General features: G+C 47.7%; 53 protein-coding genes and 4 pseudogenes (1 of these 57 running past the window's edge). 44 read left to right on the top strand and 13 right to left on the bottom strand.

The genetic code is table 11. The annotated features are described in order from the left end of the window. The 3 genes and pseudogenes from dnaK to dapB form a co-directional block, all read left to right on the top strand. Nucleotides 1–1,570 carry the 3' portion of a molecular chaperone DnaK gene (gene dnaK, locus D791_RS16545; protein WP_081763931.1) on the top strand. 368 nt of this gene lie to the left of the window's left edge, so 1,570 of the gene's 1,938 nt are visible here — the last part of the coding sequence; the start codon falls outside the window, past its left edge; it ends in the stop codon at nt 1,568–1,570. Nucleotides 1,571–1,675: 105 nt separating this feature from the next. Further along, on the top strand, nt 1,676–2,803 hold the full coding sequence (dnaJ, locus tag D791_RS16540) for a molecular chaperone DnaJ (RefSeq protein WP_036513976.1): 1,128 nt from the start codon (nt 1,676–1,678) through the stop codon (nt 2,801–2,803). A gap of 26 nt (nt 2,804–2,829) precedes the next feature. After that, nucleotides 2,830–3,638: pseudogene (dapB, locus tag D791_RS16535) on the top strand (4-hydroxy-tetrahydrodipicolinate reductase). 48 nt (nt 3,639–3,686) lie between these two features. On the opposite strand, the gene D791_RS16530 reads toward dapB, so the two are convergent. Beyond that, nucleotides 3,687–4,259 carry an NUDIX hydrolase gene (locus D791_RS16530; RefSeq protein WP_051514639.1) on the bottom strand — a complete coding sequence of 191 codons (573 nt, stop codon included), beginning with the start codon at nt 4,257–4,259 and terminating at the stop codon, nt 3,687–3,689. A 172-nt stretch (nt 4,260–4,431) separates the two neighbouring features. Between D791_RS16530 and D791_RS16525 the strand changes: the two genes are divergently transcribed. Beyond that, on the top strand, nt 4,432–4,962 hold the full coding sequence (locus D791_RS16525) for an NUDIX hydrolase (protein WP_272944866.1): 531 nt from the start codon (nt 4,432–4,434) through the stop codon (nt 4,960–4,962). On the opposite strand, the gene D791_RS16520 is transcribed toward D791_RS16525, so the two are convergent. Together D791_RS16520 and D791_RS16515 are read right to left on the bottom strand one after the other, a co-directional pair. Then, entirely contained in the window at nt 4,959–6,215 is a 1,257-nt protein-coding gene (locus D791_RS16520; protein ID WP_036513975.1) for an HlyC/CorC family transporter, read from the bottom strand. The genes D791_RS16525 and D791_RS16520 overlap by 4 nt on opposite strands. A gap of 71 nt (nt 6,216–6,286) precedes the next feature. Next, nucleotides 6,287–7,081 carry a cytochrome C assembly family protein gene (locus D791_RS16515; protein ID WP_036513974.1) on the bottom strand — a complete coding sequence of 265 codons (795 nt, stop codon included), beginning with the start codon at nt 7,079–7,081 and terminating at the stop codon, nt 6,287–6,289. Nucleotides 7,082–7,259: 178 nt separating this feature from the next. Here D791_RS16515 and ffh point away from each other — a divergent pair, with 178 nt between their 5' ends. After that, nucleotides 7,260–8,642, top strand: coding sequence for a signal recognition particle protein (ffh, locus tag D791_RS16510; protein ID WP_036513973.1), 1,383 nt, complete (start codon nt 7,260–7,262; stop codon nt 8,640–8,642). Between the two features lie 49 nt (nt 8,643–8,691). On the opposite strand, the gene D791_RS16505 is transcribed toward ffh, so the two are convergent. The 6 genes and pseudogenes from D791_RS16505 to epmB form a co-directional block, all read right to left on the bottom strand. Then, on the bottom strand, nt 8,692–9,903 hold the full coding sequence (locus D791_RS16505) for a lytic murein transglycosylase (protein ID WP_051514638.1): 1,212 nt from the start codon (nt 9,901–9,903) through the stop codon (nt 8,692–8,694). Nucleotides 9,904–9,941: 38 nt separating this feature from the next. Further along, nucleotides 9,942–11,585, bottom strand: coding sequence for a methyl-accepting chemotaxis protein (locus D791_RS16500; RefSeq protein ID WP_036513972.1), 1,644 nt, complete (start codon nt 11,583–11,585; stop codon nt 9,942–9,944). 189 nt (nt 11,586–11,774) lie between these two features. Continuing rightward, nucleotides 11,775–12,746 (bottom strand): EF-P lysine aminoacylase EpmA, encoded by a 972-nt coding sequence (gene epmA / locus D791_RS16495; RefSeq protein ID WP_036513971.1) that lies wholly within the window; start codon nt 12,744–12,746, stop codon nt 11,775–11,777. After that, nucleotides 12,730–13,292, bottom strand: a pseudogene (efp, locus tag D791_RS16490) (elongation factor P). The gene epmA and the pseudogene efp overlap by 17 nt, the downstream one beginning before the upstream one ends. Before the next feature lie 154 nt (nt 13,293–13,446). Then, nucleotides 13,447–14,022: a hypothetical protein gene (locus tag D791_RS16485; RefSeq protein WP_036513970.1), complete on the bottom strand. Its 576-nt coding sequence runs from the start codon at nt 14,020–14,022 to the stop codon at nt 13,447–13,449. A 17-nt stretch (nt 14,023–14,039) separates the two neighbouring features. Next, nucleotides 14,040–15,053: an EF-P beta-lysylation protein EpmB gene (gene epmB / locus D791_RS16480; RefSeq protein ID WP_036513969.1), complete on the bottom strand. Its 1,014-nt coding sequence runs from the start codon at nt 15,051–15,053 to the stop codon at nt 14,040–14,042. A 234-nt stretch (nt 15,054–15,287) separates the two neighbouring features. Here epmB and D791_RS16475 point away from each other — a divergent pair, with 234 nt between their 5' ends. From D791_RS16475 to D791_RS16390, 18 genes and pseudogenes are all read left to right on the top strand, one after another. Further along, nucleotides 15,288–16,349: a Glu/Leu/Phe/Val dehydrogenase dimerization domain-containing protein gene (locus tag D791_RS16475; protein WP_036513968.1), complete on the top strand. Its 1,062-nt coding sequence runs from the start codon at nt 15,288–15,290 to the stop codon at nt 16,347–16,349. 170 nt (nt 16,350–16,519) lie between these two features. Then, nucleotides 16,520–16,771 (top strand): 30S ribosomal protein S16, encoded by a 252-nt coding sequence (gene rpsP / locus D791_RS16470; RefSeq protein ID WP_036513967.1) that lies wholly within the window; start codon nt 16,520–16,522, stop codon nt 16,769–16,771. Between the two features lie 23 nt (nt 16,772–16,794). Continuing rightward, nucleotides 16,795–17,328, top strand: coding sequence for a ribosome maturation factor RimM (rimM, locus tag D791_RS16465; RefSeq protein WP_036513966.1), 534 nt, complete (start codon nt 16,795–16,797; stop codon nt 17,326–17,328). A 3-nt stretch (nt 17,329–17,331) separates the two neighbouring features. Next, on the top strand, nt 17,332–18,081 hold the full coding sequence (gene trmD / locus D791_RS16460; protein ID WP_036513965.1) for a tRNA (guanosine(37)-N1)-methyltransferase TrmD: 750 nt from the start codon (nt 17,332–17,334) through the stop codon (nt 18,079–18,081). Between the two features lie 17 nt (nt 18,082–18,098). After that, the gene (gene rplS / locus D791_RS16455; protein ID WP_036513963.1) at nt 18,099–18,455 is read left to right on the top strand and encodes a 50S ribosomal protein L19; all 357 of its coding nucleotides are present in this window, start codon (nt 18,099–18,101) and stop codon (nt 18,453–18,455) included. A gap of 186 nt (nt 18,456–18,641) precedes the next feature. Beyond that, nucleotides 18,642–19,460: a hypothetical protein gene (locus D791_RS16450; RefSeq protein WP_036513962.1), complete on the top strand. Its 819-nt coding sequence runs from the start codon at nt 18,642–18,644 to the stop codon at nt 19,458–19,460. Then, a complete protein-coding gene (locus D791_RS16445) occupies nt 19,457–19,702 on the top strand; it encodes a hypothetical protein (protein WP_036513961.1) in 246 nt (81 codons plus the stop codon). Before D791_RS16450 ends, D791_RS16445 begins: the two co-directional genes overlap by 4 nt. After that, on the top strand, nt 19,690–19,959 hold the full coding sequence (locus D791_RS16440; protein ID WP_036513960.1) for an LSm family protein: 270 nt from the start codon (nt 19,690–19,692) through the stop codon (nt 19,957–19,959). Before D791_RS16445 ends, D791_RS16440 begins: the two co-directional genes overlap by 13 nt. Beyond that, complete coding sequence (gene xerD, locus D791_RS16435) at nt 19,959–20,882, top strand: site-specific tyrosine recombinase XerD (RefSeq protein ID WP_051514637.1); 924 nt, start codon at nt 19,959–19,961, stop codon at nt 20,880–20,882. Before D791_RS16440 ends, xerD begins: the two co-directional genes overlap by 1 nt. Before the next feature lie 56 nt (nt 20,883–20,938). Continuing rightward, nucleotides 20,939–21,676 (top strand): DsbC family protein, encoded by a 738-nt coding sequence (locus D791_RS16430; RefSeq protein ID WP_036513959.1) that lies wholly within the window; start codon nt 20,939–20,941, stop codon nt 21,674–21,676. A 133-nt stretch (nt 21,677–21,809) separates the two neighbouring features. Further along, nucleotides 21,810–23,111 (top strand): homoserine dehydrogenase, encoded by a 1,302-nt coding sequence (locus tag D791_RS16425; RefSeq protein ID WP_036513958.1) that lies wholly within the window; start codon nt 21,810–21,812, stop codon nt 23,109–23,111. A 10-nt stretch (nt 23,112–23,121) separates the two neighbouring features. Next, nucleotides 23,122–24,516 carry a threonine synthase gene (thrC, locus tag D791_RS16420; protein ID WP_036513957.1) on the top strand — a complete coding sequence of 465 codons (1,395 nt, stop codon included), beginning with the start codon at nt 23,122–23,124 and terminating at the stop codon, nt 24,514–24,516. Between the two features lie 77 nt (nt 24,517–24,593). Continuing rightward, a complete protein-coding gene (recJ, locus tag D791_RS16415) occupies nt 24,594–26,324 on the top strand; it encodes a single-stranded-DNA-specific exonuclease RecJ (protein ID WP_036513956.1) in 1,731 nt (576 codons plus the stop codon). 155 nt (nt 26,325–26,479) lie between these two features. Next, the gene (gene ahpC / locus D791_RS16410; protein ID WP_036513955.1) at nt 26,480–27,043 is read left to right on the top strand and encodes an alkyl hydroperoxide reductase subunit C; all 564 of its coding nucleotides are present in this window, start codon (nt 26,480–26,482) and stop codon (nt 27,041–27,043) included. Nucleotides 27,044–27,140: 97 nt separating this feature from the next. Next, on the top strand, nt 27,141–28,709 hold the full coding sequence (ahpF, locus tag D791_RS16405; RefSeq protein WP_036513954.1) for an alkyl hydroperoxide reductase subunit F: 1,569 nt from the start codon (nt 27,141–27,143) through the stop codon (nt 28,707–28,709). A gap of 337 nt (nt 28,710–29,046) precedes the next feature. Then, nucleotides 29,047–29,445 (top strand): hypothetical protein, encoded by a 399-nt coding sequence (locus D791_RS16400; RefSeq protein WP_036513953.1) that lies wholly within the window; start codon nt 29,047–29,049, stop codon nt 29,443–29,445. Next, nucleotides 29,429–30,809 (top strand): annotated as a pseudogene (locus tag D791_RS16395) (class II fumarate hydratase). Before D791_RS16400 ends, D791_RS16395 begins: the two are co-directional and overlap by 17 nt. Before the next feature lie 90 nt (nt 30,810–30,899). Further along, entirely contained in the window at nt 30,900–31,268 is a 369-nt protein-coding gene (locus D791_RS16390) for a glutaredoxin family protein (protein ID WP_036513952.1), read from the top strand. Here the strand turns inward: D791_RS16390 and D791_RS16385 are convergent. Continuing rightward, nucleotides 31,248–31,625 carry a hypothetical protein gene (locus D791_RS16385; RefSeq protein ID WP_036513951.1) on the bottom strand — a complete coding sequence of 126 codons (378 nt, stop codon included), beginning with the start codon at nt 31,623–31,625 and terminating at the stop codon, nt 31,248–31,250. The genes D791_RS16390 and D791_RS16385 overlap by 21 nt on opposite strands. A 145-nt stretch (nt 31,626–31,770) precedes the next feature. Continuing rightward, nucleotides 31,771–32,385: a LysE family translocator gene (locus D791_RS16380; protein WP_036513950.1), complete on the bottom strand. Its 615-nt coding sequence runs from the start codon at nt 32,383–32,385 to the stop codon at nt 31,771–31,773. A 142-nt stretch (nt 32,386–32,527) separates the two neighbouring features. On the opposite strand from D791_RS16380, the gene D791_RS16375 reads away from it, so the two are divergent. From D791_RS16375 to D791_RS16300, 16 genes and pseudogenes are all read left to right on the top strand, one after another. Further along, nucleotides 32,528–34,300 (top strand): sensor domain-containing diguanylate cyclase, encoded by a 1,773-nt coding sequence (locus D791_RS16375; protein WP_036513948.1) that lies wholly within the window; start codon nt 32,528–32,530, stop codon nt 34,298–34,300. Nucleotides 34,301–34,351: 51 nt separating this feature from the next. Next, nucleotides 34,352–34,993, top strand: a complete 642-nt coding sequence (locus D791_RS16370; RefSeq protein ID WP_036513947.1) for an NUDIX domain-containing protein — start codon at nt 34,352–34,354, stop codon at nt 34,991–34,993. Continuing rightward, the gene (locus tag D791_RS16365) at nt 34,983–35,426 is read left to right on the top strand and encodes a DUF1249 domain-containing protein (protein WP_036513946.1); all 444 of its coding nucleotides are present in this window, start codon (nt 34,983–34,985) and stop codon (nt 35,424–35,426) included. Before D791_RS16370 ends, D791_RS16365 begins: the two co-directional genes overlap by 11 nt. A 46-nt stretch (nt 35,427–35,472) precedes the next feature. Further along, nucleotides 35,473–36,111 (top strand): YqiA/YcfP family alpha/beta fold hydrolase, encoded by a 639-nt coding sequence (locus tag D791_RS16360; RefSeq protein WP_036513945.1) that lies wholly within the window; start codon nt 35,473–35,475, stop codon nt 36,109–36,111. Beyond that, nucleotides 36,111–38,006: a DNA topoisomerase IV subunit B gene (gene parE / locus D791_RS16355; RefSeq protein WP_036513944.1), complete on the top strand. Its 1,896-nt coding sequence runs from the start codon at nt 36,111–36,113 to the stop codon at nt 38,004–38,006. The genes D791_RS16360 and parE overlap by 1 nt, the downstream gene beginning before the upstream one ends. A gap of 99 nt (nt 38,007–38,105) precedes the next feature. Then, nucleotides 38,106–40,770 (top strand): annotated as a pseudogene (locus D791_RS21920) (TrlF family AAA-like ATPase). 26 nt (nt 40,771–40,796) lie between these two features. Continuing rightward, the gene (locus D791_RS16345; protein WP_036513943.1) at nt 40,797–42,017 is read left to right on the top strand and encodes an RNA-binding domain-containing protein; all 1,221 of its coding nucleotides are present in this window, start codon (nt 40,797–40,799) and stop codon (nt 42,015–42,017) included. A gap of 117 nt (nt 42,018–42,134) precedes the next feature. Then, a complete protein-coding gene (locus D791_RS16340; protein ID WP_036513942.1) occupies nt 42,135–42,593 on the top strand; it encodes an LEA/WHy family protein in 459 nt (152 codons plus the stop codon). A 12-nt stretch (nt 42,594–42,605) separates the two neighbouring features. Next, nucleotides 42,606–43,130: a hypothetical protein gene (locus D791_RS16335; protein ID WP_157682416.1), complete on the top strand. Its 525-nt coding sequence runs from the start codon at nt 42,606–42,608 to the stop codon at nt 43,128–43,130. Then, complete coding sequence (locus tag D791_RS16330; RefSeq protein ID WP_036513940.1) at nt 43,076–44,506, top strand: sensor histidine kinase; 1,431 nt, start codon at nt 43,076–43,078, stop codon at nt 44,504–44,506. Before D791_RS16335 ends, D791_RS16330 begins: the two co-directional genes overlap by 55 nt. A gap of 106 nt (nt 44,507–44,612) precedes the next feature. After that, entirely contained in the window at nt 44,613–45,971 is a 1,359-nt protein-coding gene (locus D791_RS16325) for a sigma-54-dependent transcriptional regulator (RefSeq protein ID WP_036513939.1), read from the top strand. Between the two features lie 229 nt (nt 45,972–46,200). Next, a complete protein-coding gene (phnD, locus tag D791_RS16320; protein WP_036513938.1) occupies nt 46,201–47,214 on the top strand; it encodes a phosphate/phosphite/phosphonate ABC transporter substrate-binding protein in 1,014 nt (337 codons plus the stop codon). 82 nt (nt 47,215–47,296) lie between these two features. Next, a complete protein-coding gene (gene phnC, locus D791_RS16315; RefSeq protein WP_036513935.1) occupies nt 47,297–48,052 on the top strand; it encodes a phosphonate ABC transporter ATP-binding protein in 756 nt (251 codons plus the stop codon). Next, a complete protein-coding gene (gene phnE, locus D791_RS16310; RefSeq protein WP_237748688.1) occupies nt 48,040–48,774 on the top strand; it encodes a phosphonate ABC transporter, permease protein PhnE in 735 nt (244 codons plus the stop codon). The genes phnC and phnE (D791_RS16310) overlap by 13 nt, the downstream gene beginning before the upstream one ends. A gap of 46 nt (nt 48,775–48,820) precedes the next feature. Further along, the gene (gene phnE, locus D791_RS16305; RefSeq protein ID WP_036513934.1) at nt 48,821–49,651 is read left to right on the top strand and encodes a phosphonate ABC transporter, permease protein PhnE; all 831 of its coding nucleotides are present in this window, start codon (nt 48,821–48,823) and stop codon (nt 49,649–49,651) included. Between the two features lie 13 nt (nt 49,652–49,664). Next, on the top strand, nt 49,665–50,231 hold the full coding sequence (locus tag D791_RS16300; protein ID WP_036513933.1) for a histidine phosphatase family protein: 567 nt from the start codon (nt 49,665–49,667) through the stop codon (nt 50,229–50,231). Nucleotides 50,232–50,296: 65 nt separating this feature from the next. Here D791_RS16300 and D791_RS16295 read toward each other — a convergent pair whose 3' ends face one another. Beyond that, nucleotides 50,297–52,483 carry an OsmC domain/YcaO domain-containing protein gene (locus D791_RS16295; protein ID WP_036513932.1) on the bottom strand — a complete coding sequence of 729 codons (2,187 nt, stop codon included), beginning with the start codon at nt 52,481–52,483 and terminating at the stop codon, nt 50,297–50,299. A 106-nt stretch (nt 52,484–52,589) separates the two neighbouring features. Continuing rightward, entirely contained in the window at nt 52,590–53,552 is a 963-nt protein-coding gene (locus tag D791_RS16290) for an integron integrase (protein ID WP_036513931.1), read from the bottom strand. A gap of 378 nt (nt 53,553–53,930) precedes the next feature. On the opposite strand from D791_RS16290, the gene D791_RS16285 reads away from it, so the two are divergent. The 5 genes from D791_RS16285 (at nt 53,931) to D791_RS16265 (ending at nt 57,444) form a co-directional block, all read left to right on the top strand. Then, nucleotides 53,931–54,173 carry a hypothetical protein gene (locus tag D791_RS16285; protein WP_157682415.1) on the top strand — a complete coding sequence of 81 codons (243 nt, stop codon included), beginning with the start codon at nt 53,931–53,933 and terminating at the stop codon, nt 54,171–54,173. After that, nucleotides 54,173–54,634, top strand: a complete 462-nt coding sequence (locus D791_RS16280) for a hypothetical protein (RefSeq protein WP_036513929.1) — start codon at nt 54,173–54,175, stop codon at nt 54,632–54,634. The genes D791_RS16285 and D791_RS16280 overlap by 1 nt, the downstream gene beginning before the upstream one ends. After that, complete coding sequence (locus D791_RS16275; protein ID WP_036513928.1) at nt 54,631–55,941, top strand: hypothetical protein; 1,311 nt, start codon at nt 54,631–54,633, stop codon at nt 55,939–55,941. Before D791_RS16280 ends, D791_RS16275 begins: the two co-directional genes overlap by 4 nt. Nucleotides 55,942–56,018: 77 nt before the next feature. After that, the gene (locus D791_RS16270) at nt 56,019–56,900 is read left to right on the top strand and encodes an SMODS domain-containing nucleotidyltransferase (protein ID WP_036513927.1); all 882 of its coding nucleotides are present in this window, start codon (nt 56,019–56,021) and stop codon (nt 56,898–56,900) included. After that, nucleotides 56,878–57,444 (top strand): SLATT domain-containing protein, encoded by a 567-nt coding sequence (locus tag D791_RS16265; RefSeq protein WP_036513926.1) that lies wholly within the window; start codon nt 56,878–56,880, stop codon nt 57,442–57,444. The genes D791_RS16270 and D791_RS16265 overlap by 23 nt, the downstream gene beginning before the upstream one ends. Nucleotides 57,445–57,671 lie beyond the last annotated feature (227 nt).

Here is a 57,671-nt window from a genome sequence, read left to right as displayed (position 1 = left end):
TGCAGAGATCCTGAAAAAAATGAAAAAAACCGCTGAAGACTTCCTAGGTGAAGCCGTAACCGAAGCGGTTATTACAGTACCGGCTTACTTCAATGATTCTCAGCGTCAAGCAACAAAAGATGCGGGTCGTATTGCAGGCTTAGAAGTTAAACGTATCATCAACGAGCCAACGGCTGCGGCTTTGGCGTACGGTATGGACCAGTCTAAAGGCGATAAAACCATCGCTGTATTTGACTTGGGTGGCGGTACTTTCGACGTCTCAATCATTGAGATTGCCGATGTTGATGGTGAGCATCAATTCGAAGTGTTGGCGACAAACGGTGATACCTTCTTGGGTGGTGAAGATTTCGACTTAGCAATCATTAACTACTTGGCGGATCAGTTTAAGAAAGAATCGGGTATTGATCTGCATAATGATCCTTTAGCGCTACAGCGTTTGAAAGAAGCGGCTGAAAAAGCAAAAGTAGAATTGTCATCATCACAGCAAACCGATGTGAATTTACCGTACATCACCGCAGACGCAAGTGGTCCAAAACACTTAAACGTTAAGCTGACACGTGCTAAATTGGAATCCTTGGTTGAAGATTTGGTTGAGCGTTCATTAGAGCCTTGCCGCATTGCGATGAAAGATGCAGGTTTATCAGCGTCTGAAATCAACGAAGTCATTCTCGTTGGCGGTCAGACACGTATGCCACTGGTGCAAAAGCGTGTTAGTGAGTTCTTTGGTAAAGAGCCACGCAAAGACGTCAACCCAGATGAGGCTGTTGCGATTGGTGCGGCGATTCAGGGCGCGGTACTGTCCGGTGACGTAAAAGACGTTCTCTTGCTCGACGTAACACCTTTAAGCTTGGGTATTGAGACCATGGGTGGGGTTGCGACGCCGCTGATTGAGAAAAACACTACGATTCCAACCAAAAAATCTCAGGTGTTCTCAACCGCGGATGACAATCAAACAGCGGTAACGATTCATGTTGTTCAGGGTGAGCGTAAGCAAGCGTCACAAAACAAGTCGTTGGGACGTTTCGATTTGGCAGATATTCCACCAGCACCTCGTGGCGTACCGCAAATTGAAGTGACGTTCGACATCGATGCCAACGGTATCTTGAACGTGTCTGCGAAGGATAAAGCGACTGGCAAGCAACAGTCTATCGTGATCAAAGCCTCTTCAGGTTTGAGCGATGACGAAGTTGAGCAAATGGTACGCGATGCTGAGGCGCATGCTGAAGAAGACCGTAAGTTTGAAGAGTTGTCACAAGCACGTAACCAAGGCGATGCCATGGTTCACACCGCTAAGAAGACTCTAAAAGATGCGGGCGATAAAGTGTCTGCAGACGAAAAAACCAACATTGAAAGTGCTATTTCTGCACTTGAAGACGTCCTAAAAGGCGACGACAAGGCTGAGATTGAAAGCAAAACTGAAGCACTGACTGAAGCGATTTCAGCTGTGGCTCAAAAAATGTATGCAGATGCCGCCGCTGCTGAGGGAGCATCTGATGCAGGTGCTGAACAAAAGCCTGCCGATGATGTGGTTGATGCAGAGTTTGAAGAAGTTAAGGATGATAAAAAGTAAGCATCCGCGGCTGTAAAGTACAAATGTGTGGCAGCGCGGGCAAAGGCCCGCGTTGTCGTGTCCGGCTCCCGGAGGAGTCATAGATAACCGGATCAGATTCGGACTATGTCAAAAACAGACTACTACGAACTACTGGGTGTCTCTCGTGATGCCTCAGACCGCGATATCAAAAAAGCGTATCGCCGTCTTGCAATGAAATATCATCCGGATCGTAATCCCGGAGATAAAGAGTCAGAAGATAAATTCAAAGAGCTAAGCGAAGCCTACGAAGTCTTGTCTGACAATCAGAAAAAAGCGGCCTATGACCGATTTGGTCATGCGGGTGTTGATGGTCAAGCCGGTGGCTTTGGCGGAGGCGGTGGCTTTGAAGGTAACTTCTCAGATATCTTTGGCGATGTCTTTGGGGATATCTTCGGTGGAGGGCAGCGTCGCAGCAGTGTGCAGCGAGGTGCCGATCTACGTTACAACCTAGACCTTACGCTTGAAGAAGCCGTACGTGGTTGTGAAAAAAGTTTGCGCGTACCTTCTTTGGCCAGTTGCGACGTCTGCAACGGCAGTGGTGCGAAACCTGGAACCAGTGCTAAAACCTGTTCAACCTGTGGTGGTGTGGGTCAGGTTAGAATGCAGCAGGGGTTTTTCTCTGTTCAGCAAACCTGTCCTACCTGTCATGGCTCGGGCAAGATTATTCCAGATCCTTGCACAGCGTGTCATGGGCATGGACGTGTTGAAAAGGTCAAAACGCTTCAGGTTAAAATTCCTGCAGGTGTTGATACAGGTGATCGTATTCGCTTGGCCGGAGAAGGTGAAGCTGGCGCCAATGGTGGCCCAACGGGCGACTTGTATGTTCAGGTAAATGTCCGTGAACATCCGATCTTCCAGCGTGATGGAAAGCACTTATATTGTGAAGTTCCAATCAGCTTCGTGGATGCCGCACTCGGTGGCGAGCTTGACGTGCCAACATTGGATGGACGCGTCAAACTAAAAGTACCTGCGGAGACGCAAACCGGAAAGTTATTCCGCTTGCGTGGCAAAGGTATAACGCCAGTTCGCGGTGGTGGTGTGGGCGATTTGATGGTCAAAGTGATTGTTGAAACACCGGTTAATCTTAACAGTCGTCAGAAAGAGCTCTTACGTGAGTTTCAGGATGCAACTGAAGAAGGGCAGCATAAGCACAGCCCCAAGCGTCACGGGTTTTTTGACTCGGTTAAGAAATTTTTTGAAGACATGACCTAAGCCATTAGGGGCAGTAAGGAAAAGTAATGATCAAAATAGCAGTCACAGGTGCCGCTGGGCGCATGGGTAAAACCTTAATCGAAGCGGTCACTCAAGCTGAAGGAGTCACTCTGCTGCCGCCATTGTTGAACCGAGCAGTTCGTTGCTGGGAGCCGATGCTGGCGAGCTGGCAGGTGTTGGTAAGCTCGGTGTTACACTAGTGGCATCCTTAGCCGAAGCGGTGAAGGATTTTGATGTGTTAATTGACTTTACCGCCCCTGACGTCACTATGCAAAATTTGGCGTTTTGTGTTGAGCATAAGAAGCAAATCGTCATTGGGACGACGGGCTTATCCGATGAGCAAAAAGCAACACTTACGCGTGCAGGTGAGCAAATTGCAGTTGTGTTTGCCCCAAATATGAGTGTGGGTGTGAACCTCTGTTTTAAGCTTCTTGAGATTGCCGCAAAAGCATTGGGTGATGACGGTGGTTACGATATTGAGGTGATCGAAGCGCATCATCGACATAAAGTGGATGCACCTTCAGGTACCGCTCTGAGAATGGGTGAAGTCGTTGCAGATGCATTAGGGCGTGACCTCAAAACTTGTGCTGTTTATGGTAGGGAAGGCTATACCGGACCAAGATCAGCCAAAGAAATTGGTTTTGAGACCATCCGTGCGGGCGATGTCGTTGGTGATCACACCGTTCTGTTTGCAACAGAGGGTGAACGCATCGAAATCACGCACAAAGCCTCAAGTCGAATGACCTTTGCTAAAGGCGCTGTTCGAGCGGCAGGCTGGTTACAGGATAAATCGGCCGGTCTGTACGATATGCAGGATGTATTATCGCTCAGATAAAGTAGGTTTCAGCAGACTCTCTATTCAATAAGCGAGTCTGCTGTGCCTTTACTGATGGCTCCCAAGTTCACAGTACCATTCTCCCGAGGCGTTACGTCCTATCTGTAAATGCCGCATTGGAAATATCCCTTCTTTTCGGTCTTCAAAATAAAAGCGCAATGCATTGGTGATGGTTGGAAAGGCGAGTTCGTCCCACGGAATCTCATCTTCAGAAAACAACTTCACCTCAAGTGACTCTTCACTGACACTGAACTTTGGTTCGGGCAAGGTTGCCAGATAAATGATTTGTACCTGATCCACATGCAGTATGGAGGTTAGGGTGTAGAGTTTTTCGATATGAACCTTTGCATTGGCTTCTTCGTAAGTCTCTCGAAGAGCAGCTTGCTCTGTTGATTCGCCATTTTCCATAAAGCCTGCTGGTAGCGTCCATAGTCCGTAGCGAGGCTCAATTGCGCGCTTGCACAGCAACACTTGGTTTTTGTAGACAGGAAGGCAGCCCGCAATGATGCGAGGGTTTTCATAATGCACAGTATGGCAGTGATCACAAACATAGCGATGTCGGTTATCACCTGCGGGAATTTTATGTGAGACGTTCGCGCCGCACTGAGAGCAAAATTTCATAGAATCTTCCTTTTTTATTCAACCGTATTTTAGACAGGAGAGAACGGACTAGTCGACCCCCTTTTTACGGGTTATCATGAATTAAGTTCAGGAGGTGGTATGCTTTCAGATGCATTAAAACAATTATCGACATCGTCCTTGGTGTCTTCGTACATCAGGCGAAGAAGCCGCTATTTTAGTTCCCCTTACGCAGGATGAGATGAACCCTGAGTTGATCTTGACTGTAAGGGCGCAGCATTTAAACAGCCATAAGGGCGAAGTGTGCTTTCCGGGTGGTAAGCGAGATGCAATTGATCACTGTTTACAAACCACGGCTCTGCGTGAGGCTCATGAAGAAATTGGGCTGATGCCAGAGCAGGTCAAGGTGCAAATGACCTTGAGCCAGGTCGTGTCTAAGCATGGTTTACAAGTGACCCCTTGGGTCGGTGTCATTCCAGCGCAAGTTGAACTTGTCCCTAATCCTGCCGAAATCGCACGAATCTTTCGTGTGCCGATTCGTTATTTTCTCGAGTGCCCAGCGCCCATTACGCATCGATTTGAGCGTAATGGTCAAGAATGGCTCGTACCTGCTTGGCGCTATGAGGGTGAGTTGATCTGGGGGTTAACTGCACATGTGATTAATGAGCTGCTCACCGTAGGCTTTAATAAGCCGTCTGCATTTCCAGTCCGCCCCGAAAGACGTTTGGCTGAAAAAGACGCTTAGCTCTTTTTGGCCATGCGTGCTGTCTGAATAAATTTATCGTGTATTTGTAAGGTTTCAACGCGATAGCCGTTAATCTCTAAGCAGACATTAGCATCCGGTAATGACTCGAGTGTTTCGGTAATCAGACCATTGAGTGTTTTGGGGCCATCGGTGGGTAAGTCCCAATCCAAGGCGCGATTGATGTCACGAATATAAGCACCGCCGTCAATAAAGAAACTGCCATCCTCTTGGGGGTGTATATCTTCAATCAGATCGTTGTTTTGCTCAGAGAGTTCTCCAACGATTTCTTCCAAAATATCTTCCAGTGTTACGATCCCTTCGACATCGCCATATTCATCAACCACAATACCAATGCGGCGGCTTTCTTTTTGAAAGTTAAGCAATTGTGTCTGTAAGGGGGTGCTTTCAGGAACGAAATAAGGCTCGCGGGCTACCGCAAGAATGGCCTCTTTTGTCACCTCGCCTTTTTGAATGAGCTGGGCAAGGTTGCGCATATGTAAAAGACCAACAACCTGATTAATATCGCCATGAAAAATGGGCAATCGTGTATGCTGAGTCTTAGACAGCTGAGTTAAAATGGTATCTAAGCTCTCATCAAGGTCGATGCCTTCGACCTCATTGCGCGGAATCATAATGTCATTGACAGTGACAGCCTCTAATTCCAGCACGCCTAACAGCATTGATTGATTGCGTTTGGGCAGTAAAGCTCCCGCTTCATTGACCAAAGTTCTGAGCTCTTCTGTGCTTAAATGATCACTGCCTTGGCCATTCATATTAATGCGTAGCATGCGCATGAGGCCGTTGGTGATGGTATTGATGATCCACACCATGGGGTACATGATTTTAAGTAGAGGCCTGAGTATAAATGCCGCAGGAAAAGCAATGCGCTCTGGATGAATAGCAGCAATTGTTTTTGGGGTCACTTCTGCAAAAATGAGTATGATCAGCGTCAGCAGACCAGTAGCGATGGCAATGCCCGCATCTCCCCATAAGCGAACGGCGATGATCGTTGCAATGGCGGAGGCAAGAATATTAACGAAATTGTTACCAATTAAAATGACCCCAATCAGTCGATCAGGGCGCTCTAGCAACTGACTGGCTTGGCAGGCACCTCGGTGCTTCTGTTTGACCAAGTGCCTTAGTCGATAACGATTCAATGCCATCATTGACGTTTCGGAGCTGGAAAAAAAGGCTGAAAGAAAAATTAAAAATACAAGTAGAATCAGCAAAGAACCTATCGACGCGTCTTCCAAGAGATCAGACCTTTTTTATTGAATGGCCTTGTATTTTCTGAGTCGAGCCCAGTTCTGTCAATAGTTATATGTTAATTCGTTAGAATCAGTTCTAATACGAGTTTGGAGCCAAAAAAACCCAGCATTAATAGGATAAATCCACCAATTGTCCAGCGAATGGCAGTATTCCCACGCCAACCCAATGTTGCACGACCAATCAGTAAGCCTGTGAAAATGATCCAAGCCCCAATCGACAGCAGCGTTTTATGCACCAAGTGTTGAGCAAACAAGTTGTCGACAAACAAAAAACCACTTAAAAGAGCCGCGCTCAGTAAAATAGTGCCCACCCAGATCATTTCAAACAACAAACGCTCCATCACTTGCAGTGGTGGTAAACTCGCAACCAGTCCACGCGTATGGTGTTGTTTAAGCGCCAGTTGTTGTCGAGACAAGAGCAAGGCTTGCAGTACGGCTAAAGTGAAAATACTGTAGGCTAAAATCGACAAGAGAATATGAACGATTAATCCACCTTCATAAGGACGATGAACACCGGATGATGGAATAAATGCAGCACAGAGCGTAGCGAGCATTGCCATTGGCAGCACGCCAATAAAAAGGTTGTCCACTCGTTGCCTGAAGCTGCTGCCGATGACGAGGGCTGTGACAAGCCAAGCGATCAAAGAGCCTACGCTGAAAAGACCTAAATCTATCCCCTGTGCATGATGAAGTGTGAAGTACACGGAGACACCATGCGCTAAGAAGCCCAAAATCGCAAAGACAAGAACCTTGATGCGAACATCAGAGGTTTTACCCTTGGCACGTTGCCACTGAAGCCAGGATGCGATGGCGTAAAAGAAAGAGGTTGCAAATGTCGTACTGATCAGCATCTTAGAAAATCTCCTTATCGGAGTGCAAGTTTGGCATAAACTCCTCTCAGAAGAAATATAAGCTGCCGTCTTGAGAACAGCTTCTGTATAATGTCACCATAAAAGAATGACAGCTTTGACTTCATTGTGTTGCTGATTCCAGCCATGGCGGGGCAAAGACACAAACCAGGGGCACCCGATGTTTGATAATTTAACAGATAGACTCACGCAAACCCTGCGGAGTGTGACCGGTCAGGCGCGCCTGACTGAAGACAATATTAAAGGCACCTTGCGTGAAGTGCGCATGGCGTTGTTGGAGGCGGATGTTGCGCTTCCGGTTGTAAAAGAGTTCATTAACGGTGTTAAAGAGCGTGCCGTCGGGCAAGAGGTGAGCAGAAGCCTCAGTCCTGGGCAGGTCTTTGTCAAAATCGTAAATGAAGAACTGATTAAAGTGATGGGTGAGGCCAATTCTGAGCTTAACCTCAGTGTGACTCCACCTGCTGTCATCATGATGGCGGGTCTTCAGGGGGCGGGTAAAACCACCTCGGTTGCCAAGCTTGCGCGTTTCTTGAAAGAGCGTAAAAAGAAAAAAGTACTCGTCGTCTCAGCAGACGTATACCGTCCTGCCGCGATACGCCAGCTCGAAACGCTGGCGAAGGATGTCGCGGTTGACTTTTTTCCATCGTCTGCCGATCAAAAGCCGATTGATATAGTCGAAGCGGCCATACGTCACGCTCGCTTGCAGCATCATGATGTGCTGTTGGTTGATACCGCGGGTCGTTTAGCCATTGACGAAGCAATGATGGAAGAAATCCGTCAGTTGCATGCGGCGGTCAAACCGATTGAAACGCTCTTTGTCGTTGATTCAATGACAGGGCAAGACGCAGCCAACACCGCTAAAGCCTTTAACGAAGTGCTGCCGTTAACCGGGGTCATCCTAACGAAGACCGACGGTGATGCTCGCGGTGGAGCGGCCTTATCGGTTCGTCATATAACGGGACAGCCCATCAAATTTTTAGGTGTTGGTGAAAAAACCGATGCCCTAGAGCCTTTTTATCCCGAGCGAGTCGCCTCCCGTATTCTTGGAATGGGCGATGTGCTGAGCTTGATAGAAGAGGCCGAGCACAAGATCGACAAGGTTAAAGCGGAAAAACTTGCCAAGAAAATTACCAAAGGCAAACTGTTTGATCTTGAAGATTTCCGTGAACAGTTACAGCAGATGAACAATATGGGCGGCATGATGAACATGCTGGAGAAATTGCCCGGTATGGGGCAAATGGCTCAGGCAGCACAAACGGCACAAGCTGAAAAAGGCATGAAGCAGTTTGAGGTGATCATCAATTCAATGACGCCAGGCGAGCGACGCAATCCTGATATTATTTCAGGTTCGCGCAAGCGCCGAATTGCGATGGGCTCCGGTACGCAGATTCAAGATGTGAACCGTTTGCTCAAACAGCATAAGCAAATGGCCAAAATGATGAAAAAGTTTGGCACTAAGTCCGGTATGGCTAAGCTGGCCAGAGGCATGAAAGGCATGTTGCCACCCGGTATGGGTGGCGGTGGTGGTTTCCCTCGCATGTAATGCTTGTGTTGGCCTGGGGCGTCGAATAACGCTCCAGGTTGGTCGCTGCTCAGTGACCTTTGCGTAGCTCAGTCAGTATTTTTAAGCCTGCACGCCCATCATCCGCGAGTCCTAAGCGGCGTTGCTCCAATTGAATGGCTCCGCGCGTCCTATCGCCAATCAACCCATCGACCGCTCCTATATCATGCCCACGATCCAGCAGTAATTGCTGCAACTCACGTCGTTCTGAGCGTGAAATCGGTGGATCATCAGTGGGCCAGGGTGTGCTAAAGCCAGGGCCACCTAAAATTCTATCAGAGAGATGACCAATCGCTAATGCATAGCTTTCGGCCGCATTATAGCTAAATAGGGCATCAAAGTTCCGAAATACAAGGAAGCTAGGGCCTTCAGGGCCAGCGGGCATAATGAGGCCTGCTTGCATGTCAGCCCTTAATCCTTGAGCAGTGAGAGGGGAGCCATTAACGCGAGTCAGGCCTCGTTGTGCCCAGGTTGAAAGAGGTCGTTTGGTGCGGCGGCCCTCATCGTTTGTGTTCAGGTTGGCCGGGAGTTTAACCTCAAATCCCCAAGGTTGATTGGCTTGCCAGTTTGAACGCTTAAGATAGTTTGCTGTAGAGGCAAGTGCATCGGGAATGCTGCCAACAATGTCGCGTTTGCCATCACCGATAAAGTCGACCGCAATGCGCTCAAAGGTTGAGGGAATAAACTGAGTATGACCGAAAGCACCCGCCCAAGAGCCTTTGAAGTCATCAGGGTTAACGTGTCCGCCTTGAAGGATGCGTAATGCACTGTTTAGCTCGTTGCGGAAAAATGTCTGACGACGGCCAATGCAGCTTAACGTGGTTAAGGCATCGACAACGGAGTAGCGACCTGAAATCGCTCCATAGTTGGTTTCAACACCCCAAATGGCCAAAACGATATGGCCTTCGACGCCGTATTTCTGTTCAATTTCCTGTAAGAGATGCGCATGTTCGGCTCGCATCTGTTGACCTTTTTCAACACGCTCTTCGTCCACTAAACCTGCCATGTAGTCCCAGATCGGAGTTCTGAACTCAGGTTGGAAGTTGAGGCGATCAATAACGGTCATGTCAGGTTGTACACCACCTACGTATCGGTCAAACGTCTGAGCAGAAATCTGATTGCTGATCGCAGAGCGACGCAGCTCACTCTTACAGGCTTCGAATGAGGCGTCTGCATAGGCAACGGACATGGACATCCAGCCCGCACATAGCAGGCTGGGCAGAGAGTAACGTAAGTTTGACATCCTTAATCCTTGTTCAAGAGATTGTTCGGATGAACGATTCAGTGGCACTGAAATCGATTCACCATGGTATTCAGCTCAGATGATACCTGATTTAACTCATGAACACTCTCAGCGGTTGCGCGCATGGCTTGGCTAGTGCTTTCAACCATGGCTGCAATTTGATCGACTTTTTCAGCAATGCTGCTGCTTGCCAAGCCTTGTTCTCGTGTCGCGTTGGCGACTTCCGAAATTCTCTTTAAGGTGGAGTGAGACTCCTGTTTGATATGAGCGAGAATCTGCGATGCAGTTTCCGTTGCACTAACACCTGACTCAACCTGTGGCAGCGCTGTTTTCATTGTGTCCACCACTTGACCGGTTTCGGTTAAGACGCCTGCGATCATGGCTTCAATATCGCTTGTGGCGTTCGCGGTGCGTCCGGCCAGTGTTCTGACTTCATCGGCAACCACTGCAAAGCCTCGGCCCTGATCGCCTGCACGTGCCGCTTCAATGGCTGCATTTAAGGCCAATAAATTGGTTTGCTCGGCAATGTCACGGATGACACCAGCAATCGAAGAAATTTGCGTTGCACGATTGTTTAAATTTTCAACTTTGGTGGAGGCTTCACGAACCGTCTTGGCGATTTTGTGAATTTCGGTATTGGCAAGTGCAACTTGTTGAACGCCTTGCTCTGCCAGCTGAGCCGATGATTTCGAGCTGTCTTCAGTGTCACGAGCACTGTCAGAAATGTGTGAAATGCTAACGGTCATTTCTTCAATGGCGGCAGCCATTGAGGTGATTGCCTCTGACTGTTCATAAGCAGCACTTGCAACATTGGCAGTTGCTTGGTTAATGGTGTTTGCGTTGCCATTCACACGTGCCGATTCATCACGAATATGGTTCATGGTGTCGCGTAGTGATGCCACCATTTTTGCCAGTTCATCCAATACGCTGTGTTTAGGGGCTTGATCAATTTTGATGGTTAAATTGCCTGCAGCAGCACTGGCCATAAAGCGGATGGCATCGGCGGGTTCGCCTCCTATTTGCCTCAGCACGCTGCGTGCAATCAATAAAGCTAAGGCTGTAATCAACGTGATAATGATCAATGCGGTACTGATGTCAGCAATAATTTGTTTGCGCATATCGGCAGCAAGGTCATCCATGTAAATTCCGGTACCAATAAACCAATCCCAAGGTTCAAACATCTTCGTAAATTGAAGTTTCTCAACGGCTTCAGTTGTGCCTGGGCGAGGGAATAAGCTATCAACAAAAGCCCCTTTAGGTGATTGGCGGGCGGCACTTGAGATGTCTTGCAGGGTGTATCGACCTTTAACATCACGTACTTGATTCATCATGTTTTGACCGATGAAGTTAGGATTCACGTGGGCGACACCGACTCCATCCATTGTCCAGGCGTATACATACTCGGTTTTTCCATCCAGTCCGCCGTAACGACCCGCTAAAAAGGCAGCAACCGTTGCCTGTTGTGCATCTTCGCGGCTCATGCTGCCATCACGTTCTTTGCTGTGATAGAACTCAGCAATGCTATAAGCCGACTCTAAAACGGCCGTTATCACGTCCTTTCGGCCTTGGGTTAGATCGCGTTGTGTTGACAGGATTGAGGTAAGGGTGAGTAAGCTTAACCCCAAGATGATAAGCGCAATCAAGATCAACATGCGTGTGCGAAGTTTCATTTTTATTAACATGGCTGGGGCTCCAATGGCTCAGATCCTAAGAGGATAGGATGAGCAAGTGTTAAGGGCACTAAGCTTGAACCTTGCCTATAGGGAGAGCTAACAGTATGAAAATCTGAGTAATATTAAATTTAACTAATACTAAGTATATGTGATCCCGCACCAAAAGTAGTACTTTTATAGGTTCGACTTTAGTTTAATTTAAGCATGATCAATCGAAAAAGGGATGACGTCTTGGATCTGGTTGCAGCCTAACGCCAGCATAATTAATCGATCGACGCCCAGTGCCACACCGGAGCAATGAGGTAAGCCTTGCTCTAGTGCATGAACCAATCGCATCTCCAGAGGGTAGGTTGGAAGGCCAAGCTGTTTGCGTTGATCGTGATCGGCTTTTAAGCGTCTTTTTTGCTCTTGGGCATCTGTGAGCTCATGATAGCCATTTGCAAGCTCAATCCCTCGAACGTACACTTCAAAACGAGCCGCGACACGTGTCCCATACTCATCTTGAGCGATGTTAGCCAAGGCGGCTTGTGAGGGGGGGTAGCTGTGAACAAAGGTTGCGTTTAAGTGGGGTTCAATCAGATGCGACATGAGAAGGTTCAGCCAAGTGTCGCGGTCCTCATCCTCAAAAGAGGCTTCAACCTGTTCGCGGCAAGCGGCCTTTAACTCTGCTAAGCTTGCGGTGAAAGGATCGAGTTGTAACGTTCTTTTAAAAACATCACGATAGCTTATGTATTCAAAGGATTGATCAGGTAGGATCAACTGAATAAGCGCCTCAACTTCTTGCATCAATTGCGGCAGATTAAATCCAGTTTGATACCACTCCAGCAAGGTGAACTCTGGGTTGTGTCGACGACCAGACTCACCGTTTCTGAAGACTTTGGCGAGCTGGTAAATGGGGCCGCTACCTGCACAGAGTAAGCGTTTCATCGCATACTCCGGTGATGTTTGCAAAAACATCGGAGTGATCTCGCCACCCGGTAAACTTTGATAGTTGACCTGCATTGAGTCAATAAAGGGATCGCTGACCGCGCAGTGAGATAAGAGGTGGGTGTCCACCTCCATCACTTGACGTTCGGCAAAGAATGCGCGTATCTGACTCAGAATTTCTGCGCGACGTCGTAAATTCTGAATAGAGGCGGTGGGTCGCCAGCTATTATGCACGGCTGACATATTCACCTGTACGCGTATCAATGCGCAGCTTTTGCCCGATTTCGATAAATAAGGGAACGCGAACAACCGCTCCAGTGGTGAGCGTTGCGGGTTTAGAGCCGCCTTGAGCTGTGTCGCCTTTGACACCTGGATCCGTGTCGACCACTTCAAGCTCAACAAAGTTAGGTGGGGTGATAGCGATAGGGTTGCCATTCCAAAGGGTAACGGTGGCTTTGTCTTGTTCTTTAAGCCATTTGTAATTATCACCCACTGCATTCTTATCGGCGGCAACCTGTTCGAAGGTGTGGTTGTCCATGAAGTGCCACATTTCGCCATCGTTGTATAGATACTCCATGTCGGTATCCATTACGTCAGCACCTTCCAGTGTTTCATTGGATTTGAAGGTTCTTTCCCAGACGCGACCTGTAATTAAATTGCGAAGTCTTACCCGAGTAAAGGCCTGACCTTGCCGGGTTTAACGAATTCAACATCCAGCATCGTACATGGGTCACCATCAAGCATTACTTTGAGGCCATTCTTAAGCTGGTTACTGGAATAAGTTGCCATTAGAGTTCCTTGAAACAAATTGAAACGGAAAAAGAATCGATAATTTTACTCTAAACCGAGCCTAAGGCCAATTTTAGCGTTTTTGAAGATTAAAAAACCCATAAGCAGGGTGCTTAGCGAGTAAGCGGCTTATGGGCTTGTCTGTAGCAGAGTCTTAACTGCAGCTGTTTTTGTCTTCACTGCCTGGCAATAAGGCGATTCGGTCTGACTCATAAAACTCGACCATGCCATCCATGTAAATCAACTCAACGCCTTCAATTTCAAAGCAGCGTAGATTGCGGTTTTGCCAGAGTTGCTCCCAATGACGACTGCCACTGGCTTGTCCGGGTGCAAAAGGACCGGCAACACGAAGCCAAGTATTCGGATCTCCAGAACGCTTCGCAGGCACGATGCGGCCGCTTTCATCGTAAGCTGTGGTTTTGAACATCACATACTCAACGGTTAGGTCTGTGCCATTGATAAAATCAATGTATGCACCTGCATCCCCTCTTGATTGAGGAGGTTCTGCGACCATGCGACTGATAATCAGTGCAGGCTTGGGCAAAGCAGGAGGGGGTGGAATCACTTCAACCACTTCTTCAACGGGTGCTGATTTACGAGCAAACATACTAAAATCAAGGCTGCCGCAAGCGGACAGCAAAGAGGCGGTGCTTAGTAAAGCAGCTGTGCGTATAAAGCGAGGGGATAAAAGAGGGCTGCGGCGAGTGCCGAATGCAGAGCCTGCTTTCATGTAACTACTCCGGTTTATTAGGTGTTCAGTAGTGGTGCCAGCAAGGTTTTTGCGGGCTTGCCAGGAATCTCTCTCGCTAAGCGAGGCACAAGGTAACCCGGAAGTTCCGCTTGCAGTTTGCCAACCAGCTCTTTAGCAACGGACTCTTCTAGGTCAAAGTGCGCGGCTCCAGCGACTTTATCAAATAGGAATAGATAATACGGTAGAATGCTTGCGGCGAAAAGCCTTTCGCTGAGTGTTTTTTGTACAGAGACGTCATCATTGATGCCTTTTAGCAAAACAGCTTGATTCAAGAGCGTAATATCATGAGATTTAATTCGTTGGCAGGTTCGGATAACGGCGTCATCTATCTCATTGGGGTGGTTGATATGAAGCACCATGACAACGTTAAGTCGCGACCCCTGTAAGCCAGTCAGAAGATTGTTTGTTATTCGTTGAGGAATGACCACTGGAAGGCGGGTATGAATGCGCAGTCGTGTCAGTTGGGGCAGTTGGTTGAGATCAGCCAGAATATTCAGTAAGCGCTGATCGCTGGTTGCAAGTGGGTCGCCTCCGGACAGAATGACCTCGTTGACCTGGGGATTGTTTTTTAAATACGCAAGGACCGATGCCCACTGTTGGCGCCCAATCTGATTCTCATCATAGGCAAAATGACGTCTAAAACAATAGCGGCAGTTAATGGCACAGGCGCCGCTCATAATCAATAGCACACGGTTTTTGTATTTATGAATTAGGCCGGATTGCGGATTTGCAGAGTTTTCCGCTAAAGGATCTGATACATATCCAGGAACCGTTGAGGCCTCCTCCTGAAGGGGCAATATTTGTCTTAGTAGCGGGTCGTTAGGGTTGCCTTTCTCTATTCGACTTAAATAGGGTCGAGGTACGCGCAAAGAAAATAATGCTTCACCCAGCTTAGCACCCGCAAGAAGAGAGTCGGGTAGCTCGAGCTCTTTAAGCAATTGTTCAGGGCAGGTGATGGCATTTTTTAGCTCATCTTGCCAGGACGTTATGGGTGTTAGCGCTATGTTCATCGGGCGGCTCTCAAAAAATAGGGCGTTATTTTAGCGCTTGAGAAAGACTTGTTCACTAAAATTCAAAATGCAGTGCCCTGCAAAGATGCAAATGCACCTTGACCTAGAGGCGCGTCTGACCTAACTTCCCATTTGCCATCCCAAAAGGGTGGTTTTCCGTGGGCTGGGCATTTCTGGCGCACTTATAATAAAAAATCAAGTTACAACTGAGATCCAGTTGTAGGAGAAAAAACGATGTCAGTATTTCAGCATGTTGAATTCGAGCAGCACGAGCAAGTGGTTTTCTTTCATGATGCAAGCTCAGGGCTTAAAGCAATCGTTGCCATTCATGATACACAGCTAGGACCCGCTTTAGGCGGTTGTCGTATGTGGCCTTATGAAAGCGAATCTCAAGCCATCACAGACGTACTTCGTCTTTCAAAAGGGATGACCTATAAATCCGCCTTGGCAAATTTGAAGTTAGGTGGCGGGAAGTCCGTGATTATAGGTCATCCACGCCAAGATAAATCACAAGCGCTTCTGGAAGCGATGGGGCGCTGTTTAGAATCCTTGGGTGGCCGTTATATTGCGGCTGAGGATTCTGGAACGGGAGTGGCCGATCTTAAAGTCATGTCAAAGCATACGTCGTATGTGGCTGGAATTCATGACCGCCCAGGTCTTGTCGGTGGTCGAAATAATGGTGACCCATCACCCGCAACCGCCTACGGTGTCTTCGTAGGTTTGCAAGCAGCAGTGCAGGCGCGTTTTGGTCATCGCAGCTTACAGGGGTTAAAAGTGGCGATTCAAGGCGTCGGCAATGTGGGGTATCGTTTAGCTCAGCATCTTCATGCGGCGGGTGCCCAGCTTTACGTCAGTGATATTTATCCAGATGCCGTGGCCAAAGCGCAAGCGGAGCTAGGCGCGACCGTGGTGTCATCGGACGAAATTGCATCGCTCGATGTTGATGTTTTTGCACCCTGTGCCATGGGAGCCGTATTAAATGATGCGTCTATTCAGGCCATGCAAGCAAAAGTGGTTGCAGGGGCTGCGAATAATCAGTTGGAACGTGAGTGTCATGACCGTCAGTTGCACGAAAAGGGGATTTTGTACGCACCCGATTTTGCGATAAACGCAGGTGGCATCATCGATATTTATTACGAACGGGTCGGCTATGATCCTTTGCTGGTAAAAAGCCATGTTGAGGGAGTCTCAAACACGCTAAGCATGATTTTTGAAAGAAGCCAAGTGGAATCAAGACCCACAGGTGCCATTGCATTGGAGTTGGCAAAAGAAAAAATCAGGAATAGTCGTGCTTAAGGGGCGCTATAGCACTTATCAGGCTTTTAATGTGTGTGCGTTTAACGTACAATTCGCGCCTTAATTTTGATTTGGCCCTCGTTCAGCCGGCTTACATAGCGAACTGAGCGGGGATTACTAACGATGGGCGATCCTAAAACCCATCCTTGCGAAATAAAGGGGTCCAGCGCATGGTCACTATTCGTTTGTCTCGCGGCGGCGCTAAAAAGCGTCCGTTCTATCATATCACCGTTGCCGATTCGCGCTTTGCGCGTGACAGCCGCTTTATTGAGCGGGTGGGCTTTTTTAACCCTATTGCTCGGGGTCAGGAAGAGCGTTTACGCGTCAACCTAGAGCGTGTTGATTACTGGATCAGCAAAGGTGCACAGCCGTCTGAGCGTGTTGCCCAGCTGGTTAAAGATGCACGTAAGGCCGCACAGTAATTAGCTTGGCGGACCTGTCAGATATGCAAGGTGAATCAACCGATAAGCGTGTAGTCATCGCTAAGTTCAGTGCCCCTTATGGGGTAAAGGGCTGGGTGAAAATTTATTCTTACACGGATCCAATCGAGAACGTGTTCACCTATACACCTTGGCAGGTAAACCATGGGGGGCAATGGAAAGCATTAAAGCTTGAATCCTTTAAACCTCATGGAAAAGGCTTGATTGCCAAGTTGGCGGGTGTAGATACTCCTGAAGACGTTCGCGCATTCGTTGGTGCTGAAATTAGTGTTTTTGCATCGCAAATGCCAAATTTAGATGACGGTGAGTACTACTGGAGTCAGCTTGAAAATCTTTTGGTTTATACCGAATCCGGCGTTTTGTTGGGGCGGGTTGATCACTTGATTGAAACAGGTTCAAACGATGTGTTGGTTGTTAAAGCAACTCAAGACAGCATTGATGATGCTGAACGTTTGATTCCTTATTTACCGGATCAAGTGATAACAAAGATAGATCTAGAGTCGGGTGAGCTTAGGGTCAACTGGGATCCAGAGTTTTAACGAATGTGGTTCGGGATCGTTAGTTTGTTTCCTGAAATGTTTCAGGCTGTTACAGGCTATGGCATTACAGGAAGGGCTGTGCGTTCAGGTGCTTTACATCTAGAGTGTTGGAATCCTAGAGATTTTACGCTCGATAAGCACCGTACCGTGGATGATCGCCCTTACGGTGGGGGTCCAGGTATGCTAATGAAAGTGCAGCCGTTGAGGGATGCGATCCAAGCCGCTAAGGCGAAAGCGCCTGGGCTGGCGAAGGTGATTTATTTATCACCCCAAGGGCGTAAACTCAACCAAGCTGGTGTAGAAGAGTTAGCGACTCATGAGAGTCTTATTTTGGTGGCAGGACGTTATGAAGGTATTGACGAGCGCCTGATACACGCCGAAATAGATGAAGAGTGGTCGTTGGGTGATTTTGTTCTCAGTGGAGGCGAGTTGCCCGCAATGGTGATGATTGACGCAGTTTCAAGACTCTTGCCCGGTGTATTGGGTCATGAGTTATCAGCACAAGAGGATTCTTTTGCTGATGGTCTGCTAGATTGTCCGCATTATACTCGTCCTGAACAGCTTGATGGCATGAATGTGCCAGAGGTGTTGCTGAGTGGTAACCACGCTGAAATTAAGCGTTGGCGATTAAAGCAACAGCTTGGTAGAACCTGGCAGCGTCGACCTGATTTGCTCGAACAGATGAATCTAAGCCCAGAACAGCAAACGCTGTTAAGCGAATATATCCGCGAAGCCCAAGCGGCGTGCGGTTGAAAAAATAGGAGCGAGCGATGAGCAGCAAAAGCACAATTATTCAGCAGATTGAAGCTGAACAAATGAACAAAGAGGTGCCTGCATTTGCACCGGGTGATACCGTTGTAGTTCAGGTTAAAGTGGTTGAGGGTGAGCGTACCCGTTTACAGTCTTTCGAAGGCGTTGTAATCGGTAAGCGTAACCGTGGTTTAAACTCAGCTTTCACCGTTCGTAAGATCTCTCACGGTGTAGGCGTTGAGCGTACGTTCCAGACGTATAGCCCTGTTATCGACAGCATCAGCGTTAAGCGTCGTGGTGATGTTCGTCAGGCTAAACTCTACTACCTTCGTGAGCGTAGTGGTAAGTCTGCACGTATCAAAGAAAAATTGGGTTAATTCCAACTTTTCGATACCTGATAAAAAAAGCGGCTTTTTAGCCGCTTTTTTGTTGTGAATGTCATGAAATCCGTCTTCAATATAGAAAAGTATCTTTTTTCTAGAAATCTTACTTGATCTATTCGCTATAATGCATCCCGTCAAATAGAATGGAATAAGTGGTTGTGAATACACAGGGTAGTTTTGATGCGTACAGTTAAATGGGTTTTTGCCTTCCTAGGCTTGATGGTCGCTTTTGCACTGGCCGCTTATGGTCTTTATTGGTATCAGTTGAAGCGAGAACTGGACAGCACGTTGAATGGGCTCAATCCGTTACTTCAAGTGAGTTACAATCGCTTAGTCTTGTCACCCTTTGGTGAAGTAAAGATTCAAGGTATCCGCATCATGCCGTTAGGGCAGGCAAATCCCTTTCTGATCGATACTCTATTAATGCGTAGCCGCGATCCAGCATTTTGGTTAAATCCAGGTGCGACCTTAAATCGCGAGAGCGTACCGAATGATCTGCATGTGAGCATGACGGGCTTAACGCTGGATTTTAATTCGCCTCTGTTTACGTCTTTCGAACATATGGCTAAACAGTTAATGAGCGATACGCCTCCCTCTCATGTCAGCCCTATTGCCTTTGGTTGTGGAAATGTACGCAGTTTCGACCTAACGACACTGCGTATGATCGGTATGCGTTTAGTGCAAACGGATTTCTATTTTAATTGGCAACGTCTAGACGAAAACCGTGTACAGTTAGACGTCAATGCCAATGTGAAAGACTGGTGGCAAATTGATTTTTCGGCTGTGTTAGGTTTAACACTGCGTCAAGCATCGAATTTGCGCGAAGTTCCTGGTGTGTTGAATGCAAAATTGCGTTACTCAGATGAAGGGTTTAATCGGCGTCGAGGCGAATTCTGTTCGACTCAGTCGCAAGTGTCACCTGCTCAGTTTTATTTAAATCATGGCTTAATGATACAGGATTGGTTGCGAGAGCGTGGCGTTGAGCAACGCGCCCCATGATTGCGGGTTACGATGCGATGAGCCGTCCAGATGCTGAATTGGAGGTTAGCCTGTCTCCCATTGAGCTGGTAATCCCATTAACCTTTGCGCGCTCACATGAGCCAGCGGATTACATTGGCTTACTGAGGCCTAGCATTAAAGTGAATGGAACTCACATCGAATTAACTGATGAGGAGTGGGTTGCATTGCTTGAGGCCATTTCGATGCAGGTCGAAATACCTGAGCCGAAGTGCCAGAGCTGAACCCTAGACGGCGATCCACTCCCGTTGAAACTGAAAATGTGTTTGTACCTCGCCAGTTTCGCGAGACGAGTCCAGACGAGTTTTTCAATTACATCGGTCATCCCGTTCGTTTCTATACCTTCTTTGGTAAGCGTGTCGAAGGGATCTTGGTCGCGGTTGAGGGCAACAACATCCGGGTTATTGAACGGGTGGATCGAGGTGTGGCGGAGTACCCCTTTGAATTGGATAAAATTCAAGCGACCGAGGTTTATCGTTAATGGCGGATCGGCGTTATGTCGCGCTTTTACCGAGTGATCAAGATCAGATTTTGATTGAGCGCTTTTGCCGTAACCTCTGGTTAGAAAAAGGGCTAAGTCCCAACACCTTGAGTAACTATAAGCGGGATTTGTGCCATTTCGCCTGTTGGCTGAATGAGCGCTCGATGCATTTGTTAAGTGCGCGTCGATCCGACCTCCAAGCTTACTTAGCTTGGCGAGTGGTAGAGCATTTTAAATCGATTTCATCGGCACGAGCCTTGTCGTGTTTGCGTGGCTTTTATCGTTATTGTCTACGAGAAGGGGAGCTTAACGAAGACCCCACTCTCACGCTTGCCAGTCCAAAGCCTGCACGTCCATTGCCCAAAACCTTGACTGAGCAGGATGTGGAGGCGCTTTTAGCGGCCCCAGATGTGAGCGACTGCTTAGGTTTGCGTGATAAAACCATGATGGAGCTGCTCTATGCGTCTGGCTTGCGAGTGACTGAGCTGGTTGATTTAGAGTTAGATCAGCTAAATCTTCGATTGGGTGTTGTGCGAGTGGTGGGAAAAGGCAATAAAGAGCGTTTGGTGCCCGTTGGCGATACCGCCGTCGAATGGTGCCATCGTTATTTGCGCGAGTCTCGGCCTCTGTTGATCCGGTCTTCATCAGAGATCCTGTTTCCAAGCCAGCGTGGCAGTGCAATGACGCGGCAAACGTTTTGGCATAGAATTAAGCACCATGCGGAGGTGGCCGCCATTGATAAGCCCCTATCTCCTCATGTGTTGCGTCATGCATTTGCGACCCATCTGCTCAATCATGGTGCGGACTTGCGTGTTGTGCAAATGTTGCTGGGACATTCTGATTTATCCACAACTCAGATATACACCCATGTGGCAACACATCGACTGAATGCAATTCATCAGGCACATCACCCCCGAGGTTGAACTAAAGCCTGTTTTGTGACTCTTATCCCTGTAATTAATGACGATCTGAGGATGTTATGAAAAAAAGTTCGCTGGCTGTTTTGCTAACCGCACTCTTTTTGAGTGTTGCGGTTTGGGCCTCTGATGCTGAGGAGACCATTCGTTCACAGCTAAACAAAGCCGATGCCAGAATTCCCGTACAGTCGGTTGAACCCGCTGTACTAGATGGCTTTTATGAGGTGACCTTGGCAAGTGGTGAAATTTTGTATGCTGAGTCGACAGGTCGTTATTTACTGGTGGGCCACCTGTACGAAATTGATGATGCAAAAGGTTTGGTCAATTTAACGGAGTTAGCACAAAACCGCCTTCGCTTAGAAGCGTTGGCCGATGTGCCAGAAGCCGACATTATCACTTACCCTGCAGAGGGTGATCGTAAAGCGCATTTGTGGGTGTTTACCGATGTTGATTGTCCTTACTGCCGTCGTATGCACGAAGAGATCCCTGCCTTAAATAAGATGGGGGTTGAGGTCAGTTACTTAGCCTTCCCGCGTGGCGGTCCAAACACAGCAACCTATAACACAATGGTGTCTATTTGGTGCGGTAAAGATGCACAAGAACGTAATCAGCGAATGGATCGTGTCAAAGCAGGGAAAACAATTGCCCAGGAAAATTGCGAAAACCCAGTTGTGGGTCAGTTGGTGATGGGGCAAAAAATGGGCGTTACTGGCACACCTGCATTGGTTTTAGAAGATGGAACTCTGCTGCCGGGATATCTGCCTGCTGAGCGTTTAGCACCTATGTTAGGTCTCAACTAATATCTTATGAATTCAGTGTTGATTACAGGGGCTTTGCATAGTGCAACGCCCCTGTTTTCGTTATACTAAGACCCATTTTTTACTCTTTCGTCAGAAAGAGTGCGTCCTGAGTAAGCAATCTGCGAGGTGTCGTTTGAAGCCTGTAAAAGTAGGGATCTGTGGTCTGGGTACAGTTGGCGGTGGCACGTTTAACGTCTTGACCCGCAATGCACAAGAAATTGCCCGTCGTGCGGGCTGTTCAATTGAAATTAAAGCGATCGCTTCACGCCGTCCGAATCCGGCGTGCGATACATCTGCTTATACATTACAAACAGATGTGATTGCATTGGCCAGAGATCCTGAAATTGACATTATTGTCGAATTGATTGGTGGATATGAAGTTGCCAAAGAGTTGGTGATGACCGCAATTGAAAACGGCAAGCACGTTGTCACGGCTAACAAAGCCTTGATCGCGGTGCACGGCAATGAAATTTTTGCTGCAGCCGCCAAGAAAAACGTGGTGGTTGCCTTTGAAGCTTCTGTTGCTGGAGGTATCCCAATTATTAAAGCGATTCGTGAAGGCTTAGCCGCGAATCGTATTAATTGGTTGGCAGGTATTATCAACGGTACTGGCAACTTCATCATGACCGAAATGCGCGAAAAAGGGCGTGCATTTGCCGATGTGCTTGCTGAAGCTCAAGCCTTGGGTTATGCAGAAGCTGACCCAACCTTCGACGTTGAGGGCATCGATGCTGCGCATAAACTGACTATTTTGGCGTCAATTGCATACGGTATACCTTTGCAATTCAGCAAAGCCTATACCGAAGGAATCAGTAAAATCACGCCAGATGATGTCCAGTATGCAGAAGAATTAGGCTATCGCATTAAGCATTTAGGCATTAGTCGCCATACAGATAAAGGCATTGAACTACGGGTTCATCCGACGTTAATTCCGAAATCTTCTTTGTTGGCGAGCGTGAATGGTGTTATGAATGCCGTGATGGTATCGGGTGATGCCGTTGGACAAACACTCTATTATGGTCCGGGTGCCGGTGCTGAACCCACGGCCTCAGCGGTTGTGTCTGATCTGATTGACGTTGCACGGATGTTGGATGCATCGGCAGAATGCCGCGTGCCTCCCTTAGCCTTCCAAAGTGCCGAGTTGTCACAAACACCGGTGTTATCGGTTGAGGATACAGTCAGTGGCTATTATCTGCGTTTGCAAGCAGTTGAGCGTCCCGGTGTATTGGCACATGTCACGCGGATTTTGGGTGAAAAGGGCATTAACATTGAAGCTATCGTGCAAAAAGAAACAAAAGAAGCTCAAGTGCCCGTCATTATGTTGACCCAGCGTGTTGCTGAGCGAATGATGAATGAAGCCATTCGTGAAATTGAAGCTTTGCCTGATATTTTAGGTGAAGTGATCCGTATCCGTGTAGACCATTTAGCCGATTAAGGGGGCTGTTATGAACTATATTTCGACGCGTGGTCAGGCACCTGTCCTTAATTTTGCTGACGTACTTCTGGCCGGATTGGCCGATGATGGCGGCCTTTATGTACCTGAGACGCTTCCGACTTTCAGTCAAGACGAAATTGCGTCTTGGGCAGGGCTGCCGTATAACGAGTTAGCCTTTAATGTAATCAAACCCTTTGTGGATGACTGCATTAAAGCATCTGATTTGAAAACCATGATTGATGAAACCTATGCCGGGTTTAATCACATAGGTGTAGCCCCGATGGTTCAGCTCGGTGGCAACGAGTGGATTCTAGAGCTGTTCCATGGTCCAACGTTGGCGTTTAAAGATTTTGCACTGCAGTTGCTAGGACGCTTAATGGATCATGTGTTGTCTGAGCGTGGTGAGCGCTTAGTGATCATGGGAGCGACTTCAGGAGACACTGGATCGGCGGCTATTGAAGGGTGCCGACACAGCAAGCACCTTGATATTTTCATTATGCACCCGTACAACAGAGTGTCTGAGGTTCAGCGTCGCCAAATGACGACCTTATTAAACGACAATGTGTTTAACATTGCGTTAGAAGGCAATTTTGATGACTGCCAGGAAATGGTCAAAGACAGCTTTGCTGATCAATCTTTCCTTCAAGGCCTTAAGTTAGGAGCCGTCAACTCGATTAACTGGGCACGGATTATGGCTCAGATCGTGTACTACTTCTCATCTGCTTTAGCCGTAGGTGGTCCGCACCGTGAAGTGTCCTTCTCCGTACCAACAGGGAACTTCGGGGACATTTTTGCAGGTTACCTGGCTAAACAAATGGGGTTGCCAATTAAGCAGTTGGTAGTGGCTACCAATCGCAATGATATCTTGCATCGCGTGATTTCGGGCAATGATATGTCGAAAGGAACGCTTGAGCATACACTGTCGCCATCAATGGACATCATGGTATCCTCAAACTTTGAGCGTTTGCTGTTTGATGTATATGGACGTGATGGTGCCGCAATTGCAGATCTGATGAAGCGTTTCAAAACAGAGTCCGTGAGTCTGGAGTCTGGACGTTGGGAAGCGGTGCGTGAGTTATTTGACAGCTATGCAGTCGATGATGCTACGACCTGCGATGTGATCAAACAGGTGTACCAAGAGACAGGGTATTTGTTAGACCCACACACCGCTATTGGCTTAAAAGCCGCGCGTGAGTGTTGGAAAGACAAAACCATCCCTATGATCACGCTGGCAACGGCACATCCGGTGAAGTTCCCTGAACCCATTGTGAAAGCAGGTTTAGAGTCGCCAGCACTGCCTGCACATTTGGCAGATTTGTACGAGCGTGAAGAGCGCTTTACAGTTCTACCAAAAGATTTAGCAAGCGTTCAGGCATTCGTCGCGTCCAACGTTCATCGCGACTGATGTTAGAGAGCACTGATTCACATCAGTGCTCTTTTTCAGCGTTTAAGCCGTTTTACCCCTCCCATTAGTGATTTGAAATGACCCAAGCGATTATCCAACGTCGACCTGTGCCGACGGTTTCCTCTACGCCTTTCTCTCATTTACACCCAGTACTGGCACGCGTTTACGCGGCACGTGGTGTTGAATCCTTAGCGGATATAGGACGTCACTTAAATGAACTGCTACCGGACCACCTCATGAAAGGCATGGGGGCCGCAGTCGATCGCTTAGTGCTGGCGTTAGAAAGACAAGAGCGTATTTTGATTTTGGGTGACTTTGACTGTGATGGGGCCACCAGTACAACGCTGGCCGTATTGGCGTTGCGTATGATGGGGGCTGCACAGGTTGATTACCTTGTACCCAATCGTTTTGAGTTTGGTTATGGCTTAAGCCCTGAAATTGTCGAAGTTGCCCGTCAAAAGAAGCCAGACGTAATCGTAACGGTTGATAACGGTATTTCCAGTATCGAAGGGGTTAAAAAAGCGCAGGACTTCGGCATAGATGTCATTGTTACCGACCATCATTTACCGGGACAGGTATTACCGGATGCCGTTGCCATCGTAAACCCTAATCAACCGGGATGTGATTTTATAGCGAAATCAACCTGTGGTGTCGGGGTGATCTTTTACGTGATGATCGCTTTAAGGCGCGCGTTGCAGTCGAAAGGCTATTTCTCAGGTCACCAGTCTGCACCAAATTTGGCAAACCTGCTTGATCTTGTGGCCTTGGGAACGGTTGCCGATGTTGTTGCGCTTGAGCATAACAATCGCACGCTCGTGCATCAGGGGCTCTTGCGTATTCGTGCAGGGCAAGCCCGCCCTGGGATTTTGGCATTACTAGAGGTTGCCGGGCGTCAGCGTGAACATCTCATGGCTGCTGACTTAGGCTTTGCCATTGCGCCCCGTTTGAATGCGGCAGGGCGCTTGGAAGATATGTCGATTGGGATCGAATGCTTACTCACCGATAATCCCGATCATGCGCGAGAGTTAGCGCAAACGCTCAATCACCTGAACGTCGAACGTCGCGGTATAGAACAGAGCATGCAAAAACAAGCCATTGAGATCCTGGATCAATTGTCGTTAGACGATCCCTCTATGCCTTGGGGAGTGTGTTTATTTGAAGCCAGTTGGCACCAAGGGGTGATTGGTATTTTGGCTTCACGTATCAAGGATCGTTTGCATCGTCCTGTGATTGCGTTTGCCCTCGGTGATGAAGGCGAAATCAAAGGCTCTGCTCGCTCTATCCCAGGTTTTCATATACGTGACGGTTTGGATGCAATCGCTGCCCGGCATCCCGGCTTGTTGAAAAAGTTTGGGGGGCACGCAGCTGCCGCCGGTTTATCCATCTCCATTAAAGACCTAGCGATCTTTAAAGATGCATTTAATGCCGAGGTGAAAAAAGCTTTAACCGAAGCCGACCTGCAAAGAGTGTTGATGACCGATGGTGAGCTGCAACATGACGACTTTACGCTCGAACTGTCCGATGCTTTGCAACAAGCAGGCCCTTGGGGGCATCAGTTTCCCGAACCTGTTTTTGATGGGTATTTTAAAATACTGCAACAGCGAATTGTTGGACAAAAGCATCTGAAGTTGGTCGTTATGCCAGTCGGGGGGCAGCAAGCCATTGATGCAATTGCCTTTGGTGTCGACACTCAGCAATGGCCCAATGATGCAGTGCAATCAATACGCATGGTCTATCGTTTGGCGCGTAATGAGTTTCGGGGGCAGGTGAGTTTGCAGTTAATGGTGGACTACCTTGAAGCCTCCTGAGGCTCAATGTATCTTTACCATAGAAATGTTAAAGAGATTTTACTTCCTTCGATAGGTAAAATAAATCGTTATACTAAGATATATTAATTTCCCATGTGCGTGATATTTTCCTATTATGGTCTCGTTGAATAACGACAACCTTTTAGGAGAACACAATGTCACTGATTAACACTGAAGTTAAACCCTTTAATGCAACGGCTTACCACAATGGCGAGTTCGTTCCAGTATCTGATGCCGATTTGAAAGGAAAATGGTCAGTCGTTTTCTTCTATCCTGCAGACTTCACATTTGTTTGCCCAACTGAGCTGGGTGACTTGGCTGATTTCTATCCTAAGCTGCAGGAAATGGGCGTAGAAGTCTATTCAGTATCAACTGATACTCACTTCACTCACAAAGCTTGGCACGATGCATCTGACACCATCAAGAAAATCAACTTCCCAATGGTTGCAGATCCAACAGGCGTCATTTCTCGCAACTTCGACGTTATGATCGAAGAAGAAGGTTTGGCTTTGCGTGGTACATTTGTTATCAACCCAGAAGGCCAAATCAAAGTTGCTGAGATTCACGATCTAGGCATTGGCCGTTCAGCAAAAGAGCTGGTTCGTAAAATCCAAGCGGCTCAGTACGTTGCATCTCACGACGGTGAAGTATGCCCAGCTGCATGGCAGCCAGGTGAAGAAACACTGGCTCCTTCTTTGGATCTGGTTGGCAAGATCTAATACGGTTTAACAACTGTGTCATTTCCGGCCCCAGATCTTGGGGTCGGTCTTAATTTCCTATATTTTCTAGATAACCTTATCGTTAAAGGGCGGTCTCATGCTGGACGCGAATCTTAAGAAGCAACTGGACACCTATCTGCAGAATATCGTCAATCCGATTGAGATACTTGTGTCCACTGACGATAGTGCAAAATCAAAAGAACTCTTATCCCTCTGCGAGGAAATTGCTGAGCTGAATAGTAAAATCAGCCTTCAAGTCCTTACCGATGGCAGAGAACGTGCGCCAAGTATGGCGATTGCTGCACAAGGACAAGCACCAAGAGTGCGCTTTGCAGGTATTCCGATGGGTCACGAGTTTACCTCGTTAGTCCTGGCTTTATTGCAAGCAGGCGGCTATCCATCAAAAGCCGATCCAGAATTGATCGAGCAAGTAAAACAATTGCAGGGAGAGTTTCATTTTGAAACCTATATCTCACTGTCATGCCAAAACTGTCCTGATGTAGTTCAGGCTCTGAATTTAATGGCGATTTTGAATCCGAATGTGACCAGCGTCATGATCGACGGTGCGCTCTTCCAAGAAGAAGTTGCAGAAAGAGAGATCATGGCCGTGCCAACCGTGCTGCTCAATGGCAAGCCCTTTGGTCAAGGTCGTATGACGTTGAAAGAAATCGTTGCAAAAGTTGACTCAGGTGCAGCAAAGCGTGAAGCTGCAGCCCTGAATGAAAAAGACCCATACGATGTGTTAATTGTGGGTGGCGGGCCTGCAGGTGCGGCAGCGGCTATTTATGCTGCACGTAAAGGGATCCGCACGGGTATTGTTGCTGAACGCTTTGGCGGTCAGGTAATGGATACCGTGGGCATCGAAAACTTTATTTCGGTTAACTACACCGAAGGGCCAAAGCTGGTTGCCAGTCTTGAACAGCATGTTAAAGAGTACGATGTGGATGTCATGGACAACCAACGTGCTAAGAAACTGCGCAAAGATGGCCTGATTGAAATTGATCTTGAAAGTGGTGCAACGCTGAAGAGTAAGTCTGTCATTTTAGCCACAGGTGCACGCTGGAGAGAAATGAATGTTCCCGGTGAGCAAGAGTACCGTGGAAAAGGTGTCGCCTATTGCCCACATTGCGATGGCCCGTTATTTAAAGGTAAGCGTGTAGCCGTAATTGGTGGCGGTAACTCAGGCATCGAAGCGGCCATTGATCTTGCCGGGATCGTTGCGCACGTAACGGTGTTGGAGTTTAGCGACACGCTCAGAGCCGATGCCGTTCTGCAGAAAAAAGCTGCATCCATGAGCAACATTACCATCATAAAAATGGCTCAAACCACTGAGGTTCGAGGCGATGGTAAAAAAGTGATTGGTTTGACCTATAAAGACCGCGAGCGTAATGAAATATACCATCTGGACCTAGAGGGGATCTTCGTACAAATCGGACTCATCCCAAATACCGATTGGTTGAAAGGGGATCTTGAGCTGACGCGTTTTGGTGAAATTGAAGTCAACTCGCACGGCGAAACACATATCCCAGGTGTGTTTGCAGCAGGGGATGTGACCAACGTTCCGTACAAACAAATTATTATTGCGATGGGTAATGGCGCAGGCGCTGCATTGGGTGCCTTCGATTATCTGATCCGCTCTTCTGTCGAAGACGAAGCGGCCGCCTAATCCCGATGTTCTCCTCAAAGCCCAATGGCAGAGATGCTGTTGGGCTTTTTTTATATCCCATGTTTTAGAGAACAGGCTTGACATAGATCGAATCAGTATTGATAATAATTATCAATAACATTTGGTATTCGTTGCGTTTGTAGCCACTTCTTGTTTCAGCAGCTAATCGGCGCATTTTTATCCTAACCTATAATGAAGAGAAACCTATGAGTAATTATTGGTTCGAGTTTGTTTGTGTTGGTGTGGGGGCGCTCTGCACCACAATGCTAATCCTGCCGTCATCAGTCATGCACTAGTTGACCTTACGCCGTATTATCACTTCAAAATGAGATGAGTTATGTCCAGTTACACGCATACAGTTTCTTTAGAACAGTTACGGACCATGATCAGGCAAGCGCAGTGTCCAGATGATCCGCTGCTGATTTACCGCTGGTTTTCTTTAGAAAATGAAGCATTACCCGATCATCACAAAGAAAAGTTTGCCCACTATGAACAGCAATTTCGTTTATTGCTAGAAACCCTTGCCGATGAGGTGTTGCCTGCTCAGTGGCGTATCTTTTGTTTGGAAAATATCAATAGACCCCTGTTGGCGATGAAGCGTTTGCCACGATTTAAAGGGAGCTATCGCACCCTTAATCGCTTGCAATATGAATTGCACATTACGTTTGAGTACATCAGAGCAGGCTTGTATTTCAATGCACATATTGGGAGGATTGAACATGACGCATCGTATTGAAAAAGACAGTATGGGAACCGTTAGTGTCCCTGAGCAGGCTTTGTACGGCGCTCAGACGCAGCGTGCAATTAACAACTTTGCGATTAGCGGTCAGCCTATGCCTACTGCATTTATTCGTGCGTTATTAATGACAAAGCGAGCAGCGGCCGTCGCCAATAAACGTCTGAAACTCCTATCCGAACCTATAGCCGATGCAATCGTGCAAGCCGTCGATGACCTAATGGACGATGCGCAATTGATGGCGCACTTCCCGGTGGATATCTACCAAACGGGTTCTGGGACAAGCAGTAATATGAATGCAAATGAGGTATTGGCCACTTTAGCCAGCCGCATTCTAAAAGATGACGTTAGCCCCAATGACCATGTTAATTTTGGACAAAGCAGTAATGACTGTATTCCAACCGCGATACATATCAGTGCCGCTGTCATGGTTGAAGACGCCTTGCTCCCGGCCTTGAGTCATTTATCTGAAGCTATTATGCGTAAAGCGGCATCGGTGGATCACTGTGTTAAAACAGGACGAACACATCTGATGGACGCCATGCCAATCCGTTTGAGCCAATCTTTGAGTGCTTGGTCTGCACAAATTCTTCAGAATATTAAGCATATACAATCGTTGCAGGTGAGCTTGCAGCATCTACCGCAAGGAGGGACCGCAGTTGGAACAGGGGTTAATGCACACCCGGACTTTGCCTCGGAGTTTTGTGCATCTTTAAGTGATCAAACCGGGATCACCTTTTTACCAGCAGACAATGTCTTTGCACTGATGAGTGCCCAAGACACGGCGGTGAGCCTGTCCGGACAGTTAAAAACGACCGCTGTGTCAATTATGAAAATTGCAAATGATTTACGTTGGATGAATTCAGGTCTTGTCGGGGTTGGCCGAAATTGAACTGGAAGCTTTACAGCCAGGGTCTTCAATCATGCCTGGAAAGGTAAATCCGGTGATTCCAGAGGCGGCCACGATGGTGGCGGCACAGGTGATAGGTCATGATGCCAGTATTACGTTGGCGGGTCAGTCGGGCAATTTTGAATTGAATGTGATGCTGCCGTTAGTAGCCAGTAATCTATTGCAATCCATTGAGCTTTTGACAAATATTGCCTATGCCCTAGCCGACAAAGCGATTGCCACTTTTAAAGTCAACGAGGCAAATATCGTTGCATCGTTATCGCGTAATCCCATTTTAGTCACTGCCTTGAATCCCGTCATCGGTTATCTGAAGGCGGCTGAAATAGCCAAGCGTGCGTACCAAGAACAGCGGCCTGTCTTAGAGGTTGCCCTTGAAATGACAGACTTGTCGGAGTCTGAACTGATGAGCCTGCTTGATCCAATTAAATTAACTAGTAATCGATTGAGTCCATAGGGGCTATTCGCCAGAGAGGCTAACGTTGCTTTGGGCAGTCTGGTAAAATGAGTACTTCATTAAGGTTCGAAATAAAAGGTTGTAGAACAAATGTTGGTATCGATGCTTAGAAAAGGTTTGGGAAATGTGATCGTCTTTTTAGATTGGATTTCGCGCCCCGCTAAAATGAAACGTACGCCAGAAGAGCAGGCGAAAGTAGATGCAGACGCTCAGCAACTGTCCTTGTATCAATTCCATGCTTGCCCATTTTGTGTCAAAACACGACGCACGCTTCATCGACTCAACGTATCCATTGCGTTAAAAGATGCTAAGGGAAATCCAGAGTATCGCCGTGAGCTAGAGCAAGGGGGTGGAAAAATCCAAGTGCCTTGTCTAAAGATTGAGGACAACGGCAAGACAACTTGGATGTATGAATCAAAGCAAATACATCAATACTTATCAGAGCGATTCGGCGCCTGAAGGCACAGCGCTGGGTAAGCTTGAAAGAGAACCTTCATTGCCGACTAAGCTCTCTTGAAAACGATTGGCCTGCTCGTATAAAGACTCTAGCTGAACAAGATTGTTTTGCTCAGTATCGATCAGGCCTTGTTTTTTCGCTTCTAATTCAGCCATTTGCGCTTTTAACGCAGTTATGTCGGCAACAGATGCCGCAACTTGCTCCTGAATAAGTGCTTTTTCTGCGGCGCCTTCCTGCTTTTGTTGATACGTCAAATAGTAATCCGATACAGCATAAGCAATACCTAAGCTCGCGATGAGTAAGCCTGCTAGAGGGAAGATGAGTCGACGTTTAGGTGAAGAAGATAGATGGTCCGTCATAATAGTATCCGCATGTGCTATGGAGTTGGGTGAATGGTCGTTTAACCGCCTTATTTTAAGTAAAATGACCATAAATATCACCTATTCAAACCCTATTATCTGAAATTATTCCATCGCATGAAGATGGCGATGATTGATCGTGACGTTAGCTTTTCGTCGCCAAGTAGACCCCGGCCAAAATCATCAGCGATCCTGCGCTTTGGTTCAAGGTGCGCATGGCTTTGTGGGATCTAAAGGCTTTGCGAGCCGTTGAGACACCCGCTGAAATCAATAAAAGGCCCAGCATGAGAGCTGTTAGTGTCAGCACGGCAATCAAGACAATATCCGACTGAGTCATTTGGGTTAAATCAATAAACGTGGGTAAGAAGGCAATATAAAACAAAATAACCTTAGGATTGGACGACGAAATCAAAAAGCCTTGAACAAAGCCTTTGACTGACCCAAGCGTAGTATCCTTAGGAATGTCCGCTAGATGAATGGGCGCTGTCCACATTTTCCACCCTAGGTAGATCAGGTATATCGCCCCTACAATACGAATCACAGTAAACACCTCATTCCAGTGTTCGGCCAGGGTCGCTAATCCATAACATGCAAGCGTTAGATAAATGAGATCGCCCAGTGTCATTCCCGCCGCAAGGGGGATGCAGGCACTGAAACCAGAGCTCATCCCTCTTGAAATCAATGCAAAAATACCCGGACCGGGTGTGATGGCAAAGATAAAAATGGCGATAAAATAGGTAATTGCGCTCTCAATAGACATCGGGTGTTATCTCTTGATAATGGGTAGATTTACGTTTGACTCAAGTCTGGAATTGTACATTAGAAAATCGCTTTTAACTGCTTTATAGCGCCGTTTCTTATACACTTACACAAATAAAAAATGATAGGTATTACTCACGTCTATGCGATTGTCAAACCCTGCTAAAAACCTACCTAAGCTACATCTTTTGGGGACATTACTGGTTGTTTTTACATTAACCCTGATGCTCGGAGGCCTTTTTTTAGGTCAACGATTTGCTGATCAAATCAACTTTCTAAACAAGCTCGAAGACTCGGTCGCCCAGCAAATTCAGGATCAGCTGCAATCGGAAATGATCACGTTACGCAATTACTTAGATCATACCCGTGCTCAATCGGACGAGATTCTTCGTGCTCGCTTAATCGAACAAGTCGATCTTGCGTATGATCTGATGAATACGATTTATCAACAAGAGCGCAATATACGCAATACACAAGAAATCAAAAAAATGATTGTAGAATCTCTGCGAGAACTGAGGTTTTTTGATGGGCGTGGTTATTTTTTTGTTGATGATATGGAGGGGCGTTTTATCTTACTGCCGACAGCACCTGAGTTCGAAGGGCGTCTAATGCCGGATAACCAAGACGATACTGGGCACTTTATTATGCAGGGCTTAATTGAGGCCGCACGCAAGCCTAGAGGCGAGGGGTTTTCGCAATATCGTTGGTATCATCCAGAACATCCAAGCCAAATGTCAGATAAACTTGCCTATGTTCGGTATTTTGAGCCCTTCGATTGGTTAATTGGCACGGGTGATTACACCTACGAGTGGGACAAAAAACAACAGGAGGTTGCCAAGAATTGGATTCGGTCACATCGGTTTGGGCAGTCGGGATACATTACCTTATTTGATATTTCAGGGCAGTTGCTTGTGTCGCCGGGGAATGTTGAACTTGAGCAAACACCTCCTACTCAACGCTCACAGATTGAGCAAGCGTCGCTCAATCAAATGGTATTGACTGCAACCGATGGTGGTGGCTTTGTTGACTATTGGTTTGAAGAGCCATCCACTAAAGTGTTGAGAAAAAAACAAGCGTTAGTTGGGGTCTACGAAGACTGGGGGTGGATCTTGGCAACCACTATTTTTGAAGACGATTTTAACAGCTTACTCAGTCAAGAGCGGCAAGCCTTCTCAGTGGCGCAAGCGCGAAACTATCGTCAGTTGTTGATAGGGGGTAGTATTGCTCTGACTCTATCGGTTCTGGCATCCTTGGTGTTTTCGCGCTGGTCCCGACGCCTGTTCAGAAGCTATCACGAAACCAATCAAGCTCAGCAGCGTCAATTAGAGAAACAAGCAAAAGAGCTAAAGGAGAAAGAAAAGCAGCTTCGCGCCTTAGCTTTTTTCGACCCGCTGACCTCTTTACCGAATCGACGTTCCTTTATGAACACCTTGTCCAATCGCAATGATGGCCGTCAGTCAGGCGCTGGATATGCCAGTTTACTTTTTATCGATCTTGACAACTTCAAACCCTTAAACGACAGCTATGGTCACGACTATGGGGATTTGCTGTTACAACAGATAGCCGATCGATTGCAGGAAGGTGTCGATGGGAATTGTTTTGTTGCACGTTTAGGCGGGGATGAGTTTGTTGTGCTAGTCGACGATGCAGGTGAAGATGTACAGAAAGCCTATACTCGAACTGAAAATGTTATTTTGAGTCTACAAGGTGACCTTGCGGATCTGTATCAACTCAGAGATATTCAGTATCCAATTACCATTAGCATTGGTGCTACGGTGTTTTGTGCAGGGGAAAAGCCCGTCGATGCGCTTTTGAAAGAAGCCGATCTGGCCATGTATGCATCCAAAGCAAAAGGCCGCAATGGCTTTACATTTTTTGAGCCATCGCAAGTGCAAAGTAACAACGAAGAAATCTAAGGTTATTTAAATTGGCGTGTATAACGTCCAACCCCTAACGAGGTATTAACGATGACATGGTCACCTACATTTGACGCAAAGGATGTTGTGATTCAAGAAGATAAACGTGTGTTTGACGGCTTCTTTAAAATGCATCGTTTAACACTGAGTCATGCCTGTTTTGAGCGGGCACCTATGACCATTACACGTGAAATTTTTCGTCGCGGCAATGCGGTGGTTGTCTTGTTGTTTGATCCTATCCGTGAGAGTCTGGTGTTGATCGAGCAGTTCAGAGCAGGTGCGGTTGATGCACCCGGAGGTCCTTGGTTGTTGGAATTGGTTGCGGGTATGGTCGAGCCAGGTGAGTCGATTCAAGAGGTTGCCGAACGTGAGACACAAGAGGAAGCCGGCATCACCGTCAAGCACTTAGCGCCCATTCTTGGCTATTTACCCAGCCCTGGCGGTATGGATGAGTGGATTGATTTATGGTATGGCTTCGTTGATGCGTCATTGGCCTCTGGAATACACGGCTTGGATTCCGAGCACGAAGACATTCGAGTGCTAAGCTTACCTGCACAAGAGGTGTTCGACTTGCTTGATCAAGGACGTTTGAATAACGGTGCAATCATTATTGGCGTACAATGGTTAAGAATACACTATGATCGAATTGTACAAGAGGGTGTTGAAGTGATGCGGAAGAGCAATGAAACGTAAGTATGTTCCTGACCTGACACGTCAAATGGCTGTTTGCCAAGCGAATTATGCACGCCTGCAAAAACTGCTGCCTAAAGCGGGCGAACACCCTGTCCGCGAGTTTCGGGTGGTTTGGCATCAGAAACACGTCTTGGTCCGTTTGCACATAGACGAAGAGTTTCGCTATACCAGCTCGGTGGTGATGACCCATATTCATGAGCCTTATTCCCCTTGGCTTGAGTCCCCACAATTGGTGATACGCTTGTACCACGACGCCTTAATGGCTGAGGTCATTTGTGCGCGCCGACGCAAGCAGCTCAGTGGGGTTTATGGTTACCCCAATCGCAACATGCATCAGCCCGATGAAAAGATTCAACTCAATCTTTTTTTAGGTGAATGGCTGAACCAGTGTTTAAACCATGGTCATCAGCTTGAAGTCGCACTTCCCGAATGAGCCCCATGCCGTTGCTATAACACCGTATAACTTCATGAGAAAATGAATGGCTAATTTACCGCTAATTATTTATGTTCACGGATTTAACAGCTCTCCTGCCTCATGGAAAGCCCAACGTTTGGTTGCGTATATGCAAGCAATCGGTCGAGAGCAGGATGTACTTGTTCCGCCGCTGTCAGCATCCCCCGCGGAGGCGATGGAACAATTACAAGAAATTGTCCAAGCACACAGAGAGCGTTTTATTACTCTGGTCGGCAGCTCGTTGGGTGGGTATTACAGCACGTGGCTAACCGAGCATTACTTGAATGTGCGCAGCGTGTTGGTTAATCCAGCGGTCTACCCCTATCGGCTGCTTGAAAACTGGTTAGGTGAAAACGAAAACATCTATACCCACGAGCGTTACCAATTGACGCATGAACATTTAGCGCAGTTGCATGCGTTGGATGTACCGGAAATCTTTGATCCATCACGCTATGTGTTGTTAACGCAAACCGGAGATGAAACCTTGGATTACCGTGAAGCCGTTGAAAAATTTGCGGGTTCCACTCAGTATATTCAAGAAGGCGGGAGTCATGGATTTGATGCCTTTGATGAGTGGATACCCATGATACTTGCCTTTTCCGAAGGCAAAGCCATCGAGCCTCCAGCAACTACTTTGACCGTTTTAGCACAACAGGAAGCCTAATGACAAAGCAATACAATGCCGACGCTATTGAAGTTCTCAGTGGCTTAGACCCCGTAAAACGCCGTCCAGGTATGTACACCGAAACGGACCGCCCCAATCATTTGGCACAAGAAGTCATAGATAACTCGGTCGATGAAGCGCTGGCTGGCCATGCAAAACAAATTGAAGTGACCTTACATGAAGACGGCTCGCTGTCTGTTTCAGACGATGGCCGTGGCATGCCCGTCGATATCCACCCAGAAGAGGGCGTCAGTGGTGTCGAGTTGATTTTGACGCGTCTGCATGCAGGCGGCAAATTTAACAATGACAACTACACCTTTTCCGGCGGTCTGCATGGCGTTGGGGTGTCGGTCGTAAATGCCCTGTCTAAACTCCTGCACGTTGAAATTCGTCGTGACGGCCAAGTCCATAAAATTGTCTTTGCCGACGGAGAAAAAGTATCCGATCTTGAAGTGATAGGGCAATGTGGCAAGCGCAACACCGGAACAACGGTTCGATTCACGCCCGATCCCAAGTATTTTGACACGCCAAAATTCAGTGTCTCTCGTTTAAAGCACAATTTGCGGGCAAAAGCGGTGCTATGCCCAGGTCTCAAGGTGATTTTTAAAGACCTGAGCGGCGCTAAGCAAGATCAAGAAGAGTGGTACTACGAAGATGGCTTGGTGGCCTATTTAAAAGGGGCAACCCAGGTATACGACACCCTGCCAGAAGAGCCCTTTGTTGGCAGTTTGGTGGGGCAGGAAGATGCCGTCGAGTGGGCTGTGCAGTGGCTGGTAGAGGGGGGAGAAATCATGGCCGAAAGCTATGTTAACCTCATCCCCACGGCACAAGGCGGAACCCATGTGAATGGGCTGCGCACCGGGCTTTTGGAAGCCATGCGTGAGTTTTGTGAAATCCGTAACCTGCTGCCCCGTGGTGTCAAACTCACGCCGGAAGATATTTGGGATAAATGCTGTTATATCCTGTCGGCCAAAATGCGTGACGCTCAATTTTCGGGTCAAACCAAAGAGCGCTTATCGTCACGCGGCATCGCAGCCTTCATTTCAGGTGCCGTGAAAGATGCCTTCTCACTCTGGCTCAACCGTCATGTCGAAGAAGGTGAAAAAATCGCCGAATTGGTGATTACGAACGCGCAAAAGCGCATGCGCAATAACAAGAAAGTGGTTCGTAAAAAAGTCACGCAAGGTCCAGCCTTACCCGGTAAATTGGCCGACTGTTCCGGTGCCGATGCCGCTCAATCCGAACTGTTTTTAGTTGAGGGTGACTCGGCAGGCGGCTCGGCAAAACAAGCCCGAAACCGAGAGTTTCAGGCCATCATGCCCCTGCGCGGTAAGATTCTGAACACCTGGGAAGTGGACTCATCTGAAATACTCGGTTCGCAGGAAATTCACGACATCTCTGTTGCCATTGGCGTTGATCCAGGCTCAGATAATCTTGAAGGACTGCGATACAACAAAATCTGCATTCTGGCAGATGCCGACTCTGATGGCTTGCACATCGCAACGCTGTTGTGCGCTTTGTTTGTGCAGCACTTTAAACCCCTTGTGGCCGCAGGGCATGTCTACGTGGCCATGCCGCCGTTGTACCGCATCGATGTTGCAAAAGAGGTGTTTTATGCTCTTGATGATGATGAGCGAGACGCCATCATTGATCGCATCCGTGCTGAACGTAAAAATGCGAAAGTGGGCGTGCAGCGCTTTAAGGGATTGGGGGAAATGAACCCTTTACAGCTACGCGAAACCACCATGTCACCGGATACCCGTCGACTGGTGCAACTGACGATTGATGATGGTGATGACACCCATGAACTGATGGATATGTTGTTGGCGAAGAAGCGTGCATCTGATCGTAAACAATGGCTTGAAGATAAAGGGAATTTAGCGGAAGTGGTGTAGGGTCTCTATAGTAAAGCCTGCCAAATCAACAGAGTATGATGCAATAGCTTCTGACGGGTAAGACGCGGTTGATGCAAGCATTAAATAAGGAGTGTAAGCATGGCTGAACAACAGCAAAGCTACAAAAAAGCACGCTTTTTTAAATGTGCTTTGCAGGTCAACCCTGCGGGTTATATTCAATACCGTGGGCAAGAGCAGAGCTTGTCGGAGTCCGAATACAATCAGCAACTACTGGATGCCGCGTTGGAAGCTGGAGTTGAAGTCATCGGTTTGGCCGATCATGGCTCTGTCGATGGGGTAGATTCTATCAGGACAGTGTTTAATCAGAATGGAATCGTTGTATTCCCAGGTTTTGAGATTGCTTCAAGCGAAAAAATACATTTTGTTTGCTTATTTGATGAAAACAAATCATCTCAAGAGCTTGAGCGCATTCTCGGTAGTTTACGACTCTTAGACCCTCAAGATGGGATTCGGCCTTCAAGGCTAAGTGCTGAGCAGTTAATTGATGAGGTAAATCAGCAAGGCGGTTTTATTTTTGCCGCCCACTGCACCAATGACAATGGCTTGCTGAAAATTGGACAGATGAATCATGTATGGCAGCACAAAGGCTTATTGGCTGCTCAGATTCCCGGTTCTATTGAGGACTTGCGTGGTGTTGAAAATGACTTTTACCGCAAAGTATTTTTAAATAAAGATGGAAATTATTGGCGTGAGCGAGAAATGGCAGCATTAATGCTGCTGACGTAGAAGCACCCGATAAAATAAAAGCGCCGGGCGCATCCACCCTAATTAAAATGACCAATCCCTGTTTTGCATCATTTAAACAAGCCTTTTTGGATGCAGGTTCGAGGGTCCGCTTAAATACGGATAAGCCGGAAAACTATGCTTCTGCGATAGAGCGAATTCGCTTTGTCGGTGGTTATCTCGATGGTGTTGATATTGAGTTGTCAGATCACCTCAATGCAGTGATAGGTGGCCGCGGTACTGGCAAATCAACCTTACTGGAGTGTATTCGGTATGCATTCGCGTTGGAGCCTAAAACTCAAAACGCGTTAAAACAGCATAAGACTGTCATAGAGACTAATCTTGGCAAAGAGCGGGGTATGGTTGAAATTACACTTCGCTCATCCGTTATGCAGGGTCGTAGATTCACAATAAGCCGAAAATATGGCAATCAGCCAGTTGTGGTGGATGAGCAAGGAAATGTATCTCCGTACCACCCCTCTGACCTGCTGCCGGGTATTGAGCTTTACGGGCAAAATGAAATCTATGAAATGACCCGTGATGAGCACAGCCGTAGCCAACTCATAGAGCGTTTTCTCGAAGGTGAACACGAGCGATTTGATACAGATATAGTCAAGGTGCTGGCAAAGCTTAAAGAAAACCGAGAATCTATTAAGCGTGCATTGAGCCAGAAAGATGACCTTGAAGCAGAGGTCGAGCGTCTGCCGAAACTGCTGGACCAGGCCAAACAGTACCAAGTGTTAGGGATTAATGAAAAACTGAAAATTATCCCTAAGCTAGAAAAAGAAAAACAGCTGAATGACCGAGTTAGCGAGGATGCGAATCGCGTAAAAGACGCGATTGAAATGCTTAAAGACAGCCTTCCCGATACGGTTTTTTTAAGTAATGCCGCTTTGGATACGCTGCCGCATGCTGATTTGTTAAAGCAACAGAGGGATGTGTTAGATGCCCTAAAAGCAGGCGTGCATCAGGTCTTGGAGCAATTAGAACAGCTGGTCGTGGACGCAGACAAACGGCTCTTACCTGTTAATCAATTGTTGGTGGAAAAACAGCGTATTGAAGAGCAGAGTTTAGAGAATGCGTTTAAAGAGATTCCCACAAACCAAGGAAAGACAGGGCGGCAAATTGGTGCGGAATACCAGACGCTATTGAAACAAATTGAGCAGATTCGACCCAAACAAACAACATTGCAAAATCGACAGTCGCAAATTGATGAGCTGTACAAACAGCGCAAAAAATTGTTACTGGAGTTAGATCAGCACACCAGTGCTCGTGCCAGTAGTATTCTGAAATCGGTAAGACGGTTGACGCGTAAACTTGAACAAAAAGTTCGACTCACTTTGCAACCAGAGGGTAATCGTCAAGCATTTGTTAATTTTCTGAGTGCATGCAATTTAGAAGGTGTTGGGCCTAAACGTCTTGCTTGGGTGTTGGAAGGCGAGTTTTCGCCAGCCAATCTGGCGGCCACTATTCGCCAGGGTGAAGCGGAATTAACCTCGAGTTTGGTATATCGGATTCCGTTGTTAGGGCCTTAACCCGTCTGCCAGAACAGAAGTTGTTGGAGCTGGAAGAGTTGCAGCTGCCCGATACCATGGCGATTGAACTCAATGTAACCCATGGTGGACGGGATGCCATATTCCGGCCTATTGATCACCTGTCGACGGGTCAGCAGTGTACAGCGGTCTTACACTTGTTGCTGTTGGATAATCAGGATCCTTTGATTCTCGATCAGCCGGAAGACAATTTAGATAATGCTTTTATTGCTGAACGTATTGTTGCTGAGTTGCGTAGAGCAAAACTCAGTCGCCAATTCCTATTTGCTACCCATAACGCCAATATACCGGTATTTGGTGATGCGGAGTGGATTGGTGTGTTAAGCGTTGAAGGTAACAAAGGAATGATTTTGCCAGAGCAGCAAGGAGCGATTGATGTGCCAAAAGTACAAGAGTTGGCAGCAGATATATTGGAAGGTGGCAAAAGTGCATTTAATCAGCGCCGCGAGAAATACGGCTTTAACTGAGCACTTTATCACCTTGGGAGAAAACCATGTTAAAAACTGAATTGTTGGAAATTATTGCGAATGGAGAAAACTCAGGTATTGAGTTTAAACGGGATGATATTCGTCCTGTACAGTTAGCAAAAGAGGTTGTTGCCATGGCTAACTTTCAAGGTGGTCGGGTGCTGCTGGGTGTCGAAGACGATGGGGCTATTAGTGGGGTGCAAAGAGCCGATCTTGAAGAATGGGTCATGAATGTTTTTCAGAATAAAATTCACCCTATGATTTTGCCCTTTTACGAAGAAGTGAAATTGGATGATCGTAAATTGGTTGCTGTCATCAGTTTTCCTATTGGCATTTCTAAACCTTATGTTGTCCGCGATGGTGGGAAAGAGGAAATTTACATTCGTGTAGGAACGACATCACGGCTGGCGACAAGAGAACAGCAAATGCGTCTATTTGAATTGGGAGGCATGCTACACACTGAGGTTATGCCTGTACCACGAACTGATATAAAGAGTTTAGATGATGCGCGCTTGATGAATTATGTCAGAGACATTTTGCGTGATCCGGATGTTCCGCAGTCGCCTGAAGAGTGGCAAGCCAGGTTGCTCGGGCTAGGCTTTTTAACGGAAACGGCCGATAAGATTTGCTGCACAGTTGCTGGGTTGGTTTTATTTGGTAAAAGTCCGCGTCGTTATTTAAAACAAGCAGGCTTAAGAGTGATGGCGTTTAATAGCGATGATAAAGAATATCAAGCCGCACTGGATGACATTATTGATGGCCCAATGGTGGGTCGCTGGGATCTTGGGAATGGCGATAAACGCTTGGTTGATGGTGGTATTATTGAGCGTTTCATGGAAGCGATGACACCCTTTATATCTCAAGAATCTGGCCAAGTAAACGAAGAACTAAGGCGAGAGACTCAGTGGTTTTACCCGCGGGAAGCAGTTCGCGAGGTGTTGGTCAATGCGCTTGCACATCGCGATTGGACGCGTTTTGTTGAAATTGAGGTGTGTCGATACTCTGATCGACTTGAGGTGACTAGCCCAGGAGCACTGCCTAACTCTATGACGGTGGAAAAAATGAAGGCAGGGCAGCGTTCACCGAGAAATACCATCGTAATGGAAGTGCTACGTGATTACGGATATGTTGATTATCGGGGCATGGGTGTAAGAACAAAAATAGTGCCTTTAACGAAAGCATTAAGTGGCAAAGATCCTGTATTTGAATTAACCGATGACCATTTAAAAACGGTTCTCTATCGATAACCAAGGTCAGGATATGAGTAAGGTTGGAAGGACTTAGGGTAAAACGCTCCACCGAGTTCAGCTAAGGCTCAGCTGAACTCAGGTTTAATCCAGCCTAATTACCCAAAGGAGACAGAGATGAACTCAACAAGACGCGCTGTATTACTGTCGATTCTTGCCTTGCCTGTGATGGGGTGTGCATCCTTAAAAGGGGCCTACGAAAAGCCGCATGTCAAGGTAACGTCTTTCACGATGGTGCCGAATCAACAAGGGATTGCCCCCAAGTTTGCCATAGGTCTAGAGGTGGTGAATCCGAACCGAGTGGGATTGAACCTACGTGGGATGAGCTACAGTGTAGAGGTTGAGAATTACCGAATCCTAAGCGGCGCGGCACCGGATTTACCCTCTGTGCCTGCGTATGGCAGTGCCAACTTTGTCATAGAGGCCAGCCCCGATTTATTGGGCAGTGCGCGTTTGATCAGCGATGTTTTATCCTCGCAACGCAATCAGTACAACTACACCTTCAAAGCGCGCATTGATGCAGGATCCTTGATTCCCTTCATCAATGTTGAAGAATCCGGGCGTTTTAATTTTTAAATCTGGCCGATGATGCAGTTTCAGCAGTGGATTCCTAAAAGTGTCAGCACGCGCTTGATGCTGGCCTTTGCAACCGTTGCCTTGATGACCTTGTTGGCCGCGGGGTTTGCCTCCCACAGCAATGGGCTTTTGCAACAGCGCTTAGAGCAGATTCGAGCCGATAGCATTGAAGTGCTCTATGCCTCCGCGCGCTTGAATGAACTCAGCCAACAACTGACAGCGCTGGTCCCGCGTTTAATCAGTGCCGACTCAAACTATGTGCGGCAGCGCACTAGGGAGCAGCTAAACCGCGTCTTAGCTGAAATGCAGACGTGGGTGATTCATCTGCCCGACTACAACCGTTATTTCATCGAAATCAGTGACCAGATTCGTTACAGCATTGGCCTGATTCATCAAACCGTTGAAGAGCGCCATCGCCATGCTCAGTCGTCGGATCAGCAGCGTTTGCGTCTCTACCCACTCTACGTCGAGGTGAATCAAGCTTGGATCAACGCCCCTTATCAGCCTATTCAGAGGCATTTTTGTCCATACGCTTAAGCCTAAGTTATTTGTTTGCGCTGGCTGAAAAAGTGCACACGGACAGTACATTTAAGGAGTTGGATTACACCTTCTTACGCTTGGAAGCCTTAGTGGCAGAGATACAAGCCTTGCAGCACAAGGATGCCGATCTAATACGCGCATTTGACAATGCGCCTATCGATGCGTTGTTCTTACTGGTTTCCCGTGAGGGACCGCTCTTTACCGAAAAAAACCGTGAACTCGACCTGCGCTATCAAGAAGAATTCTTGGTGAACAATAGCCAGCGCCATATACAGCAGCTGGCGGCTCAAATCTCACAGTACACCGAGCGAGTGAACCAGCGTGTTGATGATGAAATTGCAGAGGCGGGCCTGTCGGTCTCCAAAGCGAGGGATGCAACCTTGATGCTGTCCATCATGAGTTTGCTGCTCGCAGCGAGCGTGTCTTGGTTCTACGTGAGGCGGAACATACTGGGCCGTTTGGTGAGGTTGCAATCCAATATGCACTCCATCGCCAGCGGCACTTTGAGCATCAATGTCATTCAAGAAGGGCAGGACGAAATCTCTGAAATGGCCAAAGATCTCAAAACCTTTCAAGAAGCGGCGGTTCAGACAGAAGCGATGCATCGCCAATTGGCCGCGGAAACGCAAGAGCGATTAGACACCGAAAAGCGTTTACGACTGGCACAGCAAGACTTGATTCAAGCGGGTAAATTGGCCGCGCTGGGGCAGTTAAGCGTGGCGATTACACACGAAATTAACCAACCCCTTGCAGTGATGCGGAATCAGATTCATAGTGTTGGCCTGTGTCTGGACAAGGGCTTAATGGATCAAGCCAAATCCGGGGTAGAGCGGCTCACCCAACAGTTGGAAAAAACGGCCGGGATTACGCACCACTTACGTGGCTTTGCCCGAAAAACCGATCAAAAACCCTATCCCATCCTCTTGGCGCCCGTCATTGATGCAGCGGTTGAATTGCTTAAGTCAAAATCCAGCCATTGCCAGCCTGAGTTGACAGGCGATGCCGATGTTTGGGTGATGGCTGAGCCGATTCGACTTGAGCAAGTGATGGTTAACCTGATTATGAATGCACTGGATGCGGTTCAACAGAGCCAAAATCCGTCTGTGCGCGTCTCTTGGAGCCTATGTGCGAACGCCGAGTGGGTCGAAATCCTTGTTGAAGACAACGGACCGGGTATAGAATCGGATTGCAAAGAGCATATATTCGACCCTTACTTTACCACCAAGTCACCCGGCAAGGGGTTAGGTCTTGGGTTATCGATTAGTTACAACATCTTACAGGACTTTGATGGGCGCATTTCCTTGATGGACACGACATCCGGTGCCTGTTTTCAAATCATGATTCCGATGGCATCCGACACGACACCTGTTTAACTCATGGCAAATGTTTGGCAAGATGGTGTAATTAGCTAAATCCCCGTTGTTATGACGAATAGCCAGCCCTTATTAATGCGTTACCCAAAACGATAAGAATCCGCCTATGTCCCAATTACCGATAGTTTGTATTGTTGACGACGATCCTTCTGTTCTCGACAGTTTTGCCGAAATGCTGACCCTTGAAGGCTTTGAACCTCGATGCTTTAGTGGGCCCTCATTGCTCCTAACCTTTTTGCAACAAAATCCCAATGCTGTGGTACTGAGCGATGTGTGCATGCCGGACGTGGATGGCATGCAGCTGCTTGCACACCTGCAAAACCTTGATGCGGAGTTGCCGGTTGTTTTAATGAGTGGCCATGGCGATATTCCGATGGCAACGCAAGCCATGCGTGAAGGGGCCGTTGATTTTTTGGAGAAACCCGTCTCACCTTCGCTTTTGGTTGAACGCTTACGCCAAGCGCAACGTCAGCGCAAATGGGTGCTTGCGCGTCGTGAGCAGCAGTTGTGCCAAGACGACAAAGCCATTGTCGAGCGCCATGTTGTGGGCGAATCCCCCGGCATTAAGCAACTCCACGAGCAAATTTTGGTGCTGGCCAATGCCGATGTAGACACCCTGATCTACGGTGAAACAGGCAGCGGTAAGGACGTCGTCGCTCGCGCACTGCACGATGCGAGTCAGCGTCGTCACCATCCGTTTATCGCGATCAACTGCGGTGCCATGCCCGAAAACCTTATCGAAAGCGAACTCTTTGGTTACGAAGCTGGCGCTTTTACTGGGGCGAAACAGCGTCAAATGGGGAAAATCGAGGCCGCCTCAGGAGGCACACTGTTCCTAGATGAAATTGAAACCATGCCGTTGACGGCGCAAATTCGGCTGTTACGCGTGTTACAGGAGCGCAGCCTGGAGCGTCTTGGCAGCACACAATCCATTCAGGTGAACATTCGCGTGATCGCCGCAAGCAAAGACGATTTACAGCGAATCAGTGAAAAAGGACTGTTTCGTCTCGATTTATACTACCGCTTAAACGTAGCGAGCTTGAGGCTTCCGCCCTTAAGAGAGCGCGGTGATGATATCCTGATGCTGTTTCAGCATTACTGCCAACTCGCCGCCGAACGCTTTCAAAAAGCCTGCCCACCGATACGCGCCCATCATCAAGAAAGACTCCTGCACTATGCCTGGCCAGGCAATGTCAGAGAGTTGCGCAACACGGCAGATCGTTTTGTGCTGGGCATCGAAGGCGATGGCTTTTCTTTGAACGATACGTCGCAGGCTATCCCTGCTCCTGCGCTGGATGAGTTTGATCAGAAGCTTGAGGACTATGAGCGCAAGCTGATTGAAGACTCCTTAGCCGCCGCTGCGGGTCAAATAGGCAAAGCCGCCGAGCAGTTAAAAATGTCTCGTAAAACCCTGTATCGCAAAATGAAAAAATTCCAGTTGGACAAGCAAACGTTTAGAGCCTGATGGGACATTGGTGACCTATCGCCTGAAAAATCACCCGTTTGAATGGGGCAGATGTGTCCCATTTTTTGGGCGGGTGAATAGGCTTTTTTCTTGATTCTATTCTAACGATATGAAAAATAATGACTATTTTGTGTTGGTATCACTTTTGCTCTGTATTTGCGTACCCGCACTGCATTTTCCCAATTCAGTTGGCGGCTAACAATACAATAATAATTCGGAGATTCTTCACATGAGTTTACTCACCCTTGGTCGTCTCGGTATTACCACGTCACTGATCGTTGCTTTATCCACCTCTGCAGCATTTGCAGCCGATTGTGGGCATCGCGGTGCATTGGATGATCGCTTCTGCGATGAGAACATGGACATGGTGGCCGACACCCCCAAAGACTCCAGCCGTTGGCGCAACCCCAGTACATTGGTGTTCACCTATACCCCGGTGGAAGACCCCGCTGTGTACCAAGATGCATTTGCTGATTTCCAACGCCACCTATCTGAAGCCACTGGCAAACGAGTGGTCTACTACAACGTTCACTCCAACTCGGCACAAGTCGAAGCCATGCGCTCAGGGCGCTTGCATATCGCAGGCTTCTCAACAGGGCCAACAGGCTATGCTGTGAACCTTGCAGGCTATGTACCGATTGCAGTAAAAGGCTATGAAAATGAATTCCAAGGTTACAATCTGATCACCATCGTGCGTGCCGACAGTGATATTCAAACGATGGAAGACCTCAAAGGCCGTACTGTGGCTCATACCGCCGTATCGTCCAACTCAGGTAACCTGGCCCCTAGGGCCTTGTTTCCGGCCTTAGGTGTTGTACCGGATGAAGATTATAAAGTGGCCTATTCTGGCAAGCATGACCAATCCGTAATGGGCGTGTTGACCGGTGACTACGATGCAGCTCCCGTTGCTTCCGATGTGTATGATCGCATGGTTGAAGCAGGCCGAGTGAAGGCAGAGGATTTTAGAGTTATTTACCGCAGTGCACGTTTCCCCACCTCCGCATTTGGCTATGCACATGACTTGCATCCCGAGTTAGTGGAAAAAATCAAAGACGCCTTCGACTCTTACCGCTTTCCGCCCGAAATGCAGGCAAACTTTGACGGCGCAGATCGCTTTTTCCCAATTACCTACAAAGACGACTGGGAAGTTGTTCGTGATATAGCACACGCCACCGGTACCGCGTACACAGAGCGCGGTTTGCAACAATTGGCTGAGCGTGAAGCTGCCGCCGCGAAAAAATAACCGTCCACTTTTTTATCCTCTTTGAACTCAGGCCATCCTATTTCGATGGTCTTGGGTTCGCTATGCCTATAAGGATACTGCTATGAGCCGTCTTGAAATACGTGAGCTTAATCATGCCTATGTGTCAAATAAACCCATCTTAAAGAACATTAATATCGAAATTGATGAGCCGGGCGTTATTGCGATTATTGGACCGTCTGGAACCGGAAAAAGCACCCTTTTGAGATGCATTAACCGACTGATTCAACCAACCGATGGCAGCATTTTGTTCAAGGACAAAGATGTTGCGAAGATCAAAGGCAAATCACTCAGAGAAGTACGCCGCCAAATAGGCATGGTGTTTCAGGAATACAATTTAGTTGAACGTCTCTCTGTGTTGGAAAATGTCTTAACGGGGCGTTTGGGCTATATGTCAGCATGGAGTGCTTGGCGGCGCAACTTCAGCGATAAAGACATTAAGCGCGCCTTCGAATTATTGGCATTTGTAGGGCTCAGTGACTTTGCGATGCAACGCGCCGACAGCCTGTCGGGTGGACAACGCCAGCGTGTCGGCATTGCGCGTGCCCTTATGCAAGAACCCGTGATTCTGCTGGCAGATGAGCCAACCTCATCTCTGGACCCCAAAACATCGGTAGAGATTATGGAGCTGTTGAGACAACTGGCACAGGATAAAGGCATTCCCACCCTCGTTAACATTCACGATGTCAACCTTGCCAAGCGTTACGCCCAACGTATGATCGGCATGAGTGGTGGCCAAGTGGTGTATGACGGCAAGCCAGATGGCATTACCGATACGCATCTAAAATCCATTTATGGGGGTGAGTCATGGCTACAATAGTTGACCGTCAAAACCCTTTTAAAACCTCGCTGTCCACCAAGTTTTTATGGCTGGGGCTGTTCGTTTACCTAGCCTATGCCTTCACAACCTTGGATATTGGCTGGGATCGTTTTGTCCTGGGCCTTGACCAAGGAGGGCGCTTACTTGATCGACTGTTTCCACCCAACTTTACTCGTTGGGAATTGTTGTTACATGACTTAATTGAAAGTCTTCAAATCGCCATTATCGCCAGTGTGGCGGGTATTTTTATTTCCTTATTCGTTGGGCTCATGGCCGCTCGTAATATGATGCCAAACGTGATTAGTATCCCCGTGCGTGTGTTTATTGCGCTGTGCCGTACTTTTCACCCGGTGATTATTGCCATTTTGTTTGTGAAGGCGGTGGGCTTTGGAGCGCTTGCCGGGATTTTAACCCTGACCGTGGCTTCCATTGGCTTTGTCGCCAAACTCTTTGCCGAAGCCATTGAAGAAATCTCCTTCAAACAAGTCGAAGCGATTCGGGCCACGGGGGCAGGCTTTATCAGCACCATTGTGTTTGGGGTAATTCCTCAAGTGTTTTCGCGATTTATTGGCTTTTCCATCTATCAATTGGACTCCAACTTGCGCAACTCCACCATGGTGGGGATCGTTGGAGCCGGTGGTCTAGGGGGAACACTCTTCTCGGCCTTCCAGCGTTTCGATTATGACTTTGTGACAGCCATCTTATTGGCCATTATTGCCTGATCTTAGTGGGCGAAGCCTTATCCAATCTTGTACGGAGGATCTTCCAATGAAAGCAGATGCCGTAATGACGCCTGTTTCCCATGCAACGGATTCCCCAAAATGGCAGCGTTTTACGCTCGGGCAACGATCCGCACGCTATATGGTGTATCTGATCATCGTCATGTCCTTTTTTGCCTCTTTGCGCACGGTCGAAATCATCCCTGAGTTTTTGCTGGATGCACCCGAGCAATTGGCCGATATGTTCAGACGCATGTGGCCGATGGATTTTGCTGCCTATCCCACCACCATTCACGGAGCCATGCTCGACACCCTGCATATTGCCACACTGGGCACTTTGCTCAGTTTGATTCTGGCCGTGCCTCTGGCCTTAATGAATGCCAACAACATTGTGAAGTCTTCATTGGTGAACTGGATTGCCAAGTTCTTCTTGGTTGCATCACGTTCGGTCAACTCCTTGATCTGGGCATTATTGTTTGTCGCGATCTTTGGACCGGGTGTCTTGGCGGGAGTACTGGCGGTTGCGCTGCGCTCGGTCGGCTTTGTCGGCAAGCTGTTTTCAGAAGCCTTGGAAGAGGTCAATATGGGCAGCGTTGAAGCCATTCGCGCAACGGGTGCCTCCTTTACCTCGGTGTTGATCAAAGCCTACTGGCCACAAGCCAAACCCGCTTTTTTTAGTATATTGTTGTTCCGTTGGGACATTAATGTGCGAGAATCCGCCGTATTAGGACTGGTGGGAGCCGGGGGGATTGGCGTAGTGCTGAATGACGCAATGAACCTGTTTCAATGGCCGAAAGTCGCCATGGTGCTAACCACAATCTTCGCTGTGGTGCTCCTGATAGAGTTTATTGTTGTCCAAGTTCGTAAACGTTTAATGTAACGAGAGCCAGAGCATGCCTCCATTAAAAAACACCTACTTACTGATGCGCCATGGCCATAGTTTGGCGAATGAAGCGGGTTGCATTATTAGCCATCCAGATAACGGCATTCATGCGTATGGTCTATCGAATGTGGGGCGTGCGCAACTGCAACAGACGCTTAAGGATTGGCCCTATCCAATCCCAGATCGCCTGCTTCATTCTGACTTTTTAAGAACAACAGAGAGCGCCCAGTGTTTAGCACAGCATTTCAACTGCCCAATCGAGGTGAACACCTTATTGCGTGAGCGTTGTTTTGGGGTGTATGAACAACAAAGCGATCAGTTTTATGAGAGCGTCTGGGCCAAAGACTCCGCCGGGCTTGATGTAACAGCCGAGGGGGTCGAAAGCCTAGAGCGTGTGGCCCAGCGAATGCACTCGGTGATTGAACACTGCGAAGCCACCTATGCGGATCAAACACTGGTGCTTGTGAGCCATGGTGATCCCTTGCAGATTCTCTTAACACACCTGGACGGGCGCGCATTAAGCGAACACCGCAAGCGACCATCCATCGCTCCGGCTGAAATCACGCTGATTCAGTAGGGGCGTGTTCATGAACAGCCTGCCGCCCGTCTTGTCAGAGGTGGGCCGCAGGCTGTTGACTCTTCTTAGACGGCGGCTTTTGCTGCTCGCGCGGCATGTAGCTTTTTATAACTCTCGATTAAGCGCAAATGCTTGTCGAGCCCTTCTAGCTGACTGTTTGTGGGCGTGAGACCATAAAAGCGCACCTCCCCAGTCACCGAACCCACCACGGCATCCATGGTCTCTTGACCAAACATGCGCACGAGGTTGGGTAAAAAGTCCTCCAATGCCAACTCATCGTCTAAGGTGATTTCCAACACGGCATTGATTGCGCGATAAAACAAGCCGCGCGCCACAGTATTGGTGTTGTACTGCAAGAACTGCTCAACGCGCTCCAAGGCCTCTTCATGCTGACCCAAGGCCAGATGAATTAAGAGCTTTAACTCCAGAATCGTAAGCTGTCCCCACTCGGTGTTTTCATCAAACTCGATGCCGATCAGGGTGATGATGTCCATATAATCATCGAGCTGGCTCTCCTCCAAACGCTCGAACAAGGCGGCCAACTGCGCATCGGATAAGCGATGCAAATTGAGAATGTCATCCCGATAATCCAGCGCCTTATTGGTGTTGTCCCAAATCAAATCCTCAATCGGGTACACTTCAGAATAGCCTGGCACGAGAATACGACACACAGGTGCGCCGAGGTCTTGATGAATGGCCATATAGACCTCTTTTCCGAGGTCCTCCAAGATGGCAAACAGACGTTGAGCTTCCTCTTGATTGGTGCCAGAAAAGTCCCATTCGCAGAAATCGTAATCGGCCTTGTTACTAAAGAAACGCCACGAAATCACGCCAGACGAATCGATAAAATGCTCGACGAAGTTATTGGGTTCGGACACAGCTAAGCCACTGAAAGTTGGCGGCTGGAAATCGTTCATCCCCTCAAAACTACGACCCTGCAACAACTCGGTTAAACTGCGCTCCAAGGCAATTTCCATGCTGGGGTGTGCGCCAAACGAGGCAAAAACCCCGCCATTGCGCGGGTTCATCAGGGTTACGCAGGCCACAGGGAACTGACCGCCTAACGACGCGTCCTTCACCAACACAGGATAGCCCTGTTCTTCCAAGGCTTTGATGCCTTCCAACAAGCTGGGGTACTTGTTGAGCACCTCGATGGGGACATCGGGCAGAGCCAGTTCGTTTTCGATAATCTCTTTTTTAACCGCACGCTCAAAAATTTCAGACAGACACTGTACCTGCGCTTCATACAGCGTATTGCCTGCGCTCATGCCGTTGCTGAGGTAGAGGTTTTCAATCAAATTCGATGGGAAATACACCACCTCACCGTCAGACTGACGCACAAAGGGCAGGGCGCAAATGCCTCTGGCTTCGTTGCCTGAATTGGTGTCAATCAGATTGGAACCGCCCAGCTCCCCATCTGGGTTGTATATCTCTAGGCAGTAATCATCCAGGATGCCCTTGGGCAAGCTGTCATCTGCGCCGGGTTTAAACCAACGCTCATTGGGGTAGTGCACAAATGCACTGTTGGCGATGTCTTCACCAAAATACTGATCGTTGTAAAAGAAGTTGCAACTCAAACGCTCAATAAACTCACCCAATGCAGAACAGAGTGCACTTTCTTTTGTCGAGCCCTTGCCATTGGTAAAGCACATGGGCGAGGCTGCATCTCGAATATGCAAAGACCAAACATGCGGCACCAAGTTACGCCATGATGCGATCTCGATCTTCATGCCCAAATCCGCCAACATCTGCGTCATATTGGCAATGGTCTGCTCCAGCGGTAAATCCTTACCGGGAATAAACGTACTCGACTCGCCCTCTGGCTTCACCATCAACAGAGCTTGCGCATCTTCATCAAGATTCTCGACCGTTTCAATTTGAAACTCAGGCCCTGTTTGCACCACTTTTTTAACCGTACAACGCTCGATGGAGCGCAAAATACCGTCACGGTCCTTTTCAGAAATACTCTCGGGCAACTCCACCTGAATTTTGAAAATCTGGTTATAGCGATTCTCAGGATCGACAATGTTGTTTTGCGACAGGCGAATATTGTCGGTCGGAATGTCACGCGCCAGGCAATACACCCGCACAAAGTAGGCCGCACACAAGGCAGAAGAAGCGAGAAAATAGTCAAAAGGACTCGGTGCAGAGCCATCCCCCTTGTAACGTATGGGCTGGTCAGTGATGACGGTGAAATCATCAAACTTGGCTTCAAGTCGAAGATTGTCGAGAAAGTTAACTTTGATTTCCATGCAGAGGGTACCGAGCTAAAGATTGATCAAACAGAGGCGATAACCCGCTATTATCCAGATTTTGAGGGGCTGAGTCTTGGTTAGTGGTGAGAAAATGGGGAAAGAGTTATAGGATTTTGTCTAGGGGGCTGGTTGTGCCAGCAAAGTGCTGGCCGATGACATGAGTGTATATTTGCGTTGTCGATACATCGCTATGGCCCAATAGCTCTTGTATCGTTCGTATATCGCGTCCAGCCATTAGAAGGTGAGTTGCAAATGAATGACGAAAGGTGTGGCAGTTCACTTTTTTGTTTATTGTACCCAGTTGATTAACAGCTTTTTTTAATGATTTTCGTGGTACAGATTCATGTAAGTGATGTCGGCATAGATGATTTGAAATTGGATGTGGACTTAGAGTCGAGGATGGGAATAAGTACATCCATCCTTTTTGTCGAAAGGCGTTTGGATATTTCTTTGATAATGCGTAGGGTAAGTAAGGGCCATAGCCACGTGAATTGTCTTCAGTTTGAAGCTTGATCGCTATGTCTGTTTGTACATCTAGTGCGTTCTCAAGCCTTTGGCTTAAAATAGTGACTCTGTCCTTGTTTCCTTTGCTACATCGAATGAGCAAGCTGCCATTGGACAAGTTAAGATCCTGTATTCGTATTCTTAAGCATTCGCTAATTCTTAAACCGCTTCCATAGAGGAGTGAAAAAATCAGCTTATCTCTATCATTCATCTGGTCAATCAATAGTTTGATTTCAACCTCTGAGATGACCGTTGGTAATCTACGCCCTTGCTTAGCATGTTGGAATCCAAGGTCACCTAGCTGCCTGTTTAATACTTTATGGTATAAAAAAACGAGAGCATTCAGTGCCGATTTTTGAGTGTTGACCGCAACATGACGCTCTGTAGCAAGATAAGATAAGAAGTTTCTAACCTCAGTAGCACCCATTTCGGTTGGATGTTTTAAGGCATTGTAACGTATGAAAAACCGAATCCAGTATAAGTAAGACTTCTCTGTTGTGTAGCTATAACCTCTGAGCCTAATCTCACGTCGTATTGAGTTTATAAAGGGGCTTGAAGACATGATTCACTTCCTGTGTGATGATATTTACTGTATAAATATACAGTATATTTTTGGGATTTCAATAGATTGGCACGAATAGTCGGCAAATATGTCATTTAGTCGCTCGGTTTTCACTGGTTTTTTCAAAAAATCTATATTAGGATCAATGTATTATTAATTTTCCGACCAGAATAACGTGCCTGAGTGATTTGACGAACCGTGCGAGCTCGTTTTGATGGGTCTGTACTTGAAACGTTTTTAAAAAAGTTATTTTAAAACAGTTAAATAGATGCGTTTTTTTGAAATGGTAGGTTCGACAAAGCGAGTTGGCGTGTTATTAAAATGTTAGGCTTCGTAGAGAGGTGTATCGTGAACAGGAAAGTCCGCGGGAGTAATTTCATGGTTACAAGTAATTTCTGGAACAATGAGTTTCCGGATGGTGAATACAGCAAATCGGCTGACGAGGTGCAACACATCAACCGGATTCTTTCGGCGGTTGCGGCGCAAGATATTCCTGCCGAGAAGCGCGGGCAAGTCGCCGATTACATCCACTTTTCTCTACTGCACGAAACCATTGAACCTGCGATCAAGGACAAACTGGAGCCTCTGCTTATCCAGCTTCAAGAGTTTCAGGCTAAGTGATGAGTTGCATCAATCTGGCTATTTCTGTCTGTTCGCTGCTTGCGGCAATCGCCTCGGCCATTGCTGCATGGAAGTCTGCGACATCTGCCAAGACCGCCAATACCTTGGCGAAGGAAGCACTGACCAAGCGCGCACAGTCAGAACTGTTTCTAAAGGTGTTGCTGGAACTGGCACACATCCATCGCTTGATGACCGACTTCATCAACAATGACAACAACGATGCTGATTTCAGCATGGTATTCGATGGCAAGGCAGCTGCCGAGCTTCTGCCGTTGCTGAAAGAACTTGATGCTCTGTCGCCAAAACTGAGGACTGCCTTCAAGGAGGACGCTTCGCTGGCCGATCTTCTGAAACGCATGTCATCTCAGGGCTACAGCACATCGACGGACGATTTGATGCTTCTGCAAAACATGATCGACCTACTCCAGAACTCCCAACGTAAGGAATTAAGCAACCCATGAAACTGACACCAATCCTCGGTATTACGGCCGTAATGTTTATTCTCAGTGCTTGCGCCACCGGTCCGCGGAAGGTCAGCATGGCTGAAGCCACGACCTCCGAGAACCAGATCATCAGCGCCACGAGAAACCAGCCTGTCCCACCGCAGCCTGAAAAGCTTTACACCCAGCCAGTCAACAAGACCGAGCCGTGCAAGCTGCCCACCAGCAAGGAGCAGCTTGAACGCAGGAACTTCCGCTCTTATTGGGATGGCGATTGCAAAGATGGCTATGCCTACGGTCTTGGCCGCGACATCGCCCTGTCCGATACGCACCACTTCGAAGAAATCACCATCTATAACGGCAATGGCGATTCAAAAGGGCAGCCCTACAGGTTTATTGATTATGTACATAATAGAGGAGGCTATGGTGTAAGTGGTGCAACTTGGGGCTCGGTTTCTGGATACAGCGAAAACATCACGAGCGACAGCACCGAATTCTCTATTCAATACCGTGCAGGAATTGCGGATGACCAGGATCGCTCGCGGTACCTAGCAGTAATAAGCTCACCATTCAGTCCAGTCAGAGCTACAGTCAATCAATCTCATGAAAAGCTCGTCTATGTGTTGATGGACCTTTCTGCGCTTCCTGCCACATCGGACCAGCCACAATACGCTCTTTTTGCCGCTGTCCCCGGCACAATGAAACCCATTGGTTTCCGCATCGTTCGTTTCCGAAACGGCGCTATCCAGCACCAAAAAGTTGCTGCTGATGGCCAAAGTATTGCCGAACTGGTGCAATTGCCGTCTGAATACATCGCCCATCTGACATCGAAAATCGACGAAGCGCAAACTGCTGCGCAAAAAGCTATCACAGATGCAACCATGGCCCAGCAGATGGAACGCGAATACCTGCACATGGCTTGCGCTACTGATTACAGTATCAACGGGGTGCCTGCCAAGGACATGGAAATAGCGCGTCAAATCTGTACTTGGCGCGATCAGTGGAAAGAGCCTTACGCCAGGGCCGAGACCAGGTACAAGCAGGAAATGGAGCAGAAGCAACGGGAGGTCGTGCAGGCTGAGCAGCAGCGGGCTTATGTCGCTGCCCAACAGGCGCAAGCCGCCGCCGCACAAAGCGCGGCATTTTCGGCATCCATGAATCAGATGAACCAAGCCCTGCAGCAACAGAACAACAACACTTTGCAACAAATCAATCAGATGAACCAGCAACTACAACACCAGAACAATCAAATGATGGAATCCTGGGCGCCGCAGCAAAATAAAACTACGATCTGCAATCGGATTGGTAACCAAGTCTTCTGTCGGTAGCCTAACAATTAGCTCAAGCAGACCGCACTTACGTACGGCTGCTTAGCAAAGCGTTAGCGATCAACTAAGGAGTCATAGTGTCAGTTGGAGATTGGTTTAGAAAATTTTGTGTCGACATTAAGGTGAAAGATAAGGAATCGATATCGCGCCGCTATAAAGCCATAACACGGCGGTTAAACACCGATTACTGGAACACCACCTCTGACACTTCCCATAGCCTCTACGTAGGTTCGTATGGCAGAAATACTGCCGTTAATGGGTTTAGCGATCTAGACATGATATTTCAACTGCCATACTCGGTTTATAAAAAGTACAATGACTATATTGGTAATGGGCAGTCTGCGTTGTTGCAGGAAGTAAAGCGTACAATTGAAAAAACATACTCGAAAACTAGTATAAGAGGCGATGGGCAAGTAATTCTTGTCCCATTTACAGATGGATTAATCTATGAGGTTGTCCCCGCCTTCATAAATGATAACGATAGCTACACCTATCCGGATGCAAATAGCGGAGGACGCTGGCGCGTTACAAATCCGAGACCTGAGATACTGGCAATAAGAACAAGAAATGACCAATGCAATAAGAACTTAGTTTGGCTTTGCCGGATGATGAGAGTATGGAAAAACAAGTGGGAAGTCCCAATAGGTGGGCTTTTGGTAGACACGTTGGCCTACCAGTTTATCGAAACTTGGAAGCATAGAGATAAGTCGTTTATGTACTACGACTGGATGTGTAGGGACTTCTTTGATTTTATGGCCAAGCAAGATAAAGAAAAGGCATATTGGAAGGCACCCGGCAGTGGCCAATCTGTCTACGGGAAGGGCTTATTTCAATGGAAAGCTAGGCGGTGCTGCAATATTGCTATTGAGGCATGTGAGCATGAGTCTGCGAATCCAAAACGCGAGTGGTCCGCGAAGCAGAAATGGAGGGAGGTTTTTGGAAATCAGTTCCCAAGTTAAAAATGTGCATTTGGAAGACCAGATTCGAGAGTGCTATGGGCGAGTGGTGTATTCACACAAAACGCATGAGAAGTGTGCGGATATGCTGTTGTCTCGATTATCGCATATCAAGATACTTCAAATAGTGTTGTCAGCGCTTAGCACAGTTGGGTTTGTATCTATTATTTTCGGAACAGGACAAGCTGGTGCGATTGCCGGTGGATGCGTGTCGGCGCTTCTGCTAGTACTAAATGGCTACACCAAAGACTATGATTTGGGACAAATTGCGCAGAAGCATCGGCAGACCGCGACAGATTTATGGTTAATACGCGAACGCTACCTTTCACTTCTTACTGACATGAGATCAGAAGACTATGATGAACGTCGTGTGCAAGAGAAGAGGGATGAATTAGTGGAAGAGTTACATTCTCTCTATTCCGGTGCGCCAAGCACGAATTTTAAGGCATACAAAAAGGCGCAAAAAGCACTTAAGGAATTAGAGGATTTGACATTCTCGGATGACGAGATAGATGCCTTCTTACCAAGAGGCCTGAAAAGGCGCTAACACCTATGAGCCCAAATCTTGTCAATAGGCATTAGTTTTTTATTGGCCGCGTTAGCGGCCAATATCAAGTCCCTGAGCCAGTGATCCTACTTCATCTGTCATCGTTGGCTGTGAATGACTTACAGCAAACACCTATTGAGGCTCACTTAGCGTGGTTGTTAACCACTGCCAGACTGGGTTGCTCCTTGCAGGCTAGCCTGGGGCACTAGACATTCTTCGGTTAACCA

Source organism: Nitrincola nitratireducens, assembly GCF_000585235.1.
In the GTDB taxonomy this organism is placed as follows: Bacteria; Pseudomonadota; Gammaproteobacteria; order Pseudomonadales; family Balneatricaceae; genus Nitrincola; species Nitrincola alkalisediminis.
The sequence above is the reverse complement of the archived record's forward strand: the minus strand, read 5'-3'. Positions and strand labels throughout refer to the sequence as shown.

Bases quoted from the DNA above. Each gene is read 5' to 3' on its own strand.
- dnaJ (WP_036513976.1), top strand. From the start codon at position 1,676: ATGTCAAAAACAGACTACTACGAACTACTGGGTGTCTCTCGTGATGCC.
- D791_RS16530 (WP_051514639.1), bottom strand. From the start codon at position 4,259: ATGAAATTTTGCTCTCAGTGCGGCGCGAACGTCTCACATAAAATTCCC.
- D791_RS16515 (WP_036513974.1), bottom strand. From the start codon at position 7,081: ATGCTGATCAGTACGACATTTGCAACCTCTTTCTTTTACGCCATCGCA.
- ffh (WP_036513973.1), top strand. From the start codon at position 7,260: ATGTTTGATAATTTAACAGATAGACTCACGCAAACCCTGCGGAGTGTG.
- D791_RS16505 (WP_051514638.1), bottom strand. From the start codon at position 9,903: ATGTCAAACTTACGTTACTCTCTGCCCAGCCTGCTATGTGCGGGCTGG.
- D791_RS16500 (WP_036513972.1), bottom strand. From the start codon at position 11,585: ATGTTAATAAAAATGAAACTTCGCACACGCATGTTGATCTTGATTGCG.
- epmA (WP_036513971.1), bottom strand. From the start codon at position 12,746: ATGTCAGCCGTGCATAATAGCTGGCGACCCACCGCCTCTATTCAGAAT.
- D791_RS16485 (WP_036513970.1), bottom strand. From the start codon at position 14,022: ATGAAAGCAGGCTCTGCATTCGGCACTCGCCGCAGCCCTCTTTTATCC.
- epmB (WP_036513969.1), bottom strand. From the start codon at position 15,053: ATGAACATAGCGCTAACACCCATAACGTCCTGGCAAGATGAGCTAAAA.
- D791_RS16475 (WP_036513968.1), top strand. From the start codon at position 15,288: ATGTCAGTATTTCAGCATGTTGAATTCGAGCAGCACGAGCAAGTGGTT.
- rpsP (WP_036513967.1), top strand. From the start codon at position 16,520: ATGGTCACTATTCGTTTGTCTCGCGGCGGCGCTAAAAAGCGTCCGTTC.
- rimM (WP_036513966.1), top strand. From the start codon at position 16,795: ATGCAAGGTGAATCAACCGATAAGCGTGTAGTCATCGCTAAGTTCAGT.
- trmD (WP_036513965.1), top strand. From the start codon at position 17,332: ATGTGGTTCGGGATCGTTAGTTTGTTTCCTGAAATGTTTCAGGCTGTT.
- rplS (WP_036513963.1), top strand. From the start codon at position 18,099: ATGAGCAGCAAAAGCACAATTATTCAGCAGATTGAAGCTGAACAAATG.
- D791_RS16450 (WP_036513962.1), top strand. From the start codon at position 18,642: ATGCGTACAGTTAAATGGGTTTTTGCCTTCCTAGGCTTGATGGTCGCT.
- D791_RS16445 (WP_036513961.1), top strand. From the start codon at position 19,457: ATGATTGCGGGTTACGATGCGATGAGCCGTCCAGATGCTGAATTGGAG.
- xerD (WP_051514637.1), top strand. From the start codon at position 19,959: ATGGCGGATCGGCGTTATGTCGCGCTTTTACCGAGTGATCAAGATCAG.
- D791_RS16430 (WP_036513959.1), top strand. From the start codon at position 20,939: ATGAAAAAAAGTTCGCTGGCTGTTTTGCTAACCGCACTCTTTTTGAGT.
- thrC (WP_036513957.1), top strand. From the start codon at position 23,122: ATGAACTATATTTCGACGCGTGGTCAGGCACCTGTCCTTAATTTTGCT.
- recJ (WP_036513956.1), top strand. From the start codon at position 24,594: ATGACCCAAGCGATTATCCAACGTCGACCTGTGCCGACGGTTTCCTCT.
- ahpC (WP_036513955.1), top strand. From the start codon at position 26,480: ATGTCACTGATTAACACTGAAGTTAAACCCTTTAATGCAACGGCTTAC.
- ahpF (WP_036513954.1), top strand. From the start codon at position 27,141: ATGCTGGACGCGAATCTTAAGAAGCAACTGGACACCTATCTGCAGAAT.
- D791_RS16400 (WP_036513953.1), top strand. From the start codon at position 29,047: ATGTCCAGTTACACGCATACAGTTTCTTTAGAACAGTTACGGACCATG.
- D791_RS16390 (WP_036513952.1), top strand. From the start codon at position 30,900: ATGTTGGTATCGATGCTTAGAAAAGGTTTGGGAAATGTGATCGTCTTT.
- D791_RS16385 (WP_036513951.1), bottom strand. From the start codon at position 31,625: ATGACGGACCATCTATCTTCTTCACCTAAACGTCGACTCATCTTCCCT.
- D791_RS16380 (WP_036513950.1), bottom strand. From the start codon at position 32,385: ATGTCTATTGAGAGCGCAATTACCTATTTTATCGCCATTTTTATCTTT.
- D791_RS16375 (WP_036513948.1), top strand. From the start codon at position 32,528: ATGCGATTGTCAAACCCTGCTAAAAACCTACCTAAGCTACATCTTTTG.
- D791_RS16370 (WP_036513947.1), top strand. From the start codon at position 34,352: ATGACATGGTCACCTACATTTGACGCAAAGGATGTTGTGATTCAAGAA.
- D791_RS16365 (WP_036513946.1), top strand. From the start codon at position 34,983: ATGAAACGTAAGTATGTTCCTGACCTGACACGTCAAATGGCTGTTTGC.
- D791_RS16360 (WP_036513945.1), top strand. From the start codon at position 35,473: ATGGCTAATTTACCGCTAATTATTTATGTTCACGGATTTAACAGCTCT.
- parE (WP_036513944.1), top strand. From the start codon at position 36,111: ATGACAAAGCAATACAATGCCGACGCTATTGAAGTTCTCAGTGGCTTA.
- D791_RS16345 (WP_036513943.1), top strand. From the start codon at position 40,797: ATGTTAAAAACTGAATTGTTGGAAATTATTGCGAATGGAGAAAACTCA.
- D791_RS16340 (WP_036513942.1), top strand. From the start codon at position 42,135: ATGAACTCAACAAGACGCGCTGTATTACTGTCGATTCTTGCCTTGCCT.
- D791_RS16335 (WP_157682416.1), top strand. From the start codon at position 42,606: ATGCAGTTTCAGCAGTGGATTCCTAAAAGTGTCAGCACGCGCTTGATG.
- D791_RS16325 (WP_036513939.1), top strand. From the start codon at position 44,613: ATGTCCCAATTACCGATAGTTTGTATTGTTGACGACGATCCTTCTGTT.
- phnD (WP_036513938.1), top strand. From the start codon at position 46,201: ATGAGTTTACTCACCCTTGGTCGTCTCGGTATTACCACGTCACTGATC.
- phnC (WP_036513935.1), top strand. From the start codon at position 47,297: ATGAGCCGTCTTGAAATACGTGAGCTTAATCATGCCTATGTGTCAAAT.
- phnE (WP_237748688.1), top strand. From the start codon at position 48,040: ATGGCTACAATAGTTGACCGTCAAAACCCTTTTAAAACCTCGCTGTCC.
- phnE (WP_036513934.1), top strand. From the start codon at position 48,821: ATGAAAGCAGATGCCGTAATGACGCCTGTTTCCCATGCAACGGATTCC.
- D791_RS16300 (WP_036513933.1), top strand. From the start codon at position 49,665: ATGCCTCCATTAAAAAACACCTACTTACTGATGCGCCATGGCCATAGT.
- D791_RS16295 (WP_036513932.1), bottom strand. From the start codon at position 52,483: ATGGAAATCAAAGTTAACTTTCTCGACAATCTTCGACTTGAAGCCAAG.
- D791_RS16290 (WP_036513931.1), bottom strand. From the start codon at position 53,552: ATGTCTTCAAGCCCCTTTATAAACTCAATACGACGTGAGATTAGGCTC.
- D791_RS16285 (WP_157682415.1), top strand. From the start codon at position 53,931: ATGGTTACAAGTAATTTCTGGAACAATGAGTTTCCGGATGGTGAATAC.
- D791_RS16280 (WP_036513929.1), top strand. From the start codon at position 54,173: ATGAGTTGCATCAATCTGGCTATTTCTGTCTGTTCGCTGCTTGCGGCA.
- D791_RS16275 (WP_036513928.1), top strand. From the start codon at position 54,631: ATGAAACTGACACCAATCCTCGGTATTACGGCCGTAATGTTTATTCTC.